We start from the raw sequence: 57,671 nt of genomic DNA on the forward strand, positions 1-57,671 counted from the left end.
GGCCAATGTGCTGCCTGCCATTTACGAGCCAAAGGGTTGGCGCTCTATCTTGCTAATAAACCAAAAGTGTTATTAAGCTTGAAACAAAAAACCGGGCTAATTTGATTATTGTTCACTCCGATAGCTACCATAATCGATTCATTGCCCCGTTCTTATAATGGCCTCGCTCATCAGAGCGAGGTATATCGTTACCACTGGATGTTTTACCAAAAATACTGACGAGGTATACCTCCTCAGCAACTGTTCCGGCTATTCTGTAATACCTCGATTGACAAACTCTTCCAGTTTTTCGCGCAGTTCACCCTCAATGGGCAATGCCCTCTGACTACGCAGATCTATACAGGCAAACGTCAGTTCCGCATCCGCCACCAGAATGGATTCGGGCTCTAGCTTGACAGTCTGTTTCATCACACCACTTTTGCCGTTTAGCTTTAATAACTGGCTATCAATTCGTAGCAAATCACCCAATACCGCAGGCCGACGGTAATTAATATTGATATTAACTACGATAAAAGCAATTTGGTTTTCAGCCATCCATTGTGCTGCTGGCTCCCCATCAAGCCATTCCCAACGCGCTTCTTCGAGAAACTCTAAGTAGCGGGCATTATTAACATGTTGGAAAACATCAATATGGAAACCCCGGACTTTAATATGAGTATGCATGACAGCGAGCTTCTCCAGACAGTGAATAAAAGTTATGTACCTTCGGCAGTCGAATGGTGTTGGCAAGAGGGTACCAACACAACTGGTACGACCTCACAGCAAGATTAGCAGAGGAAAATTACTTCATCGTATGCTTGCTATGTAATCTAGAGCGAAATCACAGTTTCCTACTACTGTAGGGGCTTACATTATGAAAAGATGGTTATTGTTTGTGGTAAAAATAGCCAGACAAATACCCACAGATATCTGCCTGACCACAGTGCTTATCCATCACAAACTAAAGTTACATTTTAAGCTTGGTATTGTTCCTCTCTAAGAATGAAGGGCCAATACCTGGGACTTCGAGTAACTGTTCAGTATCAGTGAAAGGGCCGAACTGCTCGCGATAACTAACGATGGCCTCTGCCTTCTTCCTGCCAATTCCGCTCAGGAACTGCGCCAACTGCTCAGCAGTAGCACTATTTATATTAATCTGGCTTGCGCTGCCTGTTGGGGTGCCAGCAGCGGTTGCCGCCGCCGTACTCACCTGCCCTTGATTCTTCTCTGCCACTTTGGCTGGCGGAGAGCCTGCTTTTACCTGACTATTTATCGGGGTATGACTTCGGGAGTTGAGGGTTTTATCCTGAGTGTTACTGGTGGGGCTTCCTGGAGCCGCAAAGGCTATCTGCTGGATAGACAGACCTGCGAATAATGCTGTTATAACAAATAATTTTCCTATGAATTTCATGCTGTATCCTCCTTGTGTTTGACAGCATGGCTACCTTGCCGCAACCTCCGATTCATCGCAAAGGGCAGATTTCAGATATGCGAAAGGCCGCCAAAGCGACCTTTCGTTGTTACATCGAGTTGCAGATGTATGCGAGGCTAATTGCGATTATGGGGCGTTATTGCGGCTGCTGTTGCTCCGCCGGCCCCATCTTAATGGTCGCCTGTTTGTGCAGGTTCGCCATCAATGCATCAAAAGTCACACCGCTAGCTCCTTCCAGCATTTTAGCGGTAAAGACCTTCATTTCGCCTTCCGGCAATTTACCCGGAGTGACTGATAACAGTTCGATCAGTACGATGTTGTCCTGGCGATCCTGAGATAAGCCATAAACTGGCTGTTCTTTTTGCGGGTGAGCCAAGGCAAAGATAGTCTGGACTAATTGATCGTCATCTGGTGCACGCGACACCGCTTTCTTCTCACCAAAAGTGATACCAGCAGCCTTCATTGCGTCTTCGCCTTTGCCCTGCTTCAGTGCAGTCAGCAGCTTTTCACCATCAACACGTGCCAATTGTTCTGCTTTCTGACGTTTCACCAATTCAGCAACCTGATCACGTACTTGGTCAAATGGCTGAATACCTTCTGGTTTATGAGCATCGATACGGATAACGAAAGCACGGTCACCATCAACTGTGATTACATCTGAATTGCTACCCGGTGCGCCATTCTCACCGACCAGGCCACCATCAAAGATTGCCTGTACAACTGGTTTGAAGTTAACCTCGGCAGGTACGGCATCACGAGTAAACCAACCGGTTTGCTTAGCTTTAGCGCCTGCGGCTTCTTCTGCGGAGGCCAGGGATTCGTTATCACTGGTAGCCGCTTCACTGACCTTTTGCTGTAACGCGTAATAAGCGTCAACGGCTTTTCCCTGCTTAACTTGTTTTGCCAGCGCATCATGCACTTCAGACAAAGGTTTAACCTGGGCAGGTTTGATGTCATTTAAGCGAACAATCAAATAACCTACCGAGGATTTAACCACATCAGACAGTTGGCCTTTTTCGTTCAGATTTGCTTGTTTCAGTTCATCAGCCGTGGTGTCTGGTTCCAACCAACCCAGTTCACCACCATTTTTGCGGGAAATGATATCGGTAGATTTCTCTTTTGCCATCGCGGCAAAATCGGCACCTTTTTTCAACTCATCCAACGCTGTTTTGGCTTCAGCTTCAGTCTTGAACTGAATCACACTGTAGTTACGTTGTTCCGGCTGGGTATAGCTGCTTTTATGCAGTTCATAGTACGCAGCAATATCTTCCTCGGTGAGCGTGATTTTGTCCTGCATCGCGGCAGCATCCATCACGATGAAACTGACTTTCATCTGTTCCGGTGCAATGAAGCTATTTTTATTCTGGTCGTAGTACGCTTTCAGCTCTTCATCAGTCACTTTTTGCTGTGCCTGAAGGGCTTTGAGGTCAATGGTCGCCAGGCGAACTTCACGCTGCTGCAAAATCAGCTCTGACATCGCCTGTGCTTCGACAGGCAGAACAAAGCCTGTATCACCGAATGCTTGCAGCAATTGTTGATTAATGAGTTGCTGACGCTGTAATTGCGCGAATTGGTCAGGGGTGTAGCCCATCCGGTTAACCAGTTCGAGATATTTGTTGTTATCAAACTTATTATCAGTCTGGAAATAAGGTGCCTGACGGATGGCATCTTTAACTTGTTCGTCACTGGCAGTCAGGCCCAGTTTTTTGGCGTACTGGTCAAGTAACATGTTGTTGACCAACTGCCCCAACACCTGCTGACGTAATTGCAGCATATAGCCTTCATTTGCGGCCAGTGCTGAGAATTGTTCACCTAATTGCTGCTGCAAGCGGCCACGCTCACTCTGTACAGCCTGTTCTAACTGAGCACGACTAATTTCTTGGCCATTAACTTTGGCTGCAAAGTCGTTGGAACCGCCAATCAGATAGCTGCCAACCCCGGTCAGGATAAAGGACAACATGATCAAGGCCAGAATGATTTTGAGCACGACGTTATTAGCAGCCGCGCGTAAATTGTCCATCATAATGTGACAATACTCCGCTGTAATATGGATTAAAACTGTTGCGCAGGTCTAAATAAACCCAGCATTCCTTGCGACAGCCCTTCGTGCTGCTGCGCGTTAAACTGCTTACTCTGTTTGCTACTAACCAATATTGGTTACTGCCTATTTTTGCTCTAAACGGGCCGCTGATATTCTCTCATCAGACTAACATTTTACACCCGTTCAGCGCTCAGTCAGTTCAACTGCCTAAGCGAAAAAAAAGCGCATCATTAACGATGCGCCTTGTATCTTACCTTACCAGCTCAACTGCGTCAGGTTATTGTTTAACACAAACAATATATCCCCTTGGTACTTGAAGTTGCAGAGGTGTTCGCTACTCTCACTAACCCGAATCACTTACCTGAGTAAACTCATCGGTATTCGTTCGCTTACAACCTGACTGCTACTTCAATCTCTTTGGGTTTAGCGCAATGAGAATTGACGCGGTAATCAGTTTACTGCGTCTTTCAGGCCTTTACCGGCACGGAAGCCTGGTACTTTAGCCGCAGGAATACTGATTTCTTTGCCTGTCTGAGGGTTACGGCCAGTACGTGCAGAACGCTCACGTACTGCAAAAGTACCAAAACCAACCAGAGCTACGTCATCCCCTTCTTTCAAAGATTCAGTAACAGAAGCAATAATTGCATCTAACGCGCGCCCAGCGGCCGCTTTGGAAATATCTGCACCTGCGGCAATTTTGTCGATCAGTTGTGACTTATTCACTCTTTCATCCCCTTTAGAATTCTATCGTCGCGCCGAAAATCCCTACGGACAACACGACAGCGCAGCTGTTATATCAATCCTGTCCAACCTTGGCAAGCAGCCCAAAGGCAGAAACTTTTGTCAGACAGCCGAACTAACTTAGCGGCACAAAAAATAGCTGGCAAGTAGCATTTCACTTACCAGCATCAGTTTTATCAATACTTCTTGCGATCCGTCACTATTTTGACGCTACCGGCTGTGCCCCGAAGGCTGGATTTTGCAACGCGATGGCTAAAACATCATCAATTAGTTTAACCGGATGAATCTCCAGATCAGCGATAACATTGTCTGGAATCTCTTCCAAATCACGTTTGTTATCTTCTGGAATCAGCACAATTTTGATCCCACCACGGTGAGCTGCCAGCAATTTCTCTTTCAAACCACCGATTGGCAATACTAAACCACGCAAGGTGATTTCGCCGGTCATCGCCACATCTGCGCGCACCGGGTTACCGGTCAGACAAGAAACCAGCGCGGTACACATAGCAATACCTGCACTCGGACCATCTTTTGGCGTCGCACCTTCAGGCACATGCACATGGATATCGCGTTTTTCGTAGAAATCTGGATTAATACCTAATTTATCTGCGCGCGCACGCACCACAGTCAACGCTGCCTGAATTGATTCTTGCATCACTTCACCCAGCGAGCCGGTGTAAGTCAGCTTGCCTTTGCCCGGAACGCATGCCGTCTCAATGGTCAGTAAATCGCCACCCACTTCAGTCCACGCCAGCCCGGTCACTTGACCCACGCGATTCTCAGTATCAGCTCGGCCATAATCGACCTTCTGCACACCCAAGAAGTCTTTAAGGTTGTCACCGTTGATTTCAATGTGCTTAACCGTTTTATCCATAAGCAGATTTTTTACTGCTTTACGGCACAGTTTGGAGATTTCACGCTCCAGACTACGCACCCCAGCTTCACGGGTGTAATAACGGATAATGCTCATAATGGCACTGTCATCGATGGTCAGTTCGCCTTTCTTAATGGCGTTGCGCTCAAACTGTTTCGGCAACAGATGCTGCTTGGCAATATTGAGTTTCTCATCTTCGGTATAACCGGACAGGCGAATAACTTCCATACGATCCAGCAACGGTGCTGGAATATTCATGGAGTTAGAGGTGGCAACGAACATGACATCCGACAGATCATAATCCACTTCCAGATAGTGATCGTTGAATGCAACGTTTTGTTCTGGGTCCAAAACCTCCAGCAGTGCAGACGCAGGATCACCGCGCATATCGGACGCCATCTTATCAATCTCATCCAACAAGAAGAGTGGGTTCTTCACCCCAACTTTCGCCATCTTCTGGATCAATTTACCCGGCATAGAACCGATATAGGTGCGGCGATGACCACGGATTTCCGCTTCATCACGTACCCCACCCAGCGCCATACGGACATACTGGCGGCCAGTAGCACGAGCAATAGATTGGCCCAGAGAGGTTTTACCCACCCCAGGAGGCCCAACCAGGCACAGGATTGGCCCTTTAATCTTGCTAACGCGGCTCTGTACTGCGAGGTATTCTAAAATACGATCTTTAACTCGTTCCAAACCGTAGTGATCGGTATCCAGAACTTCCTGCGCTTTTACTAAGTCTTTTTTAACTTTACTGCGGCTGTTCCAAGGCACCTGCAACATCCAATCGATATAACCACGTACTACGGTTGCTTCCGCAGACATCGGTGACATCATTTTCAGTTTTTGCAGCTCGGCTTCGGTTTTTTCGCGTGCATCTTTCGGCATTTTGGCCGCTTCGATTTTACGCTTCAGCGCTTCGTGTTCATCAGGCGTATCGTCCATCTCGCCCAGTTCTTTCTGAATGGCCTTCATTTGCTCATTCAGATAGTACTCGCGCTGGCTCTTTTCCATCTGTTTTTTGACGCGATTGCGAATCCGTTTTTCGACCTGTAACAGATCGATTTCTGACTCCATCATTGCCATCAGGTATTCCAGACGTTCGGTCACATCGAACATTTCCAGAACAGCCTGTTTATCATTTAATTTCAACGGCATATGTGCCGCGATAGTATCCGCAAGACGCGCTGCATCATCAATGCTGTGCAGTGAAGCCAGCACTTCTGGTGGGATCTTTTTATTCAGTTTGATATAGCCTTCAAACTGATTAATCGCCGTGCGAACCAAGACTTCTTGTTCACGATCGTCCATCACTGGCGATTCAAGATATTCTGCCTGAGCAGCAAAATGCTCACCGCTGTCGGAAAGCGTGGTGATACGCGCACGCTGTAGCCCTTCAACCAGCACTTTAACTGTGCCATCAGGCAACTTCAGCATTTGTAAAATCGAGGCTACAGTGCCTACTGAAAACAAATCGTTGATACCAGGCTCATCAGTCGAGGCTTCTTTCTGCGCAACCAGCATGATTTTTTTATCATGGTCCATTGCAGCTTCCAGGCACCGAATCGACTTTTCCCGGCCAACAAACAGTGGGATCACCATATGCGGATAAACCACCACATCGCGCAGAGGCAATACGGGGATTTCTATGCGTTCGGAACGCTCAGGGTTCATAGAGCTCTCTCTTAGTTTAGCTTCCGCCAGATTACTGGGAATCTCGTGAAACACGAGTCATCACGAGTTTCACTAAATAGGTTATTGAGTATATGGGGACGAATGTCTTACATTCAACGATTACAATGCGAGGAAAAAGAAATGGGGGATAAAATCCCCCATTGTCATACTAACCATCTGGATTATTTGGCTAATTATTCGCCAGAAGCTTGGGCTTCCGGTTGGCCATAAATCAGCATTGGTGCAGATTGGCCAGCAATAACTGACTCATCTACCACCACTTTTTCCACACTGTCCATTGACGGTAAATCGTACATGGTATCCAGCAATGCGCCCTCTACGATAGAACGCAGGCCACGAGCACCTGTTTTACGTGCCATCGCTTTTTTGGCAATTGCAGTCAACGCTTCATCACGGAACTCAAGCTCCACACCTTCAAGATTGAACAACGCCTGATATTGTTTAGTCAGCGCGTTTTTCGGTTCTTTCAGGATCTGAATCAGTGCGTCTTCACTCAATTCACTCAGCGTTGCAACCACAGGTAAACGACCGATAAATTCAGGGATCAAACCGAATTTAATTAAATCTTCTGGCTCAGCCTGACTCAACAACTCACCTTCGGTTGCTTTTTCTGACTTGCCTTTTACCGTGGCACCGAAACCGATACCCGTTCCGGTGTTAATGCGCTGCCCGATAACTTTGTCCAGGCCAGCAAAAGCACCACCGCAGATAAACAGAATTTTAGAGGTATCAACCTGCAAAAACTCCTGCTGCGGATGCTTACGACCACCTTGTGGTGGCACGGCAGCAATCGTCCCTTCAATCAATTTCAGCAGGGCTTGCTGCACACCTTCACCTGAGACGTCACGCGTGATCGACGGGTTATCAGACTTACGTGAAATTTTATCAATTTCATCAATATAGACGATACCGCGTTGTGCTTTCTGCACGTCGTAATCGCATTTCTGCAAAAGCTTCTGAATGATGTTTTCAACATCTTCACCCACATAACCGGCTTCAGTCAGCGTGGTAGCATCTGCCATGGTAAATGGCACATCCAGGAAGCGAGCCAATGTCTCAGCCAACAGTGTTTTACCACTACCGGTTGGGCCAATCAGCAGAATATTACTTTTGCCCAGTTCGATACCATTACTGGTATCACCATTGCGCAAACGCTTGTAGTGATTGTATACCGCAACGGCCAACACTTTTTTCGCCGGTTCCTGCCCGATGACATAATCATCCAGGTGATGGCGGATTTCATGCGGCGTAGGCAGCGAACTGCGCTCCCTATGGGGGGCGACTTCTTTGATCTCTTCGCGAATAATGTCGTTACACAAATCGACACATTCATCGCAGATATACACTGACGGCCCGGCAATTAGCTTACGCACTTCATGCTGGCTTTTGCCGCAGAAAGAGCAATACAGCAGCTTTCCAGAACCGTCTTTGCGCTTATCTGTCATCAGTAAACCTCTTCTTCAGTATCTGCCACACCCGAAACTATGGTAGCAGGGAGACTATTCTCGCTATTGCTGGACGCCACGCTAATCTTCAGCGGACAGCCGATATATCGGGTAGTTAGTGAACAATGTGCAATGCAACTGTTCGATTACACGATTTGTTCTATTTACATACACTATAGTATATCGGCTCACAGAAATAAGTCGCTAGTCACGACGGGTGAACACGGAATCAACTAATCCGTATCCTACAGCCTCTTCGGCTGACAAGAAACGGTCACGTTCAGTGTCTCTCTCTATTTCTTCAAGAGGTTTTCCCGTGTGAAGAGCCATCAGTTCATTCATGCGCGATTTTACTTTTAAAATCTCTCTGGCATGAATTTCAATATCTGTCGCCTGCCCCTGGAAACCGCCCAACGGTTGGTGAATCATTACCCGCGAATTCGGTAAGCAGAAACGTTTACCCTTAGCACCCGCAGTCAACAGGAACGCACCCATTGAGCATGCCTGGCCCATACAGATAGTACTGACATCAGGCTTAATGAATTGCATGGTGTCATAAATTGACATCCCAGCAGTGATCACCCCACCTGGAGAGTTAATATACAAAAAGATATCTTTTTCTGGATTTTCTGCTTCCAGGAATAGCATCTGTGCCGTAATCAGGTTGGCCATATGGTCTTCAACCTGGCCGGTCAGGAAAATAATGCGCTCTTTTAACAGACGGGAGAAGATATCGTAAGAACGTTCCCCACGTGAAGTCTGCTCAACCACCATTGGCACCAGAGCCATGTTAGGTGCAAATTGATCTCGTTCGCCACTGTATGACATTACCGTCTCCTAATAGAATTTACTTTGGCGCCATTCATAACCGATTCTACTTGAGATAAGTAATGATGACTATGTTCATGCATCAAGGTCGCGTGCAAACCGCCTGGTTATCCAGACACATTCGACGGTGGTAATCAGCCAGTGTTTCATCAACATCTTATATGAACGTCTGTTAGGTTAATTGGGGGATTAGTCGTCTTTTTCAAGCCCCAAGGTACTTTTTTTTAACCGGACATACCCGCTCATTATCTTTGCCGTAATCCTGACGCTCTATTGATTGTTTATCTGTTAAGTATTGCATTTCACTTTTCAAATATAGCGCAGATTACAGTGAAACATGCCAGATTAATCATACTATTGAACGATTATTGTTATAAAAGAAAAGCCCGTAACCAAAGGCTACGGGCTTAATCAGTCAAAAAACCGGATATACCCTTCGTATTCGACGTTGCAGGGGCCAGCTACAGGCTCTCACCCGAATCACTGACCTGAGTCAACTCATCAGGATTAATGACCCCATGCTTGAGGCCCACCCGTTGAGTCAGCATACATGCTGTTCAAATCGGTTCACGACCGATTTGCCCTTCACTTGCTACTTCCTGCAACACCCACTTTCAGCGAAAGATGACATCCCGTTTGATGTGCGAAAAACATTACGCAGCAGTGGTCTGATTCATCAGTTCACTGAAGGTAGTTGGTTTTTCAGTTACTTTGGCTTTAGCCAGCAGCGTTTCTACTGCTTGTTCTTCCAGAGCAACGTTACGCATATTGTTCATCAGCTCTTTGTTTTTGCTGTAGAACTCAACAACTTCTTGTGGATCTTCGTAAGCAGATGCCATTTCTTCGATCAGTGCTTTAACACGATCTTCGTCCGCTTTCAGCTCGTGCTGGCTGATAACTTCACCCAGCAACAAACCAACAACGACGCGACGCTTAGCTTGTTCTTCGAACAATTCACGTGGCAGTTCAGCAGCTTGTTTCTCGTTACCACCGAAACGCTGTGCAGCCTGACGGCGCAGAACGTCGATTTCACCTTCAACCAGTGCCGCTGGAACGTCAATTGCGTTCGCGCTAACCAGACCGTCGATTGCCTGAGTTTTAACACGGTTACGTACTGCGCCTTTCAGCTCACGCTCCATGTTTTTGCGCACTTCAGCACGCAGACCCGCGACAGAACCATCAGCAACGCCGAAACGCTTGATGAATTCTTCGGTCAGTTCTGGCAGCTCACGCACTTCAACTTTCTTCAACACGATGTCGAATTTAGCTGATTTACCTTTCAGGTTTTCTGCATGGTAATCTTCTGGGAAGTTTACGTCGATGGTGAATTCTTCACCGGCTTTATGGCCGATAACACCTTCTTCGAAACCTGGGATCATACGACCCTGGCCCATTGCCAGCACGAAATCAGACGCTTTACCACCTTCAAACTCTTCACCGTCGATAGAGCCGGTGAAATCCAGAGTTGCGCGATCTTCAGCAGTCGCTGCCGCATCAGTGTCTTTCCAGGTTGCTTGTTGCTTACGCAGAGTTTCCAGCATGGTATCAACGTCAGCGTCGTTTACTTCAACAACTGGCTTTTCTACTTCAATGCTTTCCAGATCTTTCAGCTCAACTTCTGGGTACACTTCGAACTCAACGGAATAAGTAAAATCTTCACCCTGCTTGTATTCACCCGGTACATAGTTTGGTGCGCCGGCTGGGTTGATTTTTTCCTTAATGATCGCATCAACGAAATTACGTTGCATCAGGTCACCCAGAACATCCTGGCGAACAGATGCGCCGTAACGCTGTTCAACGATGTTCATCGGCACATGGCCTTTACGGAAACCGTCGATACGAACACTTTTAGCGGCTTTCACTAATTCGCTTTTTACTGCTTTCTCAATGCTGTCAGCAGCAACAGTAATTGTTACACGGCGGCCAAGGCCTTGAGTGGTTTCAACAGAAACTTGCATCTTGTTACCTCAAAAAAATCACAGTGCTCGGTCAACTCCAGAAGCTGCAAACAAAGCAGTACCATTACCCTTTCAGGAATGATGCCAACTCTGAAAACACCCTCTAAGAACCGGGACGGCCGCATTATACAGAACCGAGTATCCCAGATGTCAGAAGCGTCCCGAAACCATTCCGGAAAAATAAGACGCGACATTATAGCGGCGCACAGGTTATGAGTCGAGGAAAGCAAGCGAATGTTGTCGCGGTAAAATTCACGCGTGAATCGTTCCCTCGGCTAAAACTCCTGTGGCGCACTAAGTAAATAGAGGTGTCGCCTACACAGAAACACAAACGGCCTAAGGGCCGTTTGCTAAATTCTCACTTACTAATACCCTAAATCAGGCCGGAATTACTACTGTTATCCGGCCTGTTTTGGATTAATTCTGTCACTTAAGCTAATGTGCCTGCGCCGCGACAAGGTGGTGAGTTCGGTACGGTGTCTTGCAAACCTGCCCACTCTTTCAGCGTATAAGTGTGCAAGGCAAGCGCATGAACACTGCCCGCCAGCTCATCAGCCAACACACTATAAATCGCGCGGTGGCGACTCAGAAAGCGCTGATCTTGAAATTTATTGCTGACGATCACAATTTTAAAATGACTTTCAGAACCGGCTGGAACATTGTGGCGATAACTTTCATTAATCACCTCCAAATGATCCGGTTCAAATGCCACTTTTAGTTTTTCTTCAATTTGTTCCCGAATCAAAATCATCATGCTCTCCTTACCGCTGAGGCAGAAAGCTGCCCACTACCTATCTATTCCAAACCCAATACCTATCTATTGCAAACCCACTACCTACTGCAATATTAGTTGATTTCCGCTGTTTTATAACATTTCAGATACAAAATATCCCGAATATCTCCCTTCTGCGCCTTTCGGGTATAAGGCGAATCTGATAGTCAGAGGAAAAGGTTACTTGTAAGGTCTTTAAGCAAAATGAAAGGTCACTGGGGGGAAAATCACTTTTTTTGCTGAATTTCTCTGCATCGGGATCTTCCACCAGCCAATCTCAGTGCTATGATGGCGCGACTGCAAATTCGCAAAATAACATGGCAGCTATCCCGCTCTGATTATTAAAGAATTCCATAACTATTGAGAAAGTGAACATGCTAAAGAAAATTCTTTTCCCGCTGTTGGCTGTTTTTATACTGGCGGGTTGTGCTGCCAGTAACAACACTCTGAATGTCACACCGAAGGTGGTATTGCCACCACAAGATCCAACACTGATGGGGATTACTATCAGTATCAATGGCGCAGATCAGCGGCAAGATGCGGCACTGGCTAGAGTAAATCGTGATGGTCAACTGGTGGTATTAACCCCATCCCGTGACCTGCGTTTCCTGTTGCAGGAAGTGCTGGAAAAACAGATGACAGCTCGCGGCTATATGATTGGCACCGATGCTCCAGTTGATTTGCAAATTGTAGTAAACCAACTGTTTGCAGACGTACAAGAAGGTAACCTGCGCTACAACATCACCACTAAAGCGGATATCTCCATTACTGCGACCGCAAAAAATGGGAATAAACAGGTTAAAAACTACCGCGCCAGCTATAACGTTCAAGGCGCATTTACTGCGACTAACGAAAAAATCACTAATGCCGTTAATACTGTGTTGAGCGACGTTATTGCAGATATGGCGCAAGATACCAGCGTCAGCGGCTTTATTAAACAAAATGCCCGCTAATCAGTTGTTCGCTTAACATCATTATTACTGCTTAACAGAATGCTCTGCTCCAACCTTGGGGCAGAGCATGTAGGTCTCACATGCCCAATCGTTATTCAAACCTTTTTACCCAACGTAATTCTCTGATTCTTTTATTGTTGGGATTTGCTTCCGGGCTTCCCTTAGCCCTTACCGGTGGTACGCTGCAAGCATGGATGACGGTTGAAAACGTCGATCTGAGAACCATTGGTATCTTCTCTCTGGTTGGTCAGGCCTACGTTTTCAAGTTCCTCTGGTCCCCCTTGATGGACCGCTATACGCCCTCATTTCTTGGCCGTCGGCGCGGTTGGTTGGTGATAAGCCAACTATTATTAATTGCCGCTATTGTTGTCATGGGCTTTATGGAGCCGGCTAAGCATTTATGGTGGCTGGCGGCAATCGCCGTGTTAGTGGCCTTCTGTTCTGCATCGCAAGATATTGTTTTTGATGCCTACAAAACCGACTTACTTACCGCAGAAGAACGTGGCACTGGTGCGGCAGTTTCAGTATTAGGTTATCGGTTGGCAATGCTGGTTTCAGGTGGGCTGGCACTGTGGATAGCTGATCGCTATCTTGGTTGGCAATCCACTTATTGGCTGATGGCTGGGTTAATGCTCATTGGGGTATTTGCCACCTTATTGGCCCCCGAACCTGATATCCGTATCGCGCCACCAAAAACGTTGGAACAGGCGATCGTCGCCCCATTGCGTGATTTCTTTGGCCGCAACAATGCCTGGCTGATTCTGCTGTTAATTGTGCTGTATAAAATGGGCGATGCCTTTGCCGCAAGTTTGAGTACCACCTTTCTGATCCGTGGTGTTGGGTTCGATGCCGGTGAAGTGGGGTTAGTGAATAAAACATTAGGACTGATTGCCACCATTATTGGCGCATTGTATGGCGGTCTGTTAATGCAGCGCCTCAGCTTGTTCCGTGCGTTGATGATATTCGGTATTTTACAAGCTATCTCGAATGTGGGTTATTGGCTGTTATCCATCACTGACAAGAATATCTTCTCCATGGGCAGTGCCATCTTCCTGGAAAATCTGTGCGGTGGTATGGGAACTGCGGCGTTTGTCGCATTACTGATGACACTATGCAATAAGTCATTCTCTGCGACACAATTTGCTCTGCTATCAGCGCTATCAGCCGTTGGGCGTGTTTATGTTGGCCCTATTGCGGGCTGGTTTGTTGAGACTCATGGCTGGCCTCTCTTCTATTTATTCTCAATCGCAGCAGCCATTCCAGGGCTAATACTGCTCTATATCTGTCGCCAAACACTGGAACACACCCAGAAGACTGATGAATTTATGCCTCGAACCGCCTTTAAAACCGCTTATCGCTGGGCACTACGCTTGTTGACCGTTGGCTGTATATTGTTAGCTGCATGGCTAATTTTACTGATAAGTAACGCACTGGATTGGACCGCCGCGCCGCACGTGGCTGATATGTTGTTACTGCGCGGTATTCAGCTCAGCGTAGTCGGGATGCTGCTGGGCGGAGTATTAGACTATCTGGCACTCAGGCGCGAAAAATTAGCCTAATAAACTGTATTAGATGACACAGGCCGGTACTGATACCGGCCTTTTTTATGCACGTAAAATAGGCCACCTGAATCCTCCACCACCCATTCATTGAGACAAGTCACAAATTTCAGTAACAGTTGCATATTGTTATTCACAAAATGAGATCCAAGTCACTTTCGACTCTTTATCCTTTCGTGCTGTAAGACTATGATGAGCGCACTTTTTGTTAAGGACTGTGTCCTTTTGTTTCCCCTGACATCTTTCAACTACACAGAGGCATTTATGCGTAAAATTCTTATCGGTGCGCTCGCGCTGACAGCAATCACTTTGGCTCCAGTTGCACAAGCTGAATACCAGTGGGGTTTTGGTAATATCAGCATGAACTATCTTGACTGGACCCGAAGCACTACGCATAAATCAGGGGATTCATCACATAAAGATGACTTCGCCTATATCGAGTTAGAAGGGGGTGCAGGTTATAGCTGGGGGGAGGTTTATGGCTTCTTTGATCTAGAAAACCCATTTAATTCAAAAACAGCACAACCCGGTGATAATCAGCGCTACACCTTTAAAACGACTGGCCGTTACTATTTAGGTGATACCGGATTCAACCTGTACGGTCACGTCTATGGCACATACTCGCTACCAAGTGCTGAAGGTAATGATTACAGTAACTTCCACGAAGTTAACACCTTGTACGGTGTTGGCTATAACGCAACGCTAGCGGGCGTGTGGATGAAGCCTTTCGTGGCATTACATTATGTTGATCAAACCTATTATTCAGGTAATAACGGTTATGTGGTGGGTTGGGTTGCAGGATATGACTTCACCGCGTTTGATGAAAAATTCAGTATTACCAACTGGAATGAGCTTGAATTCAACCGTGCAGAACGCTATGCGGCGGGTAACGGTGGCCGTAACGGTGTGAACGGTGCCATTTCACTGTGGTGGACACCTGTTAAGCAATTCACCACCGGTATCCAGTACCGCTATGCTTATAACAAACTGGGCGAAGACTTTTTACAAGATGCTATCATTTACTCTATTAAATATAATTTCTAGCTGAATGATTCCGAGGTGGCTATTTAGATCACCTCGGAATATATTTTAATTTACTTTTGCACCACATATTATTTACACAAAATAAGCCTATTTACGAATTTAAAATCAGTATTTCCCATGAGTAAAAGGCTAATTACCGTTGTTTTTCCTTAACATCCGCAGTCTGGCAGCCATGTCTCACCGCCAACATATTGTTGCTATTAGTAAATTACCACGCAAGGCAACATCTGTGACCCCCTTAACATAAAGTGTCAACAAGCCGCTGACACAATCTTAAGCATGTTTACAGTCTTGCAACCTTCCCGTAAAATGCCCGCACACATGAAACGACAATAGAGCCCTTTTGTAATTGAGGTCGTTAGATGAGACTTAAGAAATACATTAAAAATATGGGTATGTTGTCTTTATTTGCAGCCACGGTAATGCTCAGTGGTTGCGATATGGCATTGATGAACCCCAAAGGCGCAATCGGAGTCGAACAAAAAACACTGATACTTACTGCTATCGGTTTAATGTTGATCGTCGTGGTTCCGGTTATTTTTATGGCGTTTGCTTTTGCATGGAAGTTCCGCGCGTCCAACAAAAGTGCGACCTACACCCCAAACTGGTCCCATTCCAACAAAATTGAGCTTGTTGTCTGGGCTGTTCCAATCATTATCATCGCTATTTTGGCGACGATAACGTGGAAAACCTCCCACGAACTTGACCCGTTCAAACCTATCGTAGTGGCCGGTAAAGAACCGATCACGATTGAAGTGGTTTCCCTTGACTGGAAATGGCTATTTATCTATCCAGAGCAAGGTATTGCTACAGTTAATGAACTGGCCTTCCCTACTGATGTTCCGGTGAATTTCAAAATCACTTCTAACTCAGTAATGAACTCGTTCTTTATCCCTCAGTTAGGCGGGCAGATTTATGCGATGGCCGGGATGCAAACCAAGCTGCATCTGATTGCTAACGAAGCCGGTAAATACAACGGTATTTCCAGTAGCTTCAGCGGTAAAGGCTTCTCTGGTATGAAATTCACTGCGATTGCAACACCAACGCAGGAAGACTTCAACCAGTGGGTCGCACAGGTGAAAAAATCGCCGAACACCCTGAATACCACTGACGATTTCAATAAACTGGCTGAACCGAGCGAAAATAGCCCGGTTGAGTATTTCTCCAGTGTTAAACCGGAGCTGTTTAAAGGAATTATTGGCAAGTTTATGGGCGATATGAACATGCACCAGAAAGGCGATGACATGCATAAAGGCATGGATATGAGCCAGGGCATGGATATGGGCGAACACGCCGCTCACGCCGGAGCCGAGGAATAAAACGATGTTGGGAAAATTAACACTTGATGCGGTTCCACTACACGAACCAATCATTATGGTTACCGTTGCTGCAATTATTTTGGGTGGGCTAGCATTAGTCGCCGCCTTGACCTATTTCGGTAAATGGAAATGGTTATGGAGCGAATGGCTGACTTCGGTTGACCATAAGAAAATCGGTATCATGTACATTCTGGTCGCCATGGTCATGCTGTTGCGTGGTTTTGCCGACGCCATCATGATGCGTAGCCAGCAAGCACTTGCTTCCGCAGGTGAGGCTGGCTTCCTGCCACCTCATCACTATGATCAGATTTTCACCGCTCACGGCGTTATCATGATTTTCTTCATGGCGATGCCGTTTGTGGTTGGCCTGATGAACATAGTCGTACCGCTACAAATCGGTGCTCGTGACGTTGCCTTCCCGTTCCTGAACTCACTGAGCTTCTGGTTCTTTGTCGTCGGGGTGGTGTTAATTAACATCTCTCTGGGAGTGGGTGAATTCGCGGGAACCGGTTGGTTGGCCTATCCGCCACTGTCAGGTAAAGAGTACAACCCAGGTGTCGGGGTAGATTACTGGATATGGAGTCTACAGATCTCCGGTCTGGGGACCTTGCTGACCGGTGTTAACTTCTTCGCCACTATTTTGAAAATGCGTGCACCTGGCATGTCGATGATGAAGATGCCTGTCTTCACATGGGCGGCACTTTGCACCAACATTTTGATTATCGTTTCTTTCCCGATCCTGACTGTGACCGTCGCGTTACTGACCCTGGACCGTTACCTTGGCACCCATTTCTTTACCAATGATATGGGTGGCAACATGATGATGTACATCAACTTGATTTGGGCCTGGGGCCATCCAGAAGTGTACATTTTGGTCCTGCCGGTGTTTGGGGTGTTCTCCGAAGTTACCGCGACCTTCTCTAAAAAACGCCTGTTCGGTTACACCTCTTTAGTGTGGGCCACCATCGCTATCACCGTACTGTCGTTTATCGTTTGGCTACACCACTTCTTTACTATGGGATCCGGTGCCAACGTTAACGCCTTCTTCGGTATAGCCACGATGATCATTTCCATCCCAACAGGGGTGAAAATCTTCAACTGGTTGTTCACCATGTATCAGGGCCGTATTCAGTTTCACTCTGCAATGCTGTGGACCATTGGCTTCATTATCACCTTCTCTATCGGTGGGATGACCGGGGTTCTGCTGGCGGTTCCAGGTGCAAACTTCGTTCTGCACAACAGTCTGTTCCTGATTGCCCACTTCCATAACGTGATTATCGGTGGTGTGGTGTTCGGTTGCTTTGCTGGCTTGACTTACTGGTGGCCTAAGTCCTTCGGCTTTACGCTTAATGAGAAATGGGGTATCCGTGCCTTCTGGTTCTGGATCATCGGTTTCTTCGTTGCCTTTATGCCGCTGTATGTCCTGGGCTTTATGGGCATGACCCGTCGTCTGAGCCAGGATATCAATCCAGAGTTCCATGCGATGTTGATGGTGGCAGCAGGTGGTGCAGCATTAATTGCCTGCGGTATCTTGTGTCAGGTTATCCAGGTCTTCGTGAGTATCCGTGACCGCGAACAAAACCGCGATCTGACCGGTGACCCATGGGGTGGCCGTACGCTGGAGTGGTCTACCTCTTCCCCACCGCCGTTCTATAACTTCGCCGTAGTGCCTAACGTCGTCGACCGTGACGAGTTCTGGGATATGAAAGAGAAAGGCGAAGCCTACAAACGTCCGGCGAAATACGAAGAAATCCACATGCCGAAGAATACCGGTGCAGGTGTGATTATTGCTGGCTTCAGCTTGATCTTCGGCTTTGCCATGATCTGGTACATCTGGTGGCTGGCCATTATTGGCTTTGTCGGCATGATTGTTACCTGGATTGTGAAGAGCTTCGACGAGGATGTTGATTACTATGTGCCAGTTGCAGAAGTTGAGCGCATTGAAAATCTTCATCATGAACAAATCAGCAAAGCAGGCGTGAATCATGTCAACTGAAACTCTGACTAACCACAACGTCGCCCATGCAGAGCATGGGCATCACGATGCGGGAGCGACGAAAGTCTTCGGCTTCTGGATCTACCTGATGAGCGACTGTATTTTGTTTGCGACGTTGTTCGCAACTTATGCAGTGTTGGTAAACGGGACCGCTGGCGGTCCTTCAGGGCGGGATATCTTCGATTTGAACTTTGTTCTGGTCGAAACCTTCCTGTTGTTGTTCAGTAGTATTACTTACGGCATCGCGATGCTGGGCATGAATAAAGGCCATAAAAATCAGGTTAATACTTGGTTAGGTCTGACCTTCCTGTTCGGTCTGGGCTTTGTGGCAATGGAAATCTATGAATTCCATCACCTGATTGCTGAAGGTTATGGCCCGGATCGCAGCGCGTTCCTGTCCAGCTTCTTCGCACTGGTTGCCACCCATGGTATTCACGTTACCACTGGTCTGGTCTGGATCATCATTATGATGATTCAGGTAGCAAAACGCGGTCTGAATGAAACCAACCGTACCCGCCTGATGTGTCTGAGCTTGTTCTGGCACTTCCTGGACGTGGTGTGGATCTGTGTGTTCACCGTTGTCTATCTGTTAGGAGCCATGTAATGAGTCATCCAACATCTAGTCACCCAACAACGACTCACGGTGGAGCCAGCCACGGTAGTTTGAAGTCATATCTTATTGGCTTCATTCTGTCGGTGATTCTGACAGTTATTCCATTCGCTATGGTGATGAGTGGTACCGCCTCTCATACAACTATTCTGGCCACGGTGGTTGGTTTAGCTGTGGTGCAGATTATTGTGCATCTGGTGTACTTCCTGCATATGAATGGATCGTCTGAAGAACGTTGGAATCTGGTGGCGTTCCTGTTCACCGCTATGATTATCGCAATCGTTGTAGTGGGCTCACTCTGGATTATGTACAACCTCAACATCAATATGATGGTTGACTGAAGAGCTGCATGTGATGATTAAGCAATACCTGCAAGTAACTAAACCAGGAATTATTTTCGGCAATTTAATTTCTGTCGTTGGGGGATTTCTCCTCGCTTCCAAAGGCGTGATTGATTACCCCCTTTTTCTCGCCACCCTGATCGGTGTCTCGTTAGTTGTTGCCTCCGGGTGCGTATTTAACAACTATATCGACCGTGATATCGATCGCATCATGGAGAGAACGAAGAATCGTGTCCTGGTTAAAGGGCTTATCGATCCGAAAGTGAGCCTGATTTATGCGTCCGTACTGGGTATTGTTGGCATGCTGTTGCTCTACGTGGCCGCCAATCCATTAGCAATGGTGCTGGCGGTTATCGGTTTCGTTATCTATGTCGGGGTGTATAGCCTCTACATGAAACGTAAGTCAGTCTACGGGACATTGATCGGTAGCCTGTCTGGAGCCGCACCACCAGTGATTGGTTACTGTGCGGTCACCGGCCAGTTCGATATGGGTGCATTGATTTTGCTGCTGATTTTCAGCTTGTGGCAGATGCCGCACTCCTATGCCATTGCGATTTTCCGCTTTAAGGATTATCAGGCTGCCAACATTCCGGTTCTGCCGGTAATAAAAGGCATATCGGTCACCAAAAACCATATTACCTTGTATATTCTGGCATTTATGGTTGCGACCCTGATGCTGACATTAAGTGGTTATGCCGGTTATAAGTATCTGGTCGTCGCGGCGGCGGTCAGTGTCTGGTGGCTGGGCATGGCATTACGTGGCTACAAAGCAACCAATGACAGTGTGTGGGCGAGAAAACTCTTTGTCTTCTCTATCATTGCTATTACGTCATTGAGCGTCATGATGTCAGTTGATTTCAATGTCCCTTCCTCAGCGGCTGGATTACTGACTTACGTCGGGTAATGCCAACCGCGTTGATAGATACGAATAGAGTGGCTGGTGGGCCTATTACTGCCAGCCACTTTTTATTTCCGCCCTGCCCTGCTTTTCCCTAAAATCTTGCCTGTAATACATTCTAAACATCAATAGATTTACCGGCCCCTATTAACATCATTACAATACACACTATAGATTTCAAAGTGCGGCCAACACACCTGCACCTTGAAAGATGGCGATATCGTGCAGAATGTTTTTTTGAGGTGTAATGAACGACAATAAAATGACTCCGCTTGAGCTTCGGGCAACCTGGGGGCTGGGTACGGTATTCTCACTGCGCATGCTAGGCATGTTTATGGTGTTGCCGGTTCTCACCACCTATGGCATGGCACTTTCCGGTGCCAGCGAAGCGCTGATCGGCATTGCGATTGGTATCTACGGATTGGCCCAAGCCATTTTCCAGATCCCTTTTGGATTAGTTTCCGATCGTATTGGCCGCAAACCGCTGATCGTTGGCGGCCTGTTAATTTTTGCGCTTGGTAGCGTAATTGCTGCTATGAGTGATTCTATTTGGGGCATTATTCTTGGCCGCGCGCTGCAAGGCTCTGGTGCCATTGCCGCCGCCGTCATGGCACTGTTGTCTGATTTGACCCGTGAACAAAATCGCACCAAAGCTATGGCCTTTATCGGCGTCAGTTTTGGTATTACCTTTGCGATTGCCATGGTGCTTGGGCCAATCGTCACCCATGCCTTTGGCCTGCATGCCCTGTTCTGGGCTATAGCCATACTGGCACTATTAGGTATTGTCATCACATTAGCTGTGGTGCCGGATGCGGATAGCCATGTACTTAACCGCGAATCGAGCATTGTCAAAGGTAGCGTCAGCAAGGTGTTGAGTAACAGTCGGTTGCTTAAACTCAATTTTGGCATTATGTGCCTGCATATTTTGCTGATGTCGAGCTTTGTCGCATTACCGCAGATTATGGCCAATGCAGGTTTAGCCCCAGCTCAACACTGGAAAGTGTATCTGGTGACCATGTTGATTTCATTCGCGGCTGTGGTGCCATTCATTATTTATGCTGAAGTCAAACGCCGAATGAAACAGGTCTTTATGGGCTGCGTTGCGGTGCTGTTTGCTGCCGAAATGGTGCTTTGGTCTGCCGGTCATAACCTCTGGGTGATTATTGCTGGCGTACAATTATTCTTCATTGCGTTCAACGTGATGGAGGCTATCTTGCCATCATTGATCAGTAAAGAGTCGCCAGCCGGTTATAAAGGCACCGCAATGGGGATCTATTCCACCAGCCAATTTATAGGTGTCGCTATTGGTGGCAGCTTGGGTGGCTGGCTATTTGGTATGGAAGGGGCAAGTATGGTGTTTGCTGGCGGTGCAGTGATTGCATTAGTGTGGTTTGCTGTCAGTACCACCATGCAGGAACCGCCGTATGTCAGTAGCCTGCGAATTACCTTGTCAGAATTGGCAGTGAAAGACTCAGCATTGGAACAGCGGCTTAAAGCTCAGCCAGGCGTGACGGAAGCGGTAGTGGTAACGGCTGAACGCAGTGCATATATCAAAGTGGATACCAAACAGACTAATCGCAACCAGTTGGAGCAGTTAGTTAACGCGGTATAGGAATACATTGAGGTACAAAGGTGAACAGCACCTTTGTACCTGTATATCCATCGATGCAATATCAGTCGCGGAAGTTATTGAACTGGAATGGCTGCCCCAGATCAGCACCACGAATCAATGCCATGACGCTCTGCAAATCATCACGCGCTTTGCCCGTTACCCGGACTTGTTCGCCCTGAATTTGTGCCTGAACTTTCAGCTTGCTGTCTTTAATCAGTTTAACCAGCTTCTTAGCCTGCACACTTTCGATCCCTTGTTTCAGCTTGGCTTCCACACTGTAGGTTTTACCACTGCGATCCATCTCTTCCGGGATCTCCAATGCAGCACCTTCAATGCCACGCTTGCTCAATTGAGCGCGCAAAATATCCAGCAACTGCTCAACCTGAAAATCAGATTCGCTGACAACTTTGATACTTTCGTTCTTTTCATTTAACTCAAAACTGGCCGGAACATTACGAAAATCCCAACGGTTCGCCAGATCACGGGTGGCGTTTTCAACTGCGTTACGCACTTCCTGCATATCAATTTCAGATACGATGTCGAAAGATGGCATATTCCCTCCTCCTGATAAGATGACTGGCAAGCATAATAACCGCTTTATCCGCGCAGACAAAGCCAAGCCGCTGACAATTACGCAACGAAGCCACTGTTATTAGCGGATCCGATTTGTTGTCAGCCCTGCGTTTAATGACCAAAAAGTCTATATCCCCGTCATACTTCAAGCTGCATGTACGTTGGCCGCGCTCAATCACCCCAGTCACTTACTGATGTAAGCTCTTAGGGGTCACTCACTTACCGCCTTCCTGCAACTCGAATTATTTAGGGTATAATCAAAGCATAACACTTAGAAACAAGCAGTGTGCTTTCCGCTTACACCAAGGGGGTTTCAATGAAAATTACTGTGCTTGGTTGCGGAGCTCTCGGGCAGTTATGGCTATCAGCGCTGTATCAGCAAGGCCATGATGTACAAGGCTGGCTCCGTGTGCCACAGCCCTTTTGTTCGGTCAATGTTATTACGTTAAGCAATGAGGCGTTCAATCAGAACCTGCCGACTAACGATCCCGAGCATTTGTCGAAAAGTGAATTACTACTGGTGTGTTTAAAGGCGTGGCAAGTGTCCAGCGCCGTCATCGCCCTATTACCCAAGCTCAACCCTGAGTGCAAGATTTTACTGCTGCATAATGGTATGGGGACTGAGGAGGAGCTTCCGCATAATGAGTATACATTTCTGCATGGTGTAACCACCCATGCAGCCCGACATGACGGCAACACGATTGTCCATGTCGCTAGCGGTATTACTCATATTGGCCCAACCACCCCAACGGCAATAGATATCAGCCATCTGGCCGATGTATTGCATCAGGCGTTGCCGGATGTCGCCTGGCATAACGATATATCCGCCGCTTGTTGGCAAAAACTGGCGGTAAACTGTGTAATTAACCCACTCACTGGCCTATATAACTGCCGCAATGGTGACTTGCAGCGTTACCCGGAGCTGGTTACCCGTTTATGTGCCGAGGTAGCCAGTGTGATGGAGATGGAGGGCTACCACACTTCCACCAGCAGTCTTTTAAGCTATGTTAACGATGTCATTCAGAGTACCGCAGATAATATCTCATCGTTATTGCAGGATTTACGCTGCCAGCGGCATACCGAGATAGATTATATTACCGGCTATTTACTGCAGCGCGCACGCAATCACGGTATGACGTTACCGGAAAATGCTCGGCTGTATGATTTAATCAAACGGAAGGAAAATGAGTATGAGCGTATCGGCGCTGGTTTGCCTGGCTCCTGGTAGTGAAGAGACTGAGGCGGTCACCACTATTGATGTTCTGGTGCGCGCCGGTATCAAGGTAACAACCGCCAGTGTCGCCAGTGATGGGGCATTGGAAATTGTCTGTTCGCGCGGTGTCCGGTTGCTGGCAGATACCCGTTTAGTGGATGTGGCGGATCAGAAATTTGATGTGGTCGTCCTGCCTGGCGGCATAAAAGGTGCGGAATGTTTTCGCGATAGCCCACTGTTGATTGCCACTGTGCGTCAAACCCATAATGAAGGGCGATTGGTGGCCGCCATTTGCGCCGCTCCCGCCTTGGTGCTTGAGCATCATAATTTGTTCCCTGTCGGCAATATGACCGGCTTCCCGGCGCTGAAAGATAAAATCGATGCCACTAAATGGATGGATCAGCGGGTGGTCTATGATCGACGGGTGAATTTGGTCACCAGCCAAGGGCCAGGTACCGCCATCGATTTTGCACTGAAGATCGTATTTTTGCTGCTAGGAAGGGAAAAGGCAGAAGAGATCGCCTGGCAGTTGGTGCTGCCACCGGGGATTTATAACTATACCCTTCGGACTTGAAGCCGCAGGGTTGGTTAGCTACGCGCAGTAGCCGTTAACTCCCCCCAACGAGGCGTAGCGAGCAAAATCAGTCTGGTGGGTGCGCCCAGCGCACAGCCAACGGAGCGTACACGTAGTACGTGACGGCGGCGAGCACTGCGCAAGCCCAGAATGGCAAAGCGCAGTAGCCGTCAATTATTCAAAAACTAAGGGCGGTACACTTTTACGTTTGTATACCCCTGCTCACGCAAATAAAGCGCCTGCAAACGGCTCATCACACCGCGATCGCAATACAGTAGATAGCTCTTGCTCTGATCCAAATCGGCAAATTGCGAACTCAGTTTATAGAACGGTAGCGCACGGACTTCAATCCCGTCCAGCTTCAGTGGCTTTTCTTCCTGCTCATCGGGAGCACGAATATCCAGCAGCACATCGGTATCGGCCAACTCTGCAACCGTTTCAACTTCAACTACCTGTTCGCGGCTTTGTTCGGCAATTTCGCGAATATCAACGTTTTTAGCTTCGCTGACGACTCGGTCCAGAATAGAGAAATCAAAGTGGGACTCCTCTTCTTCAATCTTGGCTTTGACCGCTTTCACCGTCGGGCTTTTCGAAATCACGCCACAATATTCCGGCATGGTTTTTGCGAAATCTTCAGTGCCGATATGCCGCGCCAGATTAATGATGTGTTCTTTGTCATGGGATATCAGCGGGCGTAAAATTAGGGTATCTGAAGCATTATCAATTAAACGCAGATTGGTTAATGTCTGGCTGGAAACCTGCCCCAGCGCTTCACCGGTAACCAGTGCCTGCACACCATAACGTTCCGCAACCTGAGATGCTGCTCGCACCATCATGCGCTTGAGTACTACGCCCATCTGACCGTCTTCGACTTTTTCGAGGATTTCGCCAACAACCGGTTCAAAATCAATAGCAACAAAACGTACCCGGTGGGAGCTACCAAAACGGCTCCACAGATAATGAGCCACCTGTTTAACACCAATTTCGTGGGCGGAGCCACCGAGATTGAAGAAGCAATAGTGTACACGGCAACCACGGCGCATGAGCATATAGCTGGATACGCCTGAGTCAAAACCGCCTGAAATCAGCGATAACACATCCTCCTGCGTACCGATCGGGAAGCCCCCCAACCCTTCATGGCGCGCCTTAATCAGCGTCAGTTTGTCCTGATCGACTTCCAGATGCACCGTGACCTGAGGGTGACTCAGCTTTACTTTAGCGCTTTCAATATGTTGATTCAGACCGCCACCGACGTATCGCTCAACATCACCAGACGAAAACTCATGCTTGCCACGGCGCTTCACCCGCACACAGAAGGTTTTCCCGATCAGTGTCTCGCGATAAGCTTCCAGCGTCTGCTCAAAAATATTGTGCATATCGGTGTAGCTGCGATCTTCTACTTCGAGAATATGGTGAATCCCCGGCACGCGGGTCAGCGCATCACAGATAACCGGGCCAAGATTGTCATCTTTGGTACGAATTTCAATATGATCCCAATGACGGACTACCGCAAGGGTATCGTCCTCAAGGTTTTTCAGTACATTGCGAATATTCGTAGTGAGGATCTTAATGAAGCGCAATCGCACAGATTGACTCTTGATGGTGATTTCTGGGAACAATTTAATGATAAACTTCATGGCGGTCTTTAGTTGTCTGGTTATGGAGTGATGGCGCTGCTATTGATAGCAACAGTCAAAGGCTTTAGCGAAAACATGCAAGCCGAGGAGTATATCACTATATGACGTGCCACTGCGTACTAAAAACCCGACTTAAACGTCACGATTTCCCCTTCATTATCCGCTAGAATAGCCGGTAATAATTTTTTGGCCCGAATGTGATTGATATGGTGAGTCACTCTTAGAGAAAACCTCATTAGCAGGACTGGGTTACGCACCATCAATGTCACGTTTCATAAAAATATCGAGTCGAATAGCACTATGCCGAAAAAAGCCGCAACACCAGAAACCAAAGCGACCAGTTTTGAGACATCGCTCAGCGAACTGGAACAGATTGTGACCCGCCTGGAGTCCGGTGAATTACCGCTGGAAGAGGCGTTAAACGAATTCGAACGGGGTGTACAACTGGCCCGTCAGGGGCAGCAAACCTTGTTACAAGCCGAACAACGCGTGCAAGTTCTTCTCAGTGATGATGTAGATGCACCGTTGGCACCTTTTACCCCGGATGCTGAGTAGCCTTATGTCTATCGCCCACTCATCTGCTGATTTTCAGCAGCAACTTGCGGCTCATCAACAACGGGTCAATCAGGCACTGCTTGATTTTATTGCTCCGCTACCCTTTGGTGACAGCGACTTAGTTGCCGCCATGCGTTATGGTGCTGTGCTCGGCGGTAAGCGGCTGCGCCCTTATCTGGTTTATGCCACCGGTCAAATGTTTGGTCTGTCGCTGACGAATTTAGATGCCCCTGCGGCTGCAATTGAATGTATCCATGCCTATTCATTAATTCATGATGATTTACCGGCCATGGATGACGATGATTTACGCCGTGGCCAGCCGACTTGCCATGTGAAATTTGGTGAGGCCAATGCCATTCTGGCGGGGGACGCACTGCAAACGCTCGCGTTCTCTATTCTGGCTGAAGCGAATATGCCCGATGTGGCAAATAAAGATCGCTTGTCGATGATTGCTGAATTAGCTAAGGCCAGCGGTGTTGCGGGGATGTGTGGGGGCCAGGCATTGGATCTGGAAGCCGAAGCGCGCCAGATTTCACTGACCAATCTTGAACAGATCCACCGCTATAAAACCGGTGCATTGATCCGCGCGGCAGTTCGCCTCGGTGCATTGGCGGCAGGGGCTCCAGGGCGCAGGGCTCTACCGTTACTTGATCGTTACAGTGAGGCCATTGGTCTGGCCTTTCAGGTTCAGGACGATATCTTAGACGTTATCGGCGATACAGCTACAATTGGTAAGCGTCAGGGATCAGACCAGCAACTCGGCAAAAGCACTTATCCGGCACTGCTGGGATTAGACAATGCCAAGGCCAAAGCACTGGATTTGTATCAGGAAGCGCTCAGCGCCCTGAATGCCTTGTCAGAGCAATCCTATAACATAACGCCGTTGCAGGCGTTAGCCTGTTTTATTATTGAGCGTGATAACTAGAAATAGACTGATCGTTAATAAACGCTGATATACCCCAAGAACTTAATGTTGCTGTCAGGTAAAGCGAACCACCTTGCCGCAACAGGTTCCAAGGTATGCACCCACTTTTGATATGAGCATCGAATGAGCCTTGATATAGCCAAATACCCGACATTGGCACTTGCACAGAATCCTGAAGAACTGCGCATGCTGCCGAAAGAAAGCCTGCCGAAGTTATGTGATGAACTACGGCAGTATTTGCTTGCATCCGTCAGCCGCTCCAGTGGGCACTTTGCTTCCGGGCTGGGCGTGGTCGAGCTAACTGTCGCGTTGCATTACGTCTACAAGACACCTTTTGATAGTCTGGTGTGGGACGTAGGCCATCAAGCTTATCCGCACAAAATATTGACGGGTCGCCGTGAACAGATCGGGACGATTCGCCAGAAAGATGGTTTACATCCTTTCCCTTGGCGTGGTGAAAGTGAATATGATGTGCTCTCTGTTGGTCATTCCTCAACCTCAATCAGTGCGGGCCTGGGGATGGCTGTCGCAGCGGAACGGGAAGGTAAAGGGCGGCGTACGGTTTGTGTTATCGGTGACGGTGCTATTACGGCGGGCATGGCTTTCGAAGCCATGAACCATGCCGGTGATATTCACTCCGACATGCTGGTTATTCTCAACGATAATGAAATGTCTATCTCAGAAAATGTCGGTGGCTTGAACAATCATCTGGCTCAGTTATTATCGGGTAAGCTCTATGCCAGCCTGCGTGAAGGCGGCAAAAAGGCATTTTCTGGCTTACCACCGATTAAAGATCTGCTGAAACGGACTGAAGAGCACCTAAAAGGGATGGTGGTGCCAAGTACCTTATTCGAAGAATTAGGCTTCAATTATATTGGCCCGGTTGATGGGCACGATGTACAAGCATTGGCACAAACGTTGAAAAACATGCGTGACCTAAAAGGCCCGCAACTGCTGCACATCATGACTAAAAAGGGCAAAGGCTACGCACCGGCTGAAAAAGATCCGATTGGCTGGCATGCAGTGCCGAAGTTTGATCCCGCCGCGGGTACTTTACCGAAAAGCCAGGGTAACCTGCCGACTTATTCCAAGATTTTTGGTGAATGGTTATGTGAAACCGCCGCCAAAGACAGCCAGTTAATGGCCGTCACCCCTGCCATGCGCGAAGGCTCTGGCATGGTGCGTTTCTCTCGTGAATACCCTCAGCAATATTTCGATGTGGCTATCGCTGAGCAACATGCAGTGACCTTTGCCGCTGGGTTGGCAATCGGGGGCTACAAACCGATTGTGGCTATCTACTCAACTTTCCTGCAACGGGCATATGACCAACTGATCCATGATGTTGCCATCCAGAACCTACCCGTGCTGTTTGCTATTGACCGTGGTGGTCTGGTGGGGGCTGATGGTCAAACCCATCAGGGTGCGTTTGACCTCTCATTCATGCGCTGCATTCCAAATATGGTCATCATGACCCCAAGCGATGAAAATGAGTGCCGTCAGATGCTTCACACCGGTTATCACCACAATGGCCCTGCGGCGGTACGTTATCCACGTGGCAACGGCACCGGTGCCGACCTGAAACCGTTAGAGATCATGCCGATAGGTAAAGGGATTGTGCGCCGCGAAGGTGAAAAGATTGCCATATTGTGCTTCGGTACTTTACTGGCTCAAGCACAACTTGTCGCCGATAACCTTAATGCCACCTTGGTAGATATGCGTTTTGTGAAACCACTGGATGAGGCGCTGGTACTGGAAATGGCTGCCAGCCATGAGGTATTGGTTACCGTGGAAGAGAACGCCATTATGGGGGGGGCTGGTAGCGGTGTGAATGAATTGCTGATGGCGAAACGCCAATTGGTACCGGTACTGAATCTCGGTTTATCGGACAGTTTTGTGCCACAAGGTGAACAAGAGGAAATGCGCGCTGAGTTTGGGCTAGATGCTGCGGGTATACAGCGCCAAATCGAAGCCTGGCTGGCTTGATAACAACTTAATTTACACAGATTGAGCCAAGGCCAACCACTCCTACAACCGCTCCGGTGGCTCGCGCCACTACGACCCGAACGGAGTGTTTCCCTTGGTTCGAATTTCACCTGCAACTTGAAAGATGGCCACACATACCCTATAGATTTCAAGGTGCAGGAAGGCGGCAAGTAAGTGCATCCCGATGAGCTGACATGAGTCAGTGATTCGGGTAAGCGAATGAAGCCAACACACCTGCAACTTGAAAGATGACTGGTATCAGTAGAACAGATCTGCTGGCCAGTAATGCCCCACAACAAAAATAATCGCGGCAGCAATCACCCCAGCAATAATGTCGTCAATCATGATCCCCATGCCACCATGGACATTGCGATCAAACCAGCGAATCGGCCACGGCTTCCAGATATCGAAAACTCGGAACGCGACAAAACCCGCTGCAACCCATTGCCAATGATTGACGGGCAATGCCATCAGAGTGATCCACATGCCGACAAATTCATCCCAAACGATACTGCCATGGTCATGAACCTGCATATCTTTGGCGGTACGATGACAAATATAGACACCAATACAGATGCTGAACATCACAGCCAAAGAATAAAGCTGCCACGGTAGCTGGATCAATAACAGCCAGAATGGGATCGCCGCAATTGACCCCATGGTACCGGGCGCCCACGGTGATAAACCACTACCAAAACCGGTTGCCAGCAAATGCCAAGGATTGGTTAACCGCAAACGGCGTTTGGCTTCATCCATGGGATTTACCTGTTGAGAAGTGATCAAAACCACGAAAATCCAGTTGTATGGCCTTACCTTCACGGAAGAATTTAACGCCTTCCGATTGCGGGCCTACCTGTCCAATACAAGTATAGCTTGCACCGGTGTTACTGAGCGCGACATCTAGTGCACCACGATTTATCTCAGGTACGGTAAAGCACAACTCATAATCTTCGCCGCCACTCAACGCCCAGCGTAGAGCCTGTTCAGCGTCAACCTGGCGTGTTAGCGCATCAGAGTATGGCAAGGCATCTAATTCAATACGTGCCCCACAATTGCTCGCTTTCAGGATATGTTGCAGATCGGAGATCAGCCCGTCGGAGATATCGATGGCGGAGCTGGCAAGGTCGCGCAATGCCTGCCCTTGCAGCACGCGAGGTTGGGGCCGCAAATGACGATGAATTAATGCAGACCGATCTGTTTCGTTATCAACTCGCAACACATTTTGCAAAATCGCCAGCCCTGCGGCGCTGTCACCCAGCGTGCCGGTAACATAAATCCAGTCACCAATTCGCGCACCAGCCCGGGTCAATGCCCGCCCTTCCGGTACCAAACCTTGGATGGTCAGCGTTAGACTCAATGGCCCACGAGTAGTATCACCACCAATCAGTTGCATACCGTAATAATTAAGTTGATCAAATAAACTATCACTGAATGCCTGCAACCAGTCTTCATTTATACTTGGTAGGGTTATAGCAAGAGATAACCAGGCAGGATCGGCACCCATCGCAGCTAAATCGCTAAGGTTTACCGCTAAACATTTGTAACCAAGATCGGCCGGATCGATATCCGGTAGGAAGTGAACACCGGACACCAGCGTATCCGTACTGATGGCCAAAAGCTGTTTTTCTGCCACTGTAAGAAGTGCGCAGTCGTCTCCAATACCCAGCTCCACATCACGGCGATTACTTCTAAACCGGTCAAAGTAGCGGGCAATGAGGTCAAATTCGCCACATGCCATAATACAATTCCAGGAGTGTTTACCGATATATGATTAAGGCCGAGAACCGGCCTTAATCATATCCCTCTTCACTTGACACGGTGCTAGCCGTGCCAATGACTTTGGGTATATTATTTCTTTTTACGTACTGTTGGAGCCACTTTATCCAGCACGCCGTTTACGAATTTATGACTATCTTCCGCACCGAAAGTCTTGGCCAGTTCGATCGCTTCATTGATTGCCACTTTATAAGGGACATCATCACGTTTGCTCAGTTCAAACAGTGCAATACGCAGAATCGCTCTTTCAACCTGACCTAATTCCTCGAGCTGGCGGGAAAGAAAAGGTGCCATTAACGCATCCAAAGATGTGGCATTAACTGCGACCCCGGACAGCAATTCGCGAAAATAGGAGATGTCTACATCTTTGACATCCTGCTCCGACAGGAACTGTAATTCAACATCAGCGATGTCGTTTTTAGACAACTGCCAAGAGTAAAGCGCTTGAACAGCGCACTCACGAGCGCGGCGACGAGCAGCAGGTTTCACGTAATTCCCCTTAACTTAACTAAATTCAGCCTTTAATAGCTTTGATTACATTAATCATTTCAAGTGCGGTCAGGGCAGCTTCTGCGCCTTTATTACCCGCTTTAGTACCAGCACGCTCAATAGCCTGCTCAATACTTTCTGTGGTCAGCACACCGAAAGCGACAGGAATATCGCTGTTCATGGCTACACTTGCCAAGCCAGAACTCGCTTCACCAGCAACATATTCAAAATGCGCAGTTCCCCCACGGATAACCGTACCCAGCGCAATTACCGCATCGTAACGATTTGTTTTTGCTAATACATTGGCAACTAGCGGCAACTCATAGGCACCCGGCACCCAAACAACAGTAATGTTGTCATCAGCTACCTGACCAATGCGCTTCAGGGCATCAATTGCACCTTCCAGCAGGCTGTCGTTGATAAAGTTGTTAAAACGCGCAATTGCAATCGCCACGCGGGCATTAGGAGTAGCAACAACACCTTCGATAACGTTCATAGCTTTCCTCAATATGGGTTCATACCCCGCAGGGGGGCGGATTCTATCATATTCTTTCACGTCCCGCCCCTGCGCATTTACAAAACGCTCGGCAAGGCGATGATTGAGCTTTGGGAATTTCTGCCAGAGAATTCAATTAATACTTTGGTTTCAAACGCAAACGTAGATCTGGCCCCACCTGGCGCACATCGCTGAATACAAACTCGGGGGCTTGTGATAGATGCGTTAATCCAGCCAACTGGCACAATCCACGGGCATCGCTACCCAACAGTTTTGGCGCGATATACAGAATTAACTCATCAACCACACCGGCCTGCAATAGTGCGCCTGCCAGTTGTGGCCCGGCTTCAACCCACACTGAGTTAATTTGCCGTTTGCCAAGTTGCATCATCAACAATACCAAATCCACACCACCGCCATGGCGAGGCAACAATAACTGTTCGACATTATCCGGCCATGGCTGCTGATCTGCCTCAACCCGCGCTAACCAGCATAGGCCATTTTGTTGTGTCACTTGGTGTTCAGGTGTTACACGATTATGGCTATCTAATATAATCCGAACCGGCTGGCGCAGTGAATCCTGGGGATATAAGGCTTGCGTTTGGGCATCTAACTCCGACCAGCGCACCGTGAGTGAAGGGTCATCCGCTAACACGGTGGCACTGGTACTGAGGATAGCCGAACTCTCAGCCCGAAAACGCTGCACATCCTGGCGTGCCTGTGGCGACGTAATCCACTGGCTTTCACCCGAGGCCATCGCGGTACGCCCATCTAATGACGCTGCCATTTTCAATTGCAAATAGGGAAAACCGGTACGCATCCGCTTTAGGAAGCCAAGATTAACCGCCTCGGCCTGCGCCAACATCAGGCCATGATCAACCGCAATTCCGGCTTGCTTTAATTTATACAGCCCGCGCCCAGCAACTTGCGGATTGGGATCCTGCATGGCCGCAACTACCCGGATTACACCAGCGGCGACCAGTGCATCCGCACACGGCGGCGTGCACCCATGGTGACTACAAGGCTCAAGGGTGACATAAGCCGTTGCACCGCGCGCTTTCTCGCCCGCCATGCGTAATGCATGTACTTCGGCGTGTGGCTCCCCGGCTCGCAAATGATACCCTTCGCCGACAATTTCGCCATCACGCACCAATACACACCCAACATTTGGGTTTGGCGGGGTAGTAAACCGCCCTAACCGCGCGAGTTCAAAAGCGCGGGCCATATAGAACTCATCAGTCTGCATGGCTTTCCTTCCGTTTATTGCGCTGCTTTATGGCTGCTAAATAACCATTTGACGCGGATTAATCCTGCAAACGGGCAATTTCTTCACCGAATTCACGAATGTCTTCAAAGCTACGATAGACCGAGGCGAAGCGAATATAGGCCACTTTATCGAGCCGTTTGAGGGCTTCCATCACCAGGTTACCCACCATTTTCGTCGGAACTTCCCGCTCGCCTGTGGCGCGCAATTGGGATTTGATATGACTTATTGCTGTTTCGACATCATCAGAGCTAACAGGACGCTTTTCTAATGCTTTCAGCATGCCACGCCGCAATTTATCTTCGTTGAAGGGTTCGCGCACATCATCACTTTTAACAACGCGCGGTAACACCAGTTCTGCCACTTCGAAAGTGGTAAAACGTTCATTACAATCTAAACACTGGCGGCGGCGGCGCACTTGCGAACCATCGCTCACCAGACGGGAGTCAATGACTTTAGTATCCACAGCGGCACAAAACGGGCAATGCATAGTGCTTCCTGATGAGTGAGCCTAAACTTAGCCCCAGTTTACCGCGAACTGCCACGACAACAAAGTGCGGAAGCGGCAGTTTATCTTGATTCAACTATTGAGCGGGTTCTGGTTCGGTGGATTTAGGCTTTAACAGCACTGGCCATTCCTTTTGCAGTGCTAACCAAACTTTACGATCCGGGGATAGTATATTGAGAGGGTCGAAAGGGTATTGGGCTGGTGTGCCCTTAACTAATATCTGAGTAACCAGTCCATAGAGCCAATTTGTTTGCACCACTCGGTCATAACCTGTTTTTTTTCTTAATGCAGTAATTAGCCCTTTTAATTCTAATAAGTCTTTTGCTGTCTGTATATTTCCATTTTCTTTATCTTGGAATAAATCAGGGAAGAGGACAGAAGCAATAGCATTCACGAATCGTGTCCAAAGAGTGTCATGCTTATTTAATAATTTTGGTAGCAGAGAGTTTATCAATTCCAAGGCATCAGGGCTTGTTTCGCACACGATAACCAGATTCTTATTGAAATCAGGCAATGATCTCATATTCATGTTTATTTCTGTGTCATAGGACACTGCCAGTTTCTCCATTCTTTCGCATCGAAGTTGAAGTTTAGCTAAGTCATGCTCCCCAGACATGCTGTCTTTAAATATGATGTCTTTATTTATTGTTAAACCCTTCCCTTGAAACATATTATATTCAAAAATCCGACAATGCATTACCAATAAACCTTGAGCGAGATAATATAGGTCTATAAGCTTCATTAGCTTATTCTCTGCACATCGAACACTTTCTCTAGCTAAATTTATTTTTTCATGATCCACAGACGCCGCATTGGAACAAGACTCTGTTGATAAAACAGCATACTGCCTCATTCCTGCCTTTATAGAAAATTGATATTTATTGTTATTTACCTTTAAAAAATCATATTTATCACAGATAGTAAGCTTGTTGTTTCTTGTGGCACATTCAAGCTCTTTAAGAAATTTATTGTACTTACTGCCGCTTGATTTCAGTAAGTATGCATTTACTTTACTTATAATAGATTCCACACTGACATCTGTCATAACATCGTTTTTAAAACTAGACATTTTACCTTTCTTTTGGGTTTCCTTACATCCTTCCGCTTTTATAAAAAACGTTAAAAGTTCATTTTTTAGATTAACCGCGAGTGAAATATCATTAGTTTCATTTTTATAATTTATATTTGTATGTGGCATACTTATTTTATTAACCATCATCCACCTCTATTTTAAGCCCCCATTTAAATAACCACTAAAGAGTAACAAGCATAAAATAATCAACTATCAGTTCAACTCTATAACTTATAAAATAAATCAATTGATTTATCTTATATTCTTATAAATCACAAAGTGTGAATGCAAACAAAAAATTCATTCATAGCAGGGATGTTTTATTCAAAAGAATAAGTAAGCTGAAAATCGTTCGTAATAAATAAAGCGGATAGAAAAATGACTTAATATCGTTTTTTACTGCAAAAATGAAGTCTGATGACTTAAACAAAAAAAGCCCTGATACTAGCTATACACCAGTATCAGGGCTTGCTTTTCGTACTGCCACTTACAACTTAAGGCAGGATTGAAGGCTGGTCTGCACCTTCTTTCTCAACTTTCTGCTGCAACATGTGTTCACGTTTCATACCCAGTTTCAACGCCAGCGCGGACGCAACGTAGATGGATGAAACCGTACCGATGGAAACACCGATCAACATCGTCAGTGAGAAGCCTTGCAGCATCGCACCACCGAAGATGAACAGCATCAATACCACCATCAGCGTAGTTGCAGAGGTCATAATAGTACGGCTTAAGGTCTGGGTCAGAGACACGTTCATGATTTCATAAGGCGTACCGCGGCGGATCTTGCGGAAGTTCTCACGAATACGGTCTGATACCACAATACTGTCGTTTAGTGAGTAACCAATAACCGACATCAATGAAGCAATGATGGTCAGGTCAATCTCAATTTGGAACAACGACAAGATCCCCATGGTAATGACCACGTCATGGGCCAAAGCGATAACCGCCCCCAGCGCCAAACGCCATTCAAAACGGAAACCAACATAAACCAGAATACACAGTAACGCGACTAGCAACGCCATGCCGCCTGCCTGGGCTAAATCACTGCCCACGCTTGGCCCGACGAACTCAATACGTTTTACTGAGGCATTCTTATCAATTGACTCATTGATAACAGAAATAACCTTGTTACCTAGCTCCTGCCCGGCAGTCCCGGTAGCTGGTGGCATACGTACCATTACATCACGGGTGCTACCAAAATTTTGCAGGATTGGCGATTCAAAGCCCGCCTTTTCCAGCGTGTCGCGCAGTTGATCCAGATCTGCAGGTTTTTCCAGATTAATTTCAATCACCGTACCACCGGTGAAATCCAGACCCCAGTTGAACCCTTTAGTGGACATCACCACAATTGATGCCACCAACAGCAACAACGAGACGCCGAAAGCAACGTAATCCCAGCGCATAAAGTCATAGACTCTACGGCCATAGTTCAGTTGTTCAACAGTATAATCCTGTGCCACAACGTACTCCTCAGATAGACAGCTTGTTAATGCGCTTGCCGCCGTAAAGCAGGTTGACGATGGCACGAGTACCGACTATAGCGGTGAACATTGACGTTATAACACCGATTGCCGTTGTAATGGCAAAGCCTTTAATCGAACCGGTACCCACAGCATAAAGAATAATGGCTGTGATAAGCGTCGTTACGTTCGCATCGACGATACTTGAGAAGGCACCTTTGTACCCTTCATGAATCGCTTGCTGGATCGTACGCCCGTTCCTGAATTCTTCTTTTATTCGCTCGTTAATCAGTACGTTAGCATCAACTGCTACCGCTAATGTCAATACGATCCCGGCAATACCCGGCATGGTTAATGTCGCCCCCGGTAACAAGGACATCACACCTACGATCAACACCAGGTTAGCCAACAGCGCAGTACTGGCAATCACACCAAATTTACGGTAGTAAATCACCATAAACAGGATAGATACCGCCAGGCCCCACAAGCAAGCTTCCAGACCTTGGGTGATGTTCTGTGACCCCAAAGTTGGCCCGATAGTACGCTCTTCCACAATCTGGATAGGGGCAATAAGAGCACCCGCACGCAGTAACAGGGAAAGCTGACGAGCTTCAGCCGGGTTATCAATACCGGTAATACGGAAGCTGTTACCCAAGCGTGACTGAATAGTCGCTACGTTGATAACTTCTTCCTGCTTAACCAGAATCGCCCTGCCGTTAGCATCTTTTTTGCCGCTGTCTTTATATTCTACAAACAAAGTCGCCATCGGCTTGCCGATGTTATCTTTGGTAAAATTAGACATCAGAGAACCACCGGCGCTATCGAGCGAGATATTAACCTGAGCCTGGTTATATTCGTCAGTGCTGGAGGTCGAGTCAGTAATATGGTCACCGGTCAGGATAACGCGCTTGTACAAGACAACCGGGCGGCCTTCACGGGTATTTTTGACTTCTGAATCACCCGGTACACGACCGGAGGCAGCAACAGAAGCATCAACATTGCTATTTACCAGACGGAACTCAAGTGTTGCCGTCGCACCAAGAATCTCTTTGGCACGCGCAGTATCCTGAATACCCGGTAATTCAACCACAATACGATCCGATCCCTGGCGCTGAACCAACGGCTCGGCTACACCTAACTGGTTAACCCGGTTACGCAGGATAGTAATGTTTTGTTGAACTGCATATTCACGCGCTTCCCGCAGACGGTCATCAGTCATCACCGCTTTTAAGGTATTGCTACCATTGGAGCCAATGACCAGATCACGGTGGCGAGAAGAGAGGTAGCTGACGGCATCATCGCGGGTTTTATCATCGCGAAAACGCACTTCAACACCATAGTTATCAAGCTTACGCACAGTGGCATACGGGATATTTTTCTCGCGCAGATCGGTGCGCAGGGTATCCATCGTTTGCTCTTGCAGTTTGCCCAGCGCAGTATCCATATCCACTTCCATCAGGAAGTGCACACCGCCGCGCAGGTCAAGACCCAACTTCATCGGCTCTGCACCTAACTTGGCAAGCCAAGAGGGTGTTGCCGGAGCCAGGTTCAGCGCGATAACGTATTTGTCACCCATCGCAGCCATCAATGCCTCACGGGCACGCAACTGGACGTCAGGATCTTTAAAGCGAGCCAGAATTGCACCGTTTTCCAGCGCAATAGACTTGCTCGCTATGTTGTCTTTTTCTAAAACGTCACGGACTTGGACCAGCGTTGTTTCACTGGCGGCGATTCCTCGCGCACCAGTGATTTGAACAGCCGGATCCTCACCATAAAGGTTGGGAAGTGCATATAGCAGACCGATGAAGATCACAACGATCAGCATCAGATACTTCCACAAAGGATAACGGTTTAACACGGCAATTCCCTTCGGGAAAATCGAAAATTACAGAGCCTTCATTGTACCTTTCGGTAAAACGGCAGCAACGAAGTCACGTTTGATCATCACTTCAGTGGTGTCGTTCAGTGCGATTACGATATAACCCGTTTCCGCAACTTTAGTTACACGACCAAGTAAACCACCCGTGGTTAGCACTTCATCACCTTTACCAATAGAATCCATCAGTTTTTTGTGTTCTTTGGCACGTTTTTGCTGTGGACGCAGGATCATGAAGTAGAAAATAAGACCAAATACCACCAGCATAATCACCAGGGAGTACGGGCTGCTTTGAGCCGGAGCCCCAGCGGATGCGACAGCATCGGAAATGAAAAGACTCATTAAAATTCCCTCATTGTTATCAATATCAGTAATGTGAAATCAGTGCGATAAAACAGAAACGGTAAATCGTAACTGTTAGATCTACAAATACAAAGGCAATAATTTTAAAATCAGGCATTTAATGGCGGAACAGGTTTCCCAATCCGGCCATAGAAATCTTCAACGAAGACCTCTAATTTACCCTCTTCAATAGCCTGACGTAAACCCGCCATTAAGCGCTGGTAGTAACGCAGGTTATGAATGGTGTTTAGCCGCGCACCCAGTATTTCGTTGCAACGGTCAAGATGATGCAAGTAGGCACGACTATAATTGCGACAAGTGTAGCAATCACAGTGTTCATCCAACGTTGCAACATCATTCTTATGCTTGGCATTACGGATTTTTACCACACCGTCAGTCACGAATAAATGGCCGTTACGGGCATTACGCGTAGGCATCACACAATCAAACATGTCGATACCACGGCGCACACCTTCTACCAGATCCTCTGGTTTGCCCACGCCCATTAGATAACGTGGTTTATCCGCCGGAATCTGCGGGCAGACATGCTCCAGAATACGATGCATATCTTCTTTTGGCTCACCCACCGCCAAACCGCCCACAGCGTAACCATCAAAACCGATATCTACCAGCCCTTTTACGGACACATCACGTAAATCTTCGTAAACGCCGCCCTGAATAATACCGAACAACGCATTTTTATTGTTCAGTTCATCAAAGCGTTGGCGACTACGGGCCGCCCAGCGCAACGACATCTCCATCGAACGCTTGGCATAATCCCAATCCGCTGGATAGGGGGTGCATTCATCAAAAATCATCACGATATCAGAGCCGAGATCGTACTGAATTTCCATTGATTTTTCTGGGCTAAGGAACACTTTATCGCCGTTGATCGGGTTTTGGAACGTCACCCCTTCTTCTTTGATTTTCCGCATCGCACCAAGACTGAACACTTGGAAGCCGCCTGAGTCAGTCAGAATCGGGCCGTGCCATTGCATAAAATCATGCAAGTCACCGTGCAGCTTCATGATTTCCTGCCCTGGGCGCAGCCAGAGATGGAAGGTGTTACCCAGCAAGATTTGCGCACCGGTCTCTTTTACTTCTTCCGGTGTCATCCCTTTAACTGTGCCATAGGTGCCAACAGGCATAAATGCCGGGGTCTCGACGACACCGCGCTCAAATACCAAACGACCACGACGGGCACGCCCATCAGTTTTTTGTAATTCGTACTTCACATAACCTCCAGCATTAGAGAAACAGTCTAATGTTGTTATTGCCGGATCACACAATATATGTGACCTAAAGTTTACGGGTTAACCGTCTCTTGCGGTGCCCGTGGATTACGGCTGATAAACATCGCATCACCGTAACTGAAAAAGCGATATTGTTCTGCTACCGCTTGCTGATAAGCATTCATGGTATTTTTATAACCAGCGAAAGCAGAAACCAGCATTATTAATGTTGATTCAGGTAAATGGAAGTTGGTCACTAAGGCATCCACAACCTGATAGTGATAGCCTGGGTAGATAAAGATACGGGTGTCACCAAAGAAGGGGGCAATCAGGCTGTTCTGTGCCGCTTTGGCGGCACTTTCCAATGAGCGAACCGAGGTGGTCCCTACTGCCACGACACGATTGCCACGCGCCTTACAGGCCAGAACCGCATCTACCACATCTTGAGGTACCTCTGCATATTCGGAATGCATAATATGCTCTTCGATGGTGTCAACTCGCACGGGTTGGAACGTCCCAGCGCCGACATGTAGCGTAACGAAAGCCATCTCAATGCCTTTTGCACGCAATGCCGCCAGCATCGGCTCATCAAAATGTAAGCCGGCGGTTGGTGCGGCTACTGCCCCAGGGCGCTTACTGTAGACCGTTTGGTACAGTTCGCGGTCAGCATCTTCATCAGGGCGATCAATATAAGGAGGCAAAGGCATATGGCCGACGGCATTCAGGATAGTAAAGACATCCCGCTCATCGTCAAAACGCAGCTCGAACAAGGTGTCATGGCGTGCCAACATCGTGGCTCGAATACTCTCATCATCACCCAATAGCAACTCAGCACCCGGTTTAGGTGCTTTGGAGGCTTTTACATGGGCCAGTACGCGATGATCGTCCAGAACACGTTCTACTAACACTTCGAGCTTACCGCCACTGGCTTTACGGCCAAATAAGCGCGCCGGAATAACTCGGGTGTTGTTAAATACCAGCAAATCACCAGGCGTCAGTTTATCCAGCAAATCGGTGAAAATGCCGTGCGTTAACGTTCCCGTAGGGCCATCCAGTGACAGTAAGCGGCAACCGCTACGCTGGGGCTGGGGATAATGGGCAATCAGAGATTCCGGGAGCTCAAAAGAAAAATCGGCAACACGCATAGCTTTCCACTTCATATCAGAACAGACCCAGCTCACAAGTATGATAGGAGCCGGTTCACAAAAACAGGCCGCTAGTCTAGAGCCCCCAAGGGCTTGCTGCAAGAAATAAGGACAATTGGTGGTCATTTGCTATAGCCAAAAATCATTGTCGTTACAGCCAGGCTGTAAACGGGCACATCTCGATACGCTGATTCATGCCAGTGATTCAGTTAGCAAATCTGCTGGCAGCGGCTCCGCAGAGGCGGGCCAGAAAACTTGCCGAGTAATGGCGGCAGCTAACACCGCTGCAACTTCAAGTAAGAAGGGATATACTTTGGAGATGAACTTTCTCGCTCACCTCCATTTAGCCACACTGGCAGACAGCTCCCTACTGGGCAATCTGCTGGCAGATTTTGTCCGGGGTAATCCACAGGATGAATATGCCCGTGAGATTGTGGCTGGCATCATGATGCATCGCCGCGTTGATGTCATGACCGACACACAGCCGCTGGTCAAAGAAGCCCGTCGCTATTTCAGTGCCGATTATCGCCGAGTGGCCCCTATTACTCTGGACGTGCTGTGGGATCATTTTCTGGCCCGTAATTGGGATAAACTGATGCCTGATTGCACGCTGCCCGTGTTTATCCAACACGCACAAAGCCAGATTGTGCCCCACTTGCATCAGACACCCGCCCGTTTTCAGAACCTTAATACCTATCTGTGGCCAGAACGTTGGCTGGAACGCTATGCTGAACTCCCTTTTATAGCTGATGTGTTACAGGGTATGGCTAATCGGCGGCCCAAACTAGCAGCACTTGCTGGTTCTTTTCAGGATATAGAGCAACACTATCAGCCATTAGAACAACTATTTTGGGCGTTTTATCCCGCCATGATGTCGCAGGCACAACGCCAACAAATTTAGCTTAAAACACCTTTATTTGTATGGTTATTGGCATTAAGTCACTTGCTCTTTCTGCTAAAATGGGTATCTTAGCAAGACTACGAAACTAAAAAGCTCGTAACGATAGGTAAAAGCTATCACAGCGATTGGTATTTATCCCTTTATTCATTGCGCTTAAATACCTATGCTGTGCCAATACTTTTAAGACAACTGGTTAATCCATCCCTATTAACAGGAGTAATTTATGGTTCTGGTAACTCGTCAAGCCCCTGATTTTACAGCAGCTGCTGTTCTTGGTAGCGGCGAAATCGTTGAAAACTTCAACCTGAAAAAACACCTGAACGGCCGCCCTGCCGTCCTGTTCTTCTGGCCAATGGACTTCACTTTCGTTTGTCCTTCAGAGTTGATCGCTTTCGACCACCGTTACGAAGAATTCCAGAAACGTGGCGTTGAAGTTGTTGGTGTTTCTTTTGACTCTGAGTTTGTGCACAACGCATGGCGTAAAACCCCTGTTGATAAAGGCGGTATTGGTGAAGTTAAATACCCAATGGTTGCTGATATCAAACGTGAAATTCAGAAAGCCTACGGCATTGAACACCCAGAAGCTGGCGTTGCACTGCGCGGTTCATTCCTGATCGACAAAAACGGTATTGTTCGCAGCCAAATCGTTAACGACCTGCCAATTGGCCGTAACATTGACGAAATGATCCGTACCGTTGATGCACTGCAATTCCACGAAGAACACGGCGAAGTTTGCCCTGCTCAGTGGGAAAAAGGTAAAGCAGGTATGGGCGCATCACCAGATGGCGTAGCTAAATACCTGTCTGAAAACGCCTCTAAACTGTAATAACGGTTTATGCCGCCCCTGATTTGCTCAGGGGTATCAAGCCAGTCAGTTCACACTGACTGGCTTTTTTATGCTGATATAAAACCAAACGACGACATACCAACAATACTGATATATCCCCAAAGTAATTGGAGTTGCAGCTAGGCGGCAAACGAGTAAATCCCGATGAGCTTACATAAGTAAGTGACTCGGGTGAACGAGAGCAGCTAACAACGCTGTAATTTCAAGTAAGAAGGGGATATTTTTGTGGCATATTTGGCCTCCATGTCTTGCCTTTCAGCAGGTAAGAAGCTACCGTAATGTTGCTAGGCATTAGGGAGCCTCGTATTGATTAACTTCAGTACGGGGCTTTTTCCTATCTGCTTTATGACAACAACTGTTTTTTACCAAGGCACTTACAGCACTGATTCAAACAATGCCCAAAGCAGACAGCTTCAAGCACCCGCCGCAGAGTTTATATAATAATCATTTCCATTCCCAGCTTATCAATATCGTGAATACTTATTTATTTTCAATAAGTTATTTTTACTTATCTTGATTCCTCTCAAGCATAAATCAACCTATCTGCCGGGCAACAACTGACAACGCCTCCTTTCGCCGCTAATTAATTAGCAGCCATAAACATTAATTCTGCTATTAATTATTACTGGTGTGTGTTTTTCACCCCCCATGAGCAGTGTTTTGAAGCTGCCAGACAAAAATGATCAGGTCATCCCTGGCGGGCAGGAAATAACAGGAGTCTGAATGTTGTTGAAAAAATGGAACAAACCCTTGGCTGTATTGGCTTTACTGGTCAGTGGCACACTGCATGCGGCCTCAACACCCGCGGTGGAAGCAAAACATGGCATGGTAGTGACCTCCCAATATCTCGCCTCACAAGTGGGGACTGATATTTTAAAAATGGGCGGCAATGCCGTTGATGCCGCAGTAGCGGTGGGATATGCGCAGGCAGTCGTAAACCCATGTTGTGGCAATATTGGTGGTGGTGGTTTTATGACCATTCATCTTGCTGATGGAACTGATACATTTATCAACTTCCGTGAAACCGCGCCAGCCGCTGCCAGCGCAGATATGTATCTGGATAAAGAGGGTAAAGTAACCAAAGATGCCAGTTTGTATGGTTATCTGGCAGCCGGCGTCCCTGGCACGGTATTGGGAATGGATAGCGCACAGAAGAAATACGGTAAATTGACGCGCCAGCAAGTGATGGCTCCAGCGATCAAATTGGCCCGTGAGGGTTTTGTGCTAACTCGTGCCGATACAGACATTCTGGATACTACTGTTAAACGCTTCCGTCAAGATCCTGAATCTGCGCGCATTTTTTTGCGTAAGGATGGTGAAGCGCTGCAACCGGGTGATCGTTTAGTTCAGGCTGATCTGGCTGAAACCCTGAGCGCAATCTCGGAGCAAGGGCCAGATGCTTTCTATCAAGGTAAAATACCTCAAGCGGTAGAAGCCGCAGCCAAAAAAGGCGGAGGTATCCTCACTGCCGCTGATTTCGCCAACTATAAAATCACTGAAACTGCCCCTATTACTTGTAGCTATCGCGGTTATAAATTTGTTTCCTCGCCACCACCCAGTTCCGGTGGAGTGACATTATGTGAAACCTTGAATGTGCTTGAAGGCTATGACTTAAAAAGCATGGGTTTTAATTCGGCTGCTTACATTCATACACTGACAGAAGCCATGCGCCATGCCTATATGGACCGCAATACTTTCCTCGGTGACCCGGAGTTTGTTAAGAATCCAATCGACCGCCTCCTCAGCAAAAGCTATGCCGCTGATATCCGCAAGCAAATTGTTGCCAACAAAGCGACACCTTCGGTAGAAGTACAACCGGGGATGCAACCTCATGAAAAACCAGAAACTACCCACTACTCTATCGTCGATAATGAAGGTAATGCGGTCTCCACCACCTACACGGTTAACGGCCGCTTTGGTGCAGTAGTCATCGCACCCGGTACTGGCTTCTTCCTGAATGATGAAATGGATGATTTCACTGTCAAAGTTGGCGAGCAAAACCTGTATGGTTTAGTACAGGGGGCAACCAACTCCATCGCCCCCGGTAAGCGCCCACTATCGTCGATGAGCCCAACATTAGTGACCAAAGACGGTAAGACATTTATGGTGCTAGGCTCTCCGGGTGGATCCCGAATTATCACCATCACCCTGCAAACGGCCCTCAATGTCATTGACCACGGCATGGCGCCACAAGAGGCGGTAGATGCACCACGCATCCATCACCAATGGCTACCTGATGAGGTGTATTACGAACAACGTGGGGTATCCGCAGATAGTCTTAATCTGCTAAAAACCATGGGATATAAGATGGTCGAACAGAACCCATGGGGCGCAGCCGAGCTGATTCTGGTGGGTTTGGCCGGAGTGGAGGGAGTCAGTCCAGCCAACTCAGGGAATGACTCGGCAGTTTCCGGCAAAGTTCGCGAAGGCTACCTGTACGGCGCTAATGATGTCCGCCGCCCCGCGGGTGCAGCCATTGGTTACTAACGGCTAGCGGTTACTAACAGCGATTAATAGCAGAGATCCCCCATCAACCTATCGATGGGGAATTTACCACTTCATTATAGACCCTAAATAATTCGAGTTGCAGGAAGGCGGTAATCGAGTAAATCCCGATGAGCTTACTCAGGTAAGTGATTCGGGTGAACGAAAGCAGCCAACGCACATGCAGCTTGAAGTATGACGGGTATACATCACCACGGCAATGAATGCCCTTGGTAATCGATAAACCCGTGCCCCCCTTTACCTGAAGCGCGCTCAATTTGGTCGACAACACCTTTCACACTGGTTGCAATGGTCAGTGGTGCTGCATCCCCGCCCATATCTGTTTTTACCCAGCCCGGATGAATAGATAACACCGTCAGAGCCGGATCGGCCACCTCGGCAACCAAACTGCGAGTCATCATATTCAATGCGGCTTTACTGGCTGAATACAGCGGTTTATGGCCAGAAGCATTGTGACCAAGGCTCCCCAATTGAGAAGACATAAAGGCCAACACACTTTGAGTTGGATTACGTTGTGGCAGAAGATATTGAGCTATACGAATGGGTGAAACAGCATTGGTTTGGAATAATTCCAGAATATCTTCCGGTTGCGCCTCAAGGGCTGATTGATGCTCCGGCCCAGAGATACCCGCATTAACAAATATTAGGTCGAATATCTGCCCCTGTACCTGTGGCAGAAACTGCTTAATACTTTCAGGTTTATTAATATCCAGTGTTAGCCAATGGGCAGCATGGGCGGCGGTATCTTTGGCAGTGCCGCGTGTCGTCGCAGTCACTGACCAACCACGGCGATTAAGCTCATCAACCAACCCCAGCCCCAAACCTCTTGAAGCACCAATGATCAATGCCTGTCGTTTAATTGAACTCATATCATCTTCCCTTTGGTGAATGTTACCAACCCACTGTTTGGTCAGCCATACAGCTACCTATCATATATATAATATCTCAACAAAAGGAAAAGCGGCGCTTGGCCGCTTTTAATTGCTATCACTACAGGCTAACGATTAAGTTAGCGCTCACCAACACCACGCCACAATGTGACACTCTCACCCGATAACTGTAGATTGACGCCTGACTCGGTGACATACAACTCGGATGAGCCTTCTTGGCGCAGCCACTTAGCAACATTGAGTAAAGGGGATGCTGGCAACGAAATATTGATATCACTAATACGTTGTATCGCGACCATTACTCGCTCACGTTGGTAGCTACGAATAAACACCAAAGTGTCGCCATTGGCATAAATCACCTGGCAACCACCGCGCCGCAGCGCCATGCTTTTGTGCCGCAGAGCCGCCAGCCGTTGACATAATTTCAACAGGTCATTATCCCACTGAGCCTGATCCCACGGGAACGGTTTGCGGCAGAACGGATCATTGCCACCATCAAGACCAATTTCATCGCCATAAAATAAGCAAGGCACACCAATCCAGCTAAATAACCACACCAGCGCCATCTGCATCCGGGCTTTATCATTATTTAGTAGCGTGATAAAACGAGCAGTATCATGGCTGTCCAGTTGATTAAATAAACGCAACTGGTGGCCGTGTGGCAATCCGGCTCGGTACTCATCCATCCAGTAGGCACAATCCTCAGCATTGAGTTTTATTGGATGATAAGCCACATCCTGGCCCGCTAAAAAGCCACGCACCGGTAATGCAAAACCCATGTAATTCATTGCCGAATCTTCTACACCGGCATGTAACCAATTACGTGCATCACCAAAGTGTTCCCCCAGAATATAAGCCTGCGGATTTTCTTCTTTTGCTGCCTGATAAATACCGGCTAAATGGCGCAAATTCCCTTTTGCTCCTCCCTCTTCCCCCAACATATGCACCACATCTAACCGCCAGCCATCAATACTGTAAGGGGGGCGTAACCAATAACGCACCACACTATCGTCACCCCGATAAATTTGATTTACCACGCCCTCACTTGCGAAGTTGAGTTTTGGCAAGCTGGCATTACCTTTCCAATCCAACGCTCGCCCATCGGGGAAGAAATTAAACCAGCCCCGATAAGGTGAGTCCTGATGATGACAAGCCCCATTATCCCCTTGCTGGTGCCGGTCAAACCAATGATGGGAATCACCGGTATGATTAAACACCCCATCAAGTACCAATTTTATGCCAGCATCACGGGTAGCCATACGTAATTGCAGAAAAGCCGCCTCGCCGCCCAGATAGGGATCAATCTGATAATAATCTTGCGTATCATATTTATGTACGCTGGGTGCGGTAAAAATTGGATTTAGATACAGCGCAGTAACACCAAGCCGTTGCAAATAAGGGATTTTCTGGCTGATACCTGCTAAATCACCGCCATAAAATGTTGAGGCGGCATTAATATCATCCAGTGGTTGCTGCCATTCACGGCGAGCCACCGCATGACCCGCGGCGTGATGATGATAACTCCCATTTTGCACGCCGTGATCCCCCTGACTACTGGCAAACCGATCAGGGAATATCTGATAAAAGACTTGGTCGGCCACCCAGTCAGGGCCGCTGTCGGGCATATCAATGGCGAACTGCGCCAGTTGCGCCGGAGGAACCCGTGAGAATCCCAGTGGGCCGAACCATTGTTGGTCGTCATCCCATAACAGTTTAAAACAGTAGCGCCGTGTAGGTTGCCCTTCATGTAAAGGCAGCGTCGCGCGATAACACCAAAAACCATCACGCTGTTGGCCTTTCATCGTCAGTAGCCATTCTTCATTATCCGGTTCACAGCGTAAGAAAACCTGCGCCGGTAATGTGTCGCCATGCAACCATTCGCCATACAACCATAAAGTAATCTGTAATGCGTCGCCTCGCTGACGAACAAAAGGCGGGACCGGAAGATGCCAACCACTAAGCATAAAATTCTCCTGCGTTAACCAAAACCATTCCTGTTAAGGCTATCTGGTGCAGACATTAACGCCGCGACACATTCACCTGAGATAGGCGATTTATCTGAATATACAGCTCGCCGATATGAATAATGTCATGTAGTGGGCGCTTTCCCCTCATCTGTCACTATAAATATCAGGGATGAGATCGGGGGCGGAGAAGTATGGGTAAATAGCGGAATGCCCTGGATTGTATAGAGCAAAAAAAGCCGAGAAATCTCCCGGCTTGATAGTAGGTCTTGACTCAGTATTACTCAGTTTCTTTGGTAAGCTCTGGCTGTTTCTTCTGATGACGTACTTTCAAGTAATACCCCACCAGCAACAATGCAATCCACACTAACCCAACATACAGCGAGACTCGGGTTGTTGGGAACCAACCAATCAGGGCGATGATAAACACCAGGAAAATGATTGCCAACACTGAAGTGAAAGTGCCGCCACGCAGTGGGAAATCCAGCGCCTTAATCTGCTCTTTGCTTAGTGAACGCCGGAAACCAATCTGGGAAAATAGGATCATGATCCATACCCATACAGTGGCAAAGGTCGCCAACGATGCGATAACCAGGAACACATTTTCCGGCATAATGTAGTTCAGATAAACAGCAATCAGCATGGCAAACATCATCACCAACACCGTAACCCAAGGCACTCCGCGTTTGGATATTGCCGCAAAGGCTTTAGGCGCATGGCCTTGTTCCGCCATCCCGTTCAACATACGCCCGACACCAAAGACATCACTGTTAATGGCAGATAATGAAGCGGTGATCACCACAAAGTTGAGAATACCTGCCGCAACTGTAATCCCCATATGCTGGAAGGTCAGTACAAATGGGCTACCGTTCGTGCCCACCTGATTCCAAGGATAGATAGACATGATGACAAACAGGGTACCGACGTAGAACACCAAGATACGCCAAGGCACTGAGTTAATCGCTTTCGGAATGGAGCTTTTTGGATTTTCAGCTTCTCCGGCGGTAATACCGATAATCTCAATACCACCATAAGCAAACATCACCAGTTGCAATGATAGGATCATGCCGACGAAACCGTTACTGAAGAAGCCGCCGTTAGTCCATAAATTATGAATACCGGTCGGCTGCCCACCGTTACCAATACCCCAAATAATGATACCAAAACCGGCCAGAATCATGATGATGATGGTGGCAACTTTAAAGAATGAGAACCAGAACTCCAACTCACCGAAGACTTTGACGCTCATCATATTGACTGCGCCAATAATCAGCACAACACTCAGCACCCATACCCAATGAGGCACGTCCGGGAACCAGACCCCCATATAAATACCGAAGGCGGTTACATCAGCAATAGCAACAATCAAAATCTCAAAGCAATAAGTCCAGCCGGTGATATAACCCGCCATTGGCCCAAGGTAATCTTGTGCATAGCGCGAGAAAGAGCTGGCCTGTGGGTTATTCACTGACATCTCACCCAGTGCACGCATGATAATAAATGCCACCACGCCACCGATCAGGTATGCCAATAACACACTAGGCCCAGCCATTCTTATCGCATCAGCCGAACCATAAAATAAGCCGGTACCGATTGCTGACCCCAAAGCCATAAAGCGGATATGGCGGGTCGTCAGGCCCCGTTTCAGCTTATTTTTGACTGGTAATTCCATGTACATTGCCCCGTCTTTTTTTCAGCAAAAAGCCACGGGGATGAGCCGTGGCTAAAAAAATCCTATAACTGTGCCGTTATTGCTTAGCAGCAACTGCCTGGCGACAGCAGAGGCGATCGTACAACCCTACGACGACGAATACCAGCAGGGAAGGCGATAACCACGCCAGACCTTGTTCAGCCAATGGCAGATGTTGGGTCCATTCAGGCAGGAAGTGCGCGAACGTAGACGCCTTCACCGCATCAAGGATACCGAACAACAAGCTAACCAGCATGACCGGTGCCACGATACGTGAGGCATGATGCCACCAGCGCAAAGTAAAGCTCATCAAAACCAGCACGATACATGGCGGATATATTGCTGTCAGTACCGGAATGGAAATCTGAATCAGGTGACTTAAGCCCAGATTCGATACCATCATTGAGAAGATACCGAGGATAAATACCAGCGCCCGATAAGACAGCGGCAGGTACTGAGCAAAGAATTCAGCGCAGGCACATGTTAGGCCCACCGCGGTCACCATACAGGCGATGAAAATCAATGCGGCCAGGAACAAACTGCCCAAACCACCAAAGGTATGCTGAACATAAGCATGCAACACGACTGCGCCATTTTGCGCATCTGGCGTCAGGCTGCCACTGCCGGAGCCGAGTTTAAACAAGCTCAAGTAAACAAGCGTCAAACCGACACCCGCAATCAACCCCGCCCAAATGGTATAACGCGTCAACAGACCTGCGGAAACCACGCCACGCGAACGAGCCGCATTGACGATAACGATACCAAAGACCAAAGCACCCAAGGTATCCATGGTCAGATAACCATTAACGAAACCAGAGGAGAACGGCACGTTCTGATAGGCATCGGTTGCTGGAATCAGCGGCCCAGCAGGCCAAATCAGTGCGGCAATTCCCAAGATAGCGAGTGCCAGAATTTTCAGTGGTGCCAGAATATGACCGACTGTGTCTAACAAGCGCCCCGGATACAGGGAAATGCCAATCACCAGCGCGAAATAAACCACACTATAGATAAACAGCGGCAACGGACCATCGCCAGTCAAAGGGGCGATACCCACTTCGAAGGAAACTGTTGCAGTTCGTGGCGTGGCAAACAGTGGGCCGACAGCCAGATAACAAACCGTAGCCAGTACCAGGCCAGCACTGCGGCCAATTGGGGTACTCAGGGCATCAATCCCCCCACCCACCCGAGCCAATGCGATAACGGTAATTACCGGTAAACCAACAGCGGTGATCAGGAAGCCAAGAGCAGCCCACCATACATGTTCACCCGATTGTAAACCAACCATCGGCGGGAAGATGATGTTGCCAGCTCCAACGAATAAGGCGAAGGTCATAAAACCTAATGCCATAATATCTTTAGACGATAAACGATGACTCATAGTGATGTGCGTTGCCTAGTTAAATGACCAAAAGATAAAGTCTTAAGTTGTGGTCTTTCCTACGTGATCGAAACGATACAAAGCTCTGATAAACGCAAACTCCGGCGGTTAATAAGCAATCTATTTCGTCAGTATGCAGTGTTTTTGAAGTTATTTGCAGGTGGAATAGGCCAACAACGGCGCTAAGTAGACCGTTTATAGCGGAGAAAGGCAAGTCGGGATCATAAAAGCAGAGTCATCATCCAGATAATGTTATCAAACCAGTTAATCATGCCATGTTTTAAGAAATACACGCCATATGATTTGTATTATTTGTAGCCAGTCGTTAACAATTTACCGCCAATCTGGTGACGAATACTCAGGAGAGGTTGATCATTTTACGCACAGAAATGATGCAAGATTACATAGGCAAAAAACGACGACTGAAACACCTCAATCAGTAAAACCTAACGCTTTTCGGGTTTGAATCAGTATCTCGGGCGGCAGGGGGAGATAGCCGTCATGGGTGACCCTCTTTTGCCCCTCAGGTGATAAAACCCGTTCAAGGAACGCCGCAGTCAATGGCTCCAGCGGTTGGCCCGGTGCCTTATTGATATAAATATACAGATAACGTGATAAAGGATAGCGACCATCTCTAACATTCTCAGGTGTTGGCATCACAAAATCCTGCCCCACAGCCGCCAGTGACAACGGCTTAACACCACTGTTACGAAAACCAATACTGGCATAACCAATGCCATTCAATGAGCCGGCCACCGCCTGTGCCACCGAGGCTGAACCTGGCAACTCATTGACATTATTTATAAAATCACCATCACACAACACCTTATGTTTAAAGTAACCATAGGTTCCTGAGGCTGAATTCCGGCTATAACGTTGTAGAGTGCGCGTTGCCCACTCCCCTTCCAACCCCAACTCACCAAAACGCTGAATCTGATGTAGCTCCCCACATCGGCGATTTTGCGAGAAAATAGCATCAAGCTGCGGCAAGGTCAGTTTATTCAGTGGGTTATCCTGGTGAACAAACACCACCAATGCATCGACAGCCACGGGGATTGCCAATGGCGGATAGCCATAACGCTGAATAAATGCGTTGATTTCGCCCGCTTTCATTGGCCGACTCATCGGGCCAAGTTGGGCGGCACCAGCAGCTAATGCCACAGGAGCAGTAGAGGAACCTGCTGCCTGAATTTGCAAATTAACCCCAGGATAATGATGATTAAAATCATCAGCCCACAAGGACATCAGATTGGCTAAGGTGTCAGAACCCACACTGGAAAGATTGCCTGATAAGGTATTGGGGACAGGTACGGAAGCCATTGGCAAAACGCCAGTTGGAGGTGAAAGTACCGCTTCAGACTGCGCTAAAACGGCATGGCTAAACCATAGCATGGCGTGCAACAGCACCAGTTTTGCCCATTTCATCAGCTTGGTATCCATGCAGTTTTTAGGATTTGACTGCATTCTCGGCTAAAACGGCGGGAACAATCAATCGATTCGGCAAGGTAAAGATAAATCGCGTTCCCAGACCTACCTCGCTCATGACATCTAAACGTGCATCGTGATGACTCAATGCATGTTTCACAATTGCCAGCCCTAGCCCACTGCCCCCCGTTTGCCGTGATCGGGCCTTATCCACCCGATAGAAACGCTCCGTTAACCGTGGAACATGTTCAGGGCCAATTCCCGGCCCATTGTCACTGACCTGAAATTGTGCGCCTTGCGCAGTTTGCTGCCAACACACCTCAATCTTGGTACCAGCAGGCGTGTGATTGACGGCGTTATAAACCAGATTTGATACCGCGCTGCGCAATTGGTCTTCGTTGCCAAATACCTTTAATTGGTCGTTAACCCGGAAGGTAATCTCATGTCGTCCGTTACTGAGCGCCTGAACTTCATGCTGTAACACTTTCAGCATCAATGGAATATCTACCCGCTCATTCATATCAACATTGGGTGCGGCTTCAATACGTGATAGCGTCAAAAGTTGTTTTACCAACCCATCCATTCGCTTCGTCTGCTCTTGCATGGTCCCCAATGCTTTATCCCGTAATGGCCCTGCCAGCTCTTGGTCATGCATCATTTCCAGATAACCTTGCAACACCGTCAATGGGGTACGCAATTCGTGACTGACGTTGGCAAAGAAATTACGCCTTGCACCTTCCAACTGGCGCATCTGAGTAACATCACGGGCCACCATCAGTAATTGCCCTTCGGAATAAGGCATCACACGGAACTCCACGTAATAACCATTATTCAGTTGCAGGGTCAACGGGCGGGAGAACTCTTGCTGTTGCAGATATTGACTGAATTCCGGGTAGCGCAATAAATTGAGGATATGCTGACCGTTATCCTCCGGCCAACGGAACCCCAGTAATTGTTGGGCTAAACCGTTACACCAGAAGATATTGCCATCAATTGTGGTGATAACAACTGCATCAGGTAATGATTCGGCACCACTGCGAAAACGTTTGATGAGCAGTGCCAGTTCGCGCCGACGCCGACGATTTCGCAACTGCATTTGGTACAAACCATAAAACAGCGGTTCCCAGCTCCAACGACCCGCAGGTGGCGTCATACTGCGGTCTAACCACAGCCAGTGAGATAGCTTAAGTTGATTATAGAAATTCCAAACCAGCGCCGCGACAGCAGAAACCAGCAATAACCACGGAAGATAGCCAATAAAGGCACCCAGCAATAATGCAGGCAGACAAAAAAGAGCCAGCTCAAGAGCCAGCGTTTTCCATGATAAGCGTTCTAACACAACGAATTCTCCGGCACTGAAAACTCAGTAGCGCGTTGAGAAACGGTATCCGGTTCCCCGGACAGTTTGTACCATTCTGTCATGACCATCAATTTCAAGCGCCTTACGTAGCCGACGAATGTGCACGTCAACCGTACGATCTTCTACATAAACGTTAGTGCCCCAGACATAATTAAGCAACTGTTCACGGCTGTAAACGCGTTCCGGGTGGGTCATAAAGAAGTGCAGTAACTTAAACTCGGTCGGCCCCATATCCAGCGCTTGCTCATTGGCCATAACACGATGCGAGGAAGGATCAAGGCTTAACCCTTGCATTTCAATAACTTCTTCAACTGCCATCGGCGATATCCGGCGCATCACGGCTTTAATACGCGCGACCAGCTCCTTCGGCGAAAACGGCTTGGTAATATAGTCATCTGCACCCACTTCCAAACCGCGAACCCTGTCTTCTTCTTCGCCACGGGCCGTTAACATCATTACCGGAATATCTCTGGTCAGCGCCTCACGCTTCATATGTTTAATGAACTGAATACCCGAGCCGCCAGGTAACATCCAGTCCAATAGCACTAAATCAGGGAAAGGCTCCGACAGACGAGTTACTGCGCTGTCATAATCTTCGGCTTCTAATGGTTGGTAACCATTCTGTTCCAACACAAAGCACACCATCTCACGGATTGGCGCTTCATCTTCCACCACCAGTATGCGTCTTGCCATCATCAACCCTGCCAGTATGTTAGTGGTCACTATTTGGTTTCGGGAGCCATTATGCGTCAGTTTTGTGACATTTTTATGAAAAACATCACGCTTCTTCAAGCAATAAGCATAGTGATAAATTTCATGATAATTGCAAAACACAGCAGCCAAGTTTGCGAGACGTCTCGGAAATTTTCCTCATACCTTTTTTTTAGCCGCGACATCCTACGGACAGCGTTTATAATCAGCGCCATTCTCTTTGACTGATTAACCTGCCGTGCGGGAGATTCATGCGCATTATTCATACCTCTGACTGGCATTTAGGCCAGCATTTCTTCACTAAAAGCCGCGCTGCCGAGCATCAGGCATTTCTGCACTGGCTCATTAATCAGATCGAAGAAAATCAGGTAGATGCGCTAATTGTAGCAGGTGATATCTTTGATACTGGATCGCCCCCCAGTTATGCCCGTGAACTGTATAACCGCTTCGTGGTAGAACTCCAACCTACAGGCTGTCAGTTAGTCGTGTTAGGGGGCAATCACGATTCAGTGTCAACACTGAATGAATCACGGGGTTTGCTCTCTTATCTCAATACCACTGTTATTTCGTGCGCCAGCAGCAATCTCGATCAACAAATCATTATTCTAAAAGACCGCCAACATCAACCTGGAGCACTACTGTGCGCGATCCCGTTTTTACGGCCAAGGGACTTAGTCACCAGCCAGGCGGGTGAATCCGGTGGGCAAAAACAACTGGCATTACAAGCCGCGATAGCAGGCCACTACCAGGCACTATATCAGCGAGCGGTTGAACTGCGTACCGAATTGGGTTTGCCGCTGCCCATTATTGCCACCGGGCACCTGACCACTGTTGGCGTCACCACGACAGACTCGGTTCGCGATATTTATATTGGTACACTGGATGCTTTCCCGGCACAGGCATTTCCACCCGCCGATTACATTGCTTTAGGCCATATTCATCGTGCCCAGCAGGTGGCTAAAACTGAGCATATTCGTTATAGCGGCTCCCCCATTGCCCTTAGTTTTGATGAATTGAGCAAAGATAAAAGCGTCTATCTGGTGGAATTCCACCAGCAGGCGCTGGCATCGGTTACTCCACTCTTCATCCCACAATTTCAACCGATGCAATTAATTAAAGGGGATTTGGCGCAAATAGAGCAACAACTGGCTAAATTCTCTGAACATCACGGCTTACCGGTATGGCTGGATATAGAAGTCGCTACCCAAGACTATCTAACTGATATTCAACGCCGCATTCAGGTACTGACCGCAGAGCTACCGGTTGAAATCGTACTATTACGCCGCAGTAAAGAACAACGGAACAACAGTATCGAGCGGCAGGAAAAAGAGACACTCAATGAGCTGACTGTTACCGATGTGTTTGAACGCAGGCTGGCGCTGGAGCCGGACTTAGCCGAACCGCGCCAACAGCGGATGCGTCAAATGTTTAATCAAGTAGTTGATGACATCACGCAAGGGCAAGACGCCACACAGGAGCAGCCTGAATGAGGATTTTAAGCTTACGCCTAAAAAACATTAATTCTCTGCAAGGGGAATGGAAGATAGATTTCAGCGCCGAGCCTTTTGCCAGCAACGGTTTATTCGCTATCACCGGCCCGACAGGCGCAGGTAAAACCACACTGCTGGATGCCATTTGCCTTGCGCTATACCACCAAACACCACGTTTGACTGTCACACCCAGCCAAAATGAATTAATGACACGCCACACAGCGGAGTCACTAGCCGAAGTTGAGTTTGAAGTAAAAGGCATTAGCTATCGCGCATTCTGGAGCCAACGGCGAGCGAAAAACAGCCCAGAAGGTAATTTGCAAGCCCCTAAAGTTGAGCTGGCACTATGCGACAGCGGTAAAATTCTGGCCGATAAAGTGCGTGATAAGCTGGAGATGGTTGCAGCAATCACTGGGCTGGATTTTGGCCGCTTCACTAAATCTATGATGTTGTCGCAGGGGCAGTTCGCGGCTTTTCTCAATGCCGACGCCAATGACCGTGCCGAATTATTAGAAGAACTAACGGGGACGGATATCTACGGGCGGCTATCTGAATATGTCTTTGAGCAACATAAACAGGCCAAGACCAATGTGGATGCCTTACATCAACGGGCCAGTGGCATTGAACTGCTCAATGAAGAACAACGCCTGGCGTTAACGCAACAAATCGATGCCCTCAGCCAACAAGAAAAGCAGCTTGTTTCAGCACAATCAGCGAGTCAAAACCAAATAAACTGGTTAACCGGCTGGCAGAGACAGCAACAGAATCTACAAGAATATCAGCAACAACAAACAATTATTGAACAAGAATATCAGCAGGCACAACCCGAATTACAACGGCTGGCCCGTAGTGAACCGGCTGAGAAGTTGCGCCCTTTACTGCGTGACTGCTCACTCAGCCAACAGGATGTACAACAGACACAACTGCGTATCACCGCACTGACCCACCAACAGCAACAGCTTCAGAGCCAACTAACCCCCTTAGCTCAAGCGTTGGAACAAGCCAATACCGCGCGCCAACAACAGGCGGCCAGGCAGCATGAACAAGAAACACTGATTGAGCAAAAAGTGGTACCGCTGGATAACCTTATCGCGCAACAGCAGCACTCATTAGCGCAATTTGCCGCGCAATTGCAGCAATTACGCGGCAAAGAACAACAAGGTAGACAGCAACTTGAGTTAAATGAGCAGCAGTTGCTAAAAACGCATCAGCGCCTGCAACAATTGGCTGAATATGCACAGCAATATCCCCACCATCAACACTGGGAAAAGTGCCTACCGTTAT

The 57,671-nt window shown here is 47.9% G+C and carries 50 protein-coding genes (2 of these 50 running past the window's edge); 20 read left to right on the forward strand and 30 right to left on the reverse strand.

The window, feature by feature from the left end; genetic code table 11:
• A protein-coding gene (queC, locus tag EL015_RS15960) for a 7-cyano-7-deazaguanine synthase QueC (RefSeq protein ID WP_005182218.1) crosses the window boundary here: on the forward strand, positions 1-105 show its final stretch. 594 nt of this gene lie to the left of the window's left edge; 105 of the gene's 699 nt are visible here — the last part of the coding sequence; its start codon lies off the left edge, out of view; the stop codon is at positions 103-105.
• Between the two features lie 144 nt (positions 106-249).
• Here queC and EL015_RS15965 read toward each other — a convergent pair whose 3' ends face one another.
• The 9 genes from EL015_RS15965 to bolA form a co-directional block, all read right to left on the reverse strand.
• The gene (locus tag EL015_RS15965; RefSeq protein WP_005182215.1) at positions 250-663 is read right to left on the reverse strand and encodes an acyl-CoA thioesterase; all 414 of its coding nucleotides are present in this window, start codon (positions 661-663) and stop codon (positions 250-252) included.
• A gap of 283 nt (positions 664-946) precedes the next feature.
• Positions 947-1,390 carry a ComEA family DNA-binding protein gene (locus EL015_RS15970; RefSeq protein WP_005182211.1) on the reverse strand — a complete coding sequence of 148 codons (444 nt, stop codon included), beginning with the start codon at positions 1,388-1,390 and terminating at the stop codon, positions 947-949.
• 157 nt (positions 1,391-1,547) lie between these two features.
• The gene (gene ppiD, locus EL015_RS15975) at positions 1,548-3,434 is read right to left on the reverse strand and encodes a peptidylprolyl isomerase (protein ID WP_005182208.1); all 1,887 of its coding nucleotides are present in this window, start codon (positions 3,432-3,434) and stop codon (positions 1,548-1,550) included.
• Between the two features lie 468 nt (positions 3,435-3,902).
• On the reverse strand, positions 3,903-4,175 hold the full coding sequence (gene hupB, locus EL015_RS15980) for a nucleoid-associated protein HU-beta (protein WP_004392663.1): 273 nt from the start codon (positions 4,173-4,175) through the stop codon (positions 3,903-3,905).
• A gap of 217 nt (positions 4,176-4,392) precedes the next feature.
• A complete protein-coding gene (gene lon / locus EL015_RS15985; RefSeq protein WP_005182204.1) occupies positions 4,393-6,747 on the reverse strand; it encodes an endopeptidase La in 2,355 nt (784 codons plus the stop codon).
• 194 nt (positions 6,748-6,941) lie between these two features.
• Complete coding sequence (gene clpX / locus EL015_RS15990) at positions 6,942-8,213, reverse strand: ATP-dependent protease ATP-binding subunit ClpX (RefSeq protein ID WP_004703362.1); 1,272 nt, start codon at positions 8,211-8,213, stop codon at positions 6,942-6,944.
• A 204-nt stretch (positions 8,214-8,417) separates the two neighbouring features.
• Positions 8,418-9,041 carry an ATP-dependent Clp endopeptidase proteolytic subunit ClpP gene (gene clpP, locus EL015_RS15995; protein ID WP_032905598.1) on the reverse strand — a complete coding sequence of 208 codons (624 nt, stop codon included), beginning with the start codon at positions 9,039-9,041 and terminating at the stop codon, positions 8,418-8,420.
• A 653-nt stretch (positions 9,042-9,694) separates the two neighbouring features.
• Positions 9,695-10,999 (reverse strand): trigger factor, encoded by a 1,305-nt coding sequence (tig, locus tag EL015_RS16000; protein WP_005182198.1) that lies wholly within the window; start codon positions 10,997-10,999, stop codon positions 9,695-9,697.
• Between the two features lie 430 nt (positions 11,000-11,429).
• Complete coding sequence (gene bolA / locus EL015_RS16010; protein ID WP_072088782.1) at positions 11,430-11,750, reverse strand: transcriptional regulator BolA; 321 nt, start codon at positions 11,748-11,750, stop codon at positions 11,430-11,432.
• 395 nt (positions 11,751-12,145) lie between these two features.
• Here bolA and EL015_RS16015 point away from each other — a divergent pair, with 395 nt between their 5' ends.
• The 9 genes from EL015_RS16015 to EL015_RS16055 all read left to right on the forward strand — a co-directional run bounded on the left by EL015_RS16015 (position 12,146) and on the right by EL015_RS16055 (position 22,103).
• Positions 12,146-12,724, forward strand: a complete 579-nt coding sequence (locus tag EL015_RS16015) for a lipoprotein (RefSeq protein ID WP_032905597.1) — start codon at positions 12,146-12,148, stop codon at positions 12,722-12,724.
• A gap of 80 nt (positions 12,725-12,804) precedes the next feature.
• Positions 12,805-14,283 (forward strand): muropeptide MFS transporter AmpG, encoded by a 1,479-nt coding sequence (gene ampG / locus EL015_RS16020; RefSeq protein ID WP_005182189.1) that lies wholly within the window; start codon positions 12,805-12,807, stop codon positions 14,281-14,283.
• Between the two features lie 264 nt (positions 14,284-14,547).
• Positions 14,548-15,327, forward strand: a complete 780-nt coding sequence (locus EL015_RS16025; protein ID WP_005182185.1) for a nucleoside-specific channel-forming Tsx family protein — start codon at positions 14,548-14,550, stop codon at positions 15,325-15,327.
• Between the two features lie 362 nt (positions 15,328-15,689).
• Entirely contained in the window at positions 15,690-16,646 is a 957-nt protein-coding gene (cyoA, locus tag EL015_RS16030; RefSeq protein WP_032905595.1) for a cytochrome o ubiquinol oxidase subunit II, read from the forward strand.
• A gap of 4 nt (positions 16,647-16,650) precedes the next feature.
• Positions 16,651-18,642, forward strand: a complete 1,992-nt coding sequence (cyoB, locus tag EL015_RS16035) for a cytochrome o ubiquinol oxidase subunit I (RefSeq protein ID WP_005182181.1) — start codon at positions 16,651-16,653, stop codon at positions 18,640-18,642.
• Positions 18,632-19,246 (forward strand): cytochrome o ubiquinol oxidase subunit III, encoded by a 615-nt coding sequence (locus tag EL015_RS16040; protein WP_032905593.1) that lies wholly within the window; start codon positions 18,632-18,634, stop codon positions 19,244-19,246. The genes cyoB and EL015_RS16040 overlap by 11 nt, the downstream gene beginning before the upstream one ends.
• A complete protein-coding gene (locus EL015_RS16045) occupies positions 19,246-19,593 on the forward strand; it encodes a cytochrome o ubiquinol oxidase subunit IV (protein ID WP_032812973.1) in 348 nt (115 codons plus the stop codon). The genes EL015_RS16040 and EL015_RS16045 overlap by 1 nt, the downstream gene beginning before the upstream one ends.
• A gap of 13 nt (positions 19,594-19,606) precedes the next feature.
• On the forward strand, positions 19,607-20,497 hold the full coding sequence (gene cyoE, locus EL015_RS16050; RefSeq protein WP_005182174.1) for a heme o synthase: 891 nt from the start codon (positions 19,607-19,609) through the stop codon (positions 20,495-20,497).
• Positions 20,498-20,738: 241 nt separating this feature from the next.
• Entirely contained in the window at positions 20,739-22,103 is a 1,365-nt protein-coding gene (locus EL015_RS16055) for an MFS transporter (RefSeq protein ID WP_005182172.1), read from the forward strand.
• Between the two features lie 61 nt (positions 22,104-22,164).
• Here the strand turns inward: EL015_RS16055 and EL015_RS16060 are convergent, their stop codons facing one another.
• Positions 22,165-22,656 carry a YajQ family cyclic di-GMP-binding protein gene (locus EL015_RS16060; protein WP_005182170.1) on the reverse strand — a complete coding sequence of 164 codons (492 nt, stop codon included), beginning with the start codon at positions 22,654-22,656 and terminating at the stop codon, positions 22,165-22,167.
• A 336-nt stretch (positions 22,657-22,992) separates the two neighbouring features.
• On the opposite strand from EL015_RS16060, the gene panE reads away from it, so the two are divergent.
• Entirely contained in the window at positions 22,993-23,904 is a 912-nt protein-coding gene (panE, locus tag EL015_RS16065; RefSeq protein ID WP_005182168.1) for a 2-dehydropantoate 2-reductase, read from the forward strand.
• A complete protein-coding gene (gene yajL / locus EL015_RS16070; protein WP_032905592.1) occupies positions 23,867-24,463 on the forward strand; it encodes a protein deglycase YajL in 597 nt (198 codons plus the stop codon). The genes panE and yajL overlap by 38 nt, the downstream gene beginning before the upstream one ends.
• A 185-nt stretch (positions 24,464-24,648) precedes the next feature.
• On the opposite strand, the gene thiI is transcribed toward yajL, so the two are convergent.
• Positions 24,649-26,100 carry a tRNA uracil 4-sulfurtransferase ThiI gene (thiI, locus tag EL015_RS16075; RefSeq protein ID WP_005182164.1) on the reverse strand — a complete coding sequence of 484 codons (1,452 nt, stop codon included), beginning with the start codon at positions 26,098-26,100 and terminating at the stop codon, positions 24,649-24,651.
• Between the two features lie 300 nt (positions 26,101-26,400).
• Between thiI and xseB the strand changes: the two genes are divergently transcribed.
• The 3 genes from xseB to dxs all read left to right on the forward strand — a co-directional run bounded on the left by xseB (position 26,401) and on the right by dxs (position 29,563).
• Positions 26,401-26,655, forward strand: coding sequence for an exodeoxyribonuclease VII small subunit (xseB, locus tag EL015_RS16080; RefSeq protein ID WP_005182160.1), 255 nt, complete (start codon positions 26,401-26,403; stop codon positions 26,653-26,655).
• A 4-nt stretch (positions 26,656-26,659) separates the two neighbouring features.
• Positions 26,660-27,580: a (2E,6E)-farnesyl diphosphate synthase gene (gene ispA, locus EL015_RS16085; RefSeq protein ID WP_005182157.1), complete on the forward strand. Its 921-nt coding sequence runs from the start codon at positions 26,660-26,662 to the stop codon at positions 27,578-27,580.
• 123 nt (positions 27,581-27,703) lie between these two features.
• Positions 27,704-29,563 (forward strand): 1-deoxy-D-xylulose-5-phosphate synthase, encoded by a 1,860-nt coding sequence (gene dxs / locus EL015_RS16090; protein ID WP_005182156.1) that lies wholly within the window; start codon positions 27,704-27,706, stop codon positions 29,561-29,563.
• Positions 29,564-29,821: 258 nt separating this feature from the next.
• Here the strand turns inward: dxs and pgpA are convergent, their stop codons facing one another.
• From pgpA to queA, 12 genes are all read right to left on the reverse strand, one after another.
• Entirely contained in the window at positions 29,822-30,319 is a 498-nt protein-coding gene (pgpA, locus tag EL015_RS16095) for a phosphatidylglycerophosphatase A (protein ID WP_032905591.1), read from the reverse strand.
• Positions 30,312-31,301 carry a thiamine-phosphate kinase gene (gene thiL / locus EL015_RS16100; RefSeq protein ID WP_032905590.1) on the reverse strand — a complete coding sequence of 330 codons (990 nt, stop codon included), beginning with the start codon at positions 31,299-31,301 and terminating at the stop codon, positions 30,312-30,314. The genes pgpA and thiL overlap by 8 nt, the downstream gene beginning before the upstream one ends.
• Positions 31,302-31,411: 110 nt before the next feature.
• Positions 31,412-31,828, reverse strand: coding sequence for a transcription antitermination factor NusB (gene nusB / locus EL015_RS16105; RefSeq protein WP_005182123.1), 417 nt, complete (start codon positions 31,826-31,828; stop codon positions 31,412-31,414).
• 25 nt (positions 31,829-31,853) lie between these two features.
• Entirely contained in the window at positions 31,854-32,324 is a 471-nt protein-coding gene (gene ribH / locus EL015_RS16110; protein ID WP_005182120.1) for a 6,7-dimethyl-8-ribityllumazine synthase, read from the reverse strand.
• Positions 32,325-32,460: 136 nt separating this feature from the next.
• The gene (ribD, locus tag EL015_RS16115) at positions 32,461-33,570 is read right to left on the reverse strand and encodes a bifunctional diaminohydroxyphosphoribosylaminopyrimidine deaminase/5-amino-6-(5-phosphoribosylamino)uracil reductase RibD (protein WP_005182117.1); all 1,110 of its coding nucleotides are present in this window, start codon (positions 33,568-33,570) and stop codon (positions 32,461-32,463) included.
• Positions 33,571-33,628: 58 nt separating this feature from the next.
• Entirely contained in the window at positions 33,629-34,078 is a 450-nt protein-coding gene (gene nrdR / locus EL015_RS16120; RefSeq protein WP_005182112.1) for a transcriptional regulator NrdR, read from the reverse strand.
• Between the two features lie 94 nt (positions 34,079-34,172).
• Positions 34,173-35,315: a hypothetical protein gene (locus EL015_RS16125; RefSeq protein WP_005182108.1), complete on the reverse strand. Its 1,143-nt coding sequence runs from the start codon at positions 35,313-35,315 to the stop codon at positions 34,173-34,175.
• A gap of 347 nt (positions 35,316-35,662) precedes the next feature.
• Complete coding sequence (secF, locus tag EL015_RS16130) at positions 35,663-36,631, reverse strand: protein translocase subunit SecF (RefSeq protein ID WP_005182104.1); 969 nt, start codon at positions 36,629-36,631, stop codon at positions 35,663-35,665.
• 10 nt (positions 36,632-36,641) lie between these two features.
• A complete protein-coding gene (secD, locus tag EL015_RS16135) occupies positions 36,642-38,489 on the reverse strand; it encodes a protein translocase subunit SecD (protein ID WP_005182101.1) in 1,848 nt (615 codons plus the stop codon).
• 27 nt (positions 38,490-38,516) lie between these two features.
• The gene (yajC, locus tag EL015_RS16140; RefSeq protein WP_005166605.1) at positions 38,517-38,849 is read right to left on the reverse strand and encodes a preprotein translocase subunit YajC; all 333 of its coding nucleotides are present in this window, start codon (positions 38,847-38,849) and stop codon (positions 38,517-38,519) included.
• A 110-nt stretch (positions 38,850-38,959) separates the two neighbouring features.
• A complete protein-coding gene (tgt, locus tag EL015_RS16145; protein WP_032905586.1) occupies positions 38,960-40,084 on the reverse strand; it encodes a tRNA guanosine(34) transglycosylase Tgt in 1,125 nt (374 codons plus the stop codon).
• Between the two features lie 71 nt (positions 40,085-40,155).
• The gene (queA, locus tag EL015_RS16150; protein ID WP_032905585.1) at positions 40,156-41,226 is read right to left on the reverse strand and encodes a tRNA preQ1(34) S-adenosylmethionine ribosyltransferase-isomerase QueA; all 1,071 of its coding nucleotides are present in this window, start codon (positions 41,224-41,226) and stop codon (positions 40,156-40,158) included.
• Positions 41,227-41,545: 319 nt separating this feature from the next.
• On the opposite strand from queA, the gene EL015_RS16155 reads away from it, so the two are divergent.
• The 3 genes from EL015_RS16155 to ggt all read left to right on the forward strand — a co-directional run bounded on the left by EL015_RS16155 (position 41,546) and on the right by ggt (position 45,461).
• Positions 41,546-42,127, forward strand: coding sequence for an acyl carrier protein phosphodiesterase (locus EL015_RS16155; RefSeq protein WP_032905736.1), 582 nt, complete (start codon positions 41,546-41,548; stop codon positions 42,125-42,127).
• 223 nt (positions 42,128-42,350) lie between these two features.
• The gene (locus EL015_RS16160) at positions 42,351-42,953 is read left to right on the forward strand and encodes a peroxiredoxin C (protein WP_004393160.1); all 603 of its coding nucleotides are present in this window, start codon (positions 42,351-42,353) and stop codon (positions 42,951-42,953) included.
• 744 nt (positions 42,954-43,697) lie between these two features.
• Complete coding sequence (gene ggt, locus EL015_RS16165; RefSeq protein WP_005182078.1) at positions 43,698-45,461, forward strand: gamma-glutamyltransferase; 1,764 nt, start codon at positions 43,698-43,700, stop codon at positions 45,459-45,461.
• Between the two features lie 206 nt (positions 45,462-45,667).
• On the opposite strand, the gene EL015_RS16170 is transcribed toward ggt, so the two are convergent.
• The 7 genes from EL015_RS16170 to phoB form a co-directional block, all read right to left on the reverse strand.
• On the reverse strand, positions 45,668-46,348 hold the full coding sequence (locus EL015_RS16170) for an SDR family oxidoreductase (RefSeq protein WP_005193166.1): 681 nt from the start codon (positions 46,346-46,348) through the stop codon (positions 45,668-45,670).
• A 140-nt stretch (positions 46,349-46,488) separates the two neighbouring features.
• On the reverse strand, positions 46,489-48,333 hold the full coding sequence (gene malZ / locus EL015_RS16175; RefSeq protein WP_053012075.1) for a maltodextrin glucosidase: 1,845 nt from the start codon (positions 48,331-48,333) through the stop codon (positions 46,489-46,491).
• A 280-nt stretch (positions 48,334-48,613) separates the two neighbouring features.
• On the reverse strand, positions 48,614-50,005 hold the full coding sequence (proY, locus tag EL015_RS16180) for a proline-specific permease ProY (RefSeq protein ID WP_005193157.1): 1,392 nt from the start codon (positions 50,003-50,005) through the stop codon (positions 48,614-48,616).
• Positions 50,006-50,081: 76 nt separating this feature from the next.
• Positions 50,082-51,401, reverse strand: coding sequence for a branched-chain amino acid transport system II carrier protein (gene brnQ / locus EL015_RS16185; RefSeq protein WP_005193154.1), 1,320 nt, complete (start codon positions 51,399-51,401; stop codon positions 50,082-50,084).
• Positions 51,402-51,833: 432 nt separating this feature from the next.
• Entirely contained in the window at positions 51,834-52,826 is a 993-nt protein-coding gene (locus EL015_RS16190; RefSeq protein WP_032908009.1) for a PstS family phosphate ABC transporter substrate-binding protein, read from the reverse strand.
• 22 nt (positions 52,827-52,848) lie between these two features.
• A complete protein-coding gene (gene phoR, locus EL015_RS16195; protein ID WP_005193148.1) occupies positions 52,849-54,165 on the reverse strand; it encodes a phosphate regulon sensor histidine kinase PhoR in 1,317 nt (438 codons plus the stop codon).
• A gap of 24 nt (positions 54,166-54,189) precedes the next feature.
• Positions 54,190-54,879 (reverse strand): phosphate response regulator transcription factor PhoB, encoded by a 690-nt coding sequence (phoB, locus tag EL015_RS16200; RefSeq protein ID WP_025377384.1) that lies wholly within the window; start codon positions 54,877-54,879, stop codon positions 54,190-54,192.
• Positions 54,880-55,148: 269 nt separating this feature from the next.
• Here phoB and sbcD point away from each other — a divergent pair, with 269 nt between their 5' ends.
• Together sbcD and EL015_RS16210 are read left to right on the forward strand one after the other, a co-directional pair.
• Positions 55,149-56,387, forward strand: a complete 1,239-nt coding sequence (gene sbcD, locus EL015_RS16205) for an exonuclease subunit SbcD (RefSeq protein WP_005193142.1) — start codon at positions 55,149-55,151, stop codon at positions 56,385-56,387.
• A protein-coding gene (locus EL015_RS16210) for an AAA family ATPase (RefSeq protein ID WP_032908008.1) crosses the window boundary here: on the forward strand, positions 56,384-57,671 show its beginning. The gene runs 2,396 nt beyond the window's last position; 1,288 of the gene's 3,684 nt are visible here — the first part of the coding sequence; it begins with the start codon at positions 56,384-56,386; its stop codon lies off the right edge, out of view. The genes sbcD and EL015_RS16210 overlap by 4 nt, the downstream gene beginning before the upstream one ends.

The organism is Yersinia intermedia (genome assembly GCF_900635455.1).
GTDB classification, from domain to species: domain Bacteria; phylum Pseudomonadota; class Gammaproteobacteria; order Enterobacterales; family Enterobacteriaceae; genus Yersinia; species Yersinia intermedia.

What these genes read in the sequence shown, in the direction of transcription:
- ribD (WP_005182117.1), bottom strand. Translation starts at nt 33,570, where the DNA reads ATGCAGACTGATGAGTTCTATATGGCCCGCGCTTTTGAACTCGCGCGG.
- phoB (WP_025377384.1), bottom strand. Translation starts at nt 54,879, where the DNA reads ATGGCAAGACGCATACTGGTGGTGGAAGATGAAGCGCCAATCCGTGAG.
- xseB (WP_005182160.1), top strand. Translation starts at nt 26,401, where the DNA reads ATGCCGAAAAAAGCCGCAACACCAGAAACCAAAGCGACCAGTTTTGAG.
- lon (WP_005182204.1), bottom strand. Translation starts at nt 6,747, where the DNA reads ATGAACCCTGAGCGTTCCGAACGCATAGAAATCCCCGTATTGCCTCTG.
- thiL (WP_032905590.1), bottom strand. Translation starts at nt 31,301, where the DNA reads ATGGCATGTGGCGAATTTGACCTCATTGCCCGCTACTTTGACCGGTTT.
- pgpA (WP_032905591.1), bottom strand. Translation starts at nt 30,319, where the DNA reads ATGGATGAAGCCAAACGCCGTTTGCGGTTAACCAATCCTTGGCATTTG.
- EL015_RS16170 (WP_005193166.1), bottom strand. Translation starts at nt 46,348, where the DNA reads ATGAGTTCAATTAAACGACAGGCATTGATCATTGGTGCTTCAAGAGGT.
- queA (WP_032905585.1), bottom strand. Translation starts at nt 41,226, where the DNA reads ATGCGTGTTGCCGATTTTTCTTTTGAGCTCCCGGAATCTCTGATTGCC.
- EL015_RS16040 (WP_032905593.1), top strand. Translation starts at nt 18,632, where the DNA reads ATGTCAACTGAAACTCTGACTAACCACAACGTCGCCCATGCAGAGCAT.
- sbcD (WP_005193142.1), top strand. Translation starts at nt 55,149, where the DNA reads ATGCGCATTATTCATACCTCTGACTGGCATTTAGGCCAGCATTTCTTC.
- ribH (WP_005182120.1), bottom strand. Translation starts at nt 32,324, where the DNA reads ATGAACGTTATCGAAGGTGTTGTTGCTACTCCTAATGCCCGCGTGGCG.
- EL015_RS16055 (WP_005182172.1), top strand. Translation starts at nt 20,739, where the DNA reads ATGAACGACAATAAAATGACTCCGCTTGAGCTTCGGGCAACCTGGGGG.
- ggt (WP_005182078.1), top strand. Translation starts at nt 43,698, where the DNA reads ATGTTGTTGAAAAAATGGAACAAACCCTTGGCTGTATTGGCTTTACTG.
- EL015_RS16045 (WP_032812973.1), top strand. Translation starts at nt 19,246, where the DNA reads ATGAGTCATCCAACATCTAGTCACCCAACAACGACTCACGGTGGAGCC.
- cyoB (WP_005182181.1), top strand. Translation starts at nt 16,651, where the DNA reads ATGTTGGGAAAATTAACACTTGATGCGGTTCCACTACACGAACCAATC.
- EL015_RS16190 (WP_032908009.1), bottom strand. Translation starts at nt 52,826, where the DNA reads ATGAAATGGGCAAAACTGGTGCTGTTGCACGCCATGCTATGGTTTAGC.
- ispA (WP_005182157.1), top strand. Translation starts at nt 26,660, where the DNA reads ATGTCTATCGCCCACTCATCTGCTGATTTTCAGCAGCAACTTGCGGCT.
- malZ (WP_053012075.1), bottom strand. Translation starts at nt 48,333, where the DNA reads ATGCTTAGTGGTTGGCATCTTCCGGTCCCGCCTTTTGTTCGTCAGCGA.
- yajC (WP_005166605.1), bottom strand. Translation starts at nt 38,849, where the DNA reads ATGAGTCTTTTCATTTCCGATGCTGTCGCATCCGCTGGGGCTCCGGCT.
- EL015_RS16125 (WP_005182108.1), bottom strand. Translation starts at nt 35,315, where the DNA reads ATGATGGTTAATAAAATAAGTATGCCACATACAAATATAAATTATAAA.
- cyoE (WP_005182174.1), top strand. Translation starts at nt 19,607, where the DNA reads ATGATTAAGCAATACCTGCAAGTAACTAAACCAGGAATTATTTTCGGC.
- tig (WP_005182198.1), bottom strand. Translation starts at nt 10,999, where the DNA reads ATGCAAGTTTCTGTTGAAACCACTCAAGGCCTTGGCCGCCGTGTAACA.
- ampG (WP_005182189.1), top strand. Translation starts at nt 12,805, where the DNA reads ATGCCCAATCGTTATTCAAACCTTTTTACCCAACGTAATTCTCTGATT.
- nrdR (WP_005182112.1), bottom strand. Translation starts at nt 34,078, where the DNA reads ATGCATTGCCCGTTTTGTGCCGCTGTGGATACTAAAGTCATTGACTCC.
- dxs (WP_005182156.1), top strand. Translation starts at nt 27,704, where the DNA reads ATGAGCCTTGATATAGCCAAATACCCGACATTGGCACTTGCACAGAAT.
- ppiD (WP_005182208.1), bottom strand. Translation starts at nt 3,434, where the DNA reads ATGATGGACAATTTACGCGCGGCTGCTAATAACGTCGTGCTCAAAATC.
- cyoA (WP_032905595.1), top strand. Translation starts at nt 15,690, where the DNA reads ATGAGACTTAAGAAATACATTAAAAATATGGGTATGTTGTCTTTATTT.
- EL015_RS15970 (WP_005182211.1), bottom strand. Translation starts at nt 1,390, where the DNA reads ATGAAATTCATAGGAAAATTATTTGTTATAACAGCATTATTCGCAGGT.
- EL015_RS16155 (WP_032905736.1), top strand. Translation starts at nt 41,546, where the DNA reads ATGAACTTTCTCGCTCACCTCCATTTAGCCACACTGGCAGACAGCTCC.
- proY (WP_005193157.1), bottom strand. Translation starts at nt 50,005, where the DNA reads ATGGAATTACCAGTCAAAAATAAGCTGAAACGGGGCCTGACGACCCGC.
- EL015_RS15965 (WP_005182215.1), bottom strand. Translation starts at nt 663, where the DNA reads ATGCATACTCATATTAAAGTCCGGGGTTTCCATATTGATGTTTTCCAA.
- bolA (WP_072088782.1), bottom strand. Translation starts at nt 11,750, where the DNA reads ATGATTTTGATTCGGGAACAAATTGAAGAAAAACTAAAAGTGGCATTT.
- thiI (WP_005182164.1), bottom strand. Translation starts at nt 26,100, where the DNA reads ATGAAGTTTATCATTAAATTGTTCCCAGAAATCACCATCAAGAGTCAA.
- EL015_RS16025 (WP_005182185.1), top strand. Translation starts at nt 14,548, where the DNA reads ATGCGTAAAATTCTTATCGGTGCGCTCGCGCTGACAGCAATCACTTTG.
- EL015_RS16060 (WP_005182170.1), bottom strand. Translation starts at nt 22,656, where the DNA reads ATGCCATCTTTCGACATCGTATCTGAAATTGATATGCAGGAAGTGCGT.
- brnQ (WP_005193154.1), bottom strand. Translation starts at nt 51,401, where the DNA reads ATGAGTCATCGTTTATCGTCTAAAGATATTATGGCATTAGGTTTTATG.
- clpX (WP_004703362.1), bottom strand. Translation starts at nt 8,213, where the DNA reads ATGACAGATAAGCGCAAAGACGGTTCTGGAAAGCTGCTGTATTGCTCT.
- EL015_RS16160 (WP_004393160.1), top strand. Translation starts at nt 42,351, where the DNA reads ATGGTTCTGGTAACTCGTCAAGCCCCTGATTTTACAGCAGCTGCTGTT.
- yajL (WP_032905592.1), top strand. Translation starts at nt 23,867, where the DNA reads ATGAGCGTATCGGCGCTGGTTTGCCTGGCTCCTGGTAGTGAAGAGACT.
- EL015_RS16015 (WP_032905597.1), top strand. Translation starts at nt 12,146, where the DNA reads ATGCTAAAGAAAATTCTTTTCCCGCTGTTGGCTGTTTTTATACTGGCG.
- clpP (WP_032905598.1), bottom strand. Translation starts at nt 9,041, where the DNA reads ATGTCATACAGTGGCGAACGAGATCAATTTGCACCTAACATGGCTCTG.
- panE (WP_005182168.1), top strand. Translation starts at nt 22,993, where the DNA reads ATGAAAATTACTGTGCTTGGTTGCGGAGCTCTCGGGCAGTTATGGCTA.